We start from the raw sequence: 55,454 nt of genomic DNA, 5'->3' as shown, positions 1-55,454 counted from the left end.
GCATCACTACTGCTTATTTTCTTGAGCTCGGAAGCGCGGCGCACGGATCGGATAATCCCGCCGTAGCCTGTGCAGCGGCATATGTTTCCTGATAATGCTTCTGTAATCTCTTCATCGGTGGGATCAGGAATGAAGTCAAGCAGCGCCTTAACGGAGATGATCATGCCAGGTGTACAGTAGCCGCACTGATACCCGCCCTCTTCCAGGAAGGCCTGCTGAACCGGGTCGAGCCCTCCTGACTCTTGCGGTGCAATACCTTCAATTGTTGTTACCGTTCTTCCGCCGCATTGGTACAGCATGGTCAGACATGCATTTACAGGCCTGCCATCCAGCAGCACCATACAGGCCCCGCAGCGTCCTATTTCACATGAGCGCTTCGCACCAGTCATCTGCAGTTCATCGCGCAGCACGTGAAGCAGGCGCTTGGAAGGCTCTGTGCAGACAGTCACCCTGTTTCCATTGACATACAGCTCGGTTCCAGGTGCAGCCGGGCGCTCGGCTGCCCGGTTCTCATTCATGAACAGCCACCGCCTTCTGCGTAAAATGAGGGCGTTCCTGCAGCTCAGCCGGGTCGATCGGAAGCTTGCACACCCACCTGCCAACCGCCTGTCTGACGGCTGCCGCAACAGCCGGAGCCAGACCGACTGAGCCGATTTCGCCGATTCCGCGGGGACCATGCGGATCTCCCGGTGGCAGCTCCTCAATCGGAAGAACATCTATCCTGCCCATATGCTCAGCAATGGTCGGCACCAGATACGTATCCAGGTTTCGGGTAAGATAGCAGCCCCCGGTCATCACTGCATCCTCCGTTAGCGTAAACCCAAGCGCCATGCTGCTGCCCCCTTCAATCTGGCCCAGATACCCTTGCGGGTTCATGACCGGACCTGCTGCCACGGTATGAAACTGATCGACAACCCGCACTCTGCCTGTGAGGGTATTGACCTCCACCTTCACCGCAACCGCCGCATAGGTGTATAGAAAATGCGCGCCTACCCGATCGACAGGAGAGGCCGGATAGCTGAACCTTGTTTCCGCCATCAACGGCTCATCCGTACTCGCAGCGAGCGCCTGATACGGCAGCAGCAGCTTCCTCCCCTCTCCTTCTCCATCCGCCCGGCCGTATATACCGCCCCTGCCCATATGCAGCTGGCCGGGGTTACGGTGCAGCAGCCTGCCCGCCGCTTCCAGAAGGGCTGTCATGAATGGCATGCGCATGTTCTGTACAGATTTCCACATCATGCTTGTAGCTCTTGAGGCCGTACTGGAGCCGCTGTCCGGTACAACGTCCGTATCGCCAATCCGAATGCGGATATCCTCCGGCGCAAGGCCGAAGGTTTCGATCAGCATAAGCTCCAGCGTGGCAATCAGCCCCTGACCGAACTCCTCATAGCCGAACACAGCCTCTATCCTGCCATCGCGGGCCAGCTGCAGCCTGCCGCCGGCAGGATCGGGAATGCCCACTCCCAGGCCGGCGCCATGCATGACGTAAGCTGCTCCAATCCCTTCCTTTAGCCAAGGGGACTTGGAGTCTGCACTGTGACCATCATCACTGGGACCCGTTGACGGATTGCCGGCAGGCACGCAAGCTGCTCCCGGCCTGCGTTCAAGAGCCGCTTCCCTTTCCTTCCACAGCCGGCTTTCCTGAAGCGACTTCCATACCTGCCGGGCGCCATCTGTCCGGGCGATCGGTTGGCCGAACGGTCCGGGATCGCCGGCCTCCCGCAAGTTCAGCTTGCGAAACTCCCACGGGTCCATGCCGAGGCATTCAGCGAGCCGGTCCATCTGCCCTTCCAGCGCAAAGATAGCCTGATTGCCGCCAAAGCCGCGAAATTCGCCGGACATGCCGTTATTGGTAAACACTGACATGCTCTCCACATCTACATTTGCATATTGATAAGGGCCGGTCACATGCTCGGTGGCAAAATTCAATACCTCTGCGCCTAGTGTCGCGTAGGGCCCTGTATCTGCCGTCACCCTTACTTGATGCGCAATCAGGCGCCCGTCGGCATCCGCTCCCGTGCGCATTGTGATCACCATCGGATGCCGTTTAAGTCCAACTCTAACCGATTCCCAGCGCGAATTATGAATCCTGACCGGGCGTCCGGTTTTCATAGCAAGCAGGGCTCCATACGGCTGAACGTTCAGCTCATCCTTCCCTCCGAACGAACCGCCGATCGGACTGGATACGATCCTGATGTCTCCCTGCGGAACAGCAAGAATCCGTGAGAGCTGCAGCCGGTCCATGAAGCCGTGCTGGGTCGGCGCATATACATTCAGCAGCCGATCCGTCCCCGGGACGAACAGTCCGCCCTCCGTCTCCATGTACGTATGCATCTGTCTCGGTGTGCTGTAGGTCTCCTCCACAATGTGCGCGCAGTTCTCAAAGGCCCGCTCCACATCCCCTGTCTTATAAGCATTCCGGTGCAGAACATTGCCATGCGGATGCAGCTGGTCAGCATCGTTCTCCAGCGCCTTCTCCGGACTGTCGAGCACAGGCAGCTGCTCGTAATCCACCTCAATTGCCGCTAGCGCCCTCTCGGCCTGCTCCAGCGTTTCGGCCGCTACGGCCGCTACAGCATCCCCTACGTAGCGGACACGGTCATAACAGAAGACCGGCTGGTCCTGGATTGCGATGCCGTAAGCATTAAGGCCCGGCACATCCAGGTGGGTCAATACAGCATGAACGCCGGGAAGCTTACGCGCCTGATCCACACGTATTCCAAGGATGGCGGCATGCGGGTAGGGGCTGCGGAGCACCAGACCTGTCAGCATGCCGGGCAGCGCCATGTCGGTTAAATATTTCATCGCTCCTGTCACCTTGTCCCGACCATCCGGACGGATACGCCAGCGTTCACCACTGTTCTTGCGGTTCAACAGCATCCTGAATCCTCCTCCCTGGCCATCCCCTTCGCCGACTTCCATACAGCAGCAGTCAGCAGGCCAGCGGCAGTCAGCCTCCGGTATTCCCTTCCGGCAAATGCATCCCCGACCGGATCAAAGTCGGTGTAGACTGCTTCGTACAAGGCGTGGAGCAGCTCAGCATCACTGAGCAGCCTGCCTTCCAGAACAGACTCCGGGGCTCGCAGCCGGGAAGGCGGTGTCTGGCCGCCGCCTGCAGCTACACAGACATTAGCCAGTCTGCCTTCTTCCGTGATATCGCCCATAATAGCTGTTGTTACGACAGAAGGCGTGAAGGCCTCCCGTCTTCCCACTTTATCGTAAGCGGATAGCCGCTTTACTTCATATCCCACGGGCAACACGTCATCACCCTCATACAATCGCTTCTCGTGAACAACTTCTTCAGCGGTTTTCAGTCTTATTCCGTGCAAGGGTATGCGAATATGTGTAAGCAGCGCAGCCGATCCTGAGCGTGTTTCAGCTTCGGCCAGCCATGCTTCCAGCGGAACCGCCTCCGTCTGGCTGCCGTTAAACCACAGTAAGTCAGCATGCAATGCCAGAAGGGCAGGCAGCGAGTCTCCCACCATGCTGCTGATGTTGCCCCCGATGGTCGCTAGATTCCGGACTGAAGGTGCTGCAATGACCCTGCAGGCTTCAACAAGCAGCGGGGCGTAACGGGCTGCAGCAGTGTTATACCGGATCCCCGCAAGCGTGGTCTGAGAGCCGATCATCAAATAATGCTCATGGAGCGTAACACCACTCAAGCCTGGAATGCTGTTCAGGCTGATGAGATGGCGAGGCGGTTCAGCCGTCCCCGATTCCCACCACGTGCGAAGCAATGTGCCACCTGCGATATATTGGCTGTCAGCAGCGAACGCTTCCTTCAATCGCCAGGCCTCTGAAGTATCGTGCGGATACCAGACAGCCGGGGAAGAAGAACGGTATTCCTGTTTCATGCAAGCACCCCCCTTCAATATTCGCTAGACACTGTATCACCGGTCTTTCAGCATCCTTCCGCAAGCCGCTTCGAAACCGAAGGCCTATCCGCATACAGCACGGTATATTGGAATGCTTCTCCTCATTTAAGTGCACCCAGCTCAGCGATACCTGGATAGCGAATGCAGGAGGATCAAGGAGCCGTGTAATATTGCACTACTATATGTTCAGAGACCGTTTACGTCAACTTAAATGACACAGATTTGTGAAAAACAATAAATTTCATCTCTATTTCTTGTTTGCGATGCATGAATCGGCTTCATATGATACTAAATCTACCGAAAATATGACATCATTTGCCTAAAATTTTTTTGCTCCGTTCGCACATGACAGCACCCTTAGCCCATTCCCCTTTGCGCCCACCAAACACGGGCAGCGTCAAGCTGTTCCGGTGTATCCACGTCGAGCGCCTCATGCGACTCCAGTTCAACCCGGCTGCCATTCCACCTTCCCGAAGTCAGCAGCCGTCTGGCACCCTCATCTCCATGAAGCTTCATGAGCTCGGGGAAGCACCGCCCGCCCCAGAGCACGGGCGGCATCATTTGCCCCTGATAGCAGCCCGCAACATAATCCAGTGCCGGATCGGAGTCCAGCCTATCCAGGTAATTCTGCAGCGTATCTCTTCGGATGAACGGCTGATCCGCAAGCATGACAAGCACCGCTTCCAGTTCATGGCCTCCCTGTCTACCAAGCAGCCATTCCATTCCCGCGCGAATGGAATGGCCGATTCCGGAAGAAGCATCCTTACATTCCACGAAGGTAAATGCCCCTGACTCTAATCCGCACTCTCGAGGAACCCATCCCCTGTCATCCTCAGGCTTGACGACTACAGCTGCCGGACCCTGCCATTTCTCCAACAACGTCTTGAGCGCCAGAGAACCAAGAGGTAAGCCTTCCACCAGGTCAGCGTGCAGCTTGGATACCCCCATTCTGCGTGCCGAGCCTGCCGCCAGATACAAGCCTCCCGCCTTCAAACCGTTCACCCCCCTTCCGCATCGATCTGCGGAAAGCCGAACGTACAGAAACCAGTTCAGCCGCGATACTGACCGCTATTTCCTCTGCTCCTTCCGCTCCAATCAACAATCCGACCGGTGCGTGGACTACTTGACGCCGGACCTTCAAGCCATCCAGGAGCAAGCCCACCCTCTTGGCAGAGCCAAGCAGGCCGATGTAATGCGGATTGTGACTGAGCATTTCTGCAAGCATTTCCTTGTCGCGAGCTAAATTATGACTGCAAATTAGAATATAATCACGCGGACAGACCCCGATGGCATGAGCAATTTCTCTTGGTGAACCAGACGCCAGCTCCTCCCCTCTAACCTGTCGCAGCTGCAGCACACTCTCTCGCCAGTCAGCAACGATAACCCGAAAACCAATCCGCTGCGCCGCCTCGCTCATCGGCACCGTGTCATCCCCGCCGCCGAAGATGATCAACCGCTCCCTCGGCATCCATAGCGTATCAAGAAGAGGCATACCCTCCGGCATACCTCGTCTGAAGCCCGGGTCAGCGGAACAGCTGCGCAGGGCAGGCTCACCGACGGCAAGCGAATATCGGATATCATTGGATTGTACACTCGCACGCCGCATTAGCCTGACCGGCAGTCCCTTGCTCACAACATCGGACGCTCGCTGCAGACGCCCATGAAGCTCTCCCGCAACCGGCTCAAGCAGAACGGTAAGCGCTCCGCCGCAGCCAACCGCTTCCCCCCATAAAACATCCTCGTCCGGGTTCATATTATAAACAACATGACATGGAATCCCCGCTGCAAGTACAGCCTGCACTCTTTCCCGCAGATCCTGTTCCAGGCAGCCGGGACTGATACTGCCAACACGGGTTCCATCCTGAAGAAGCAGCATGCTGGCACCTTCCTTCCGGTAAGAATGCCCAACTGCCCGAACAATCGTCGCCATCACCGCAGGCTGCTTCAATTCGGCTGAACATTCCAGAACCTTAAGTCCATCCATGCCGCCGCCTCCTTCCTATATTCGTTCCAGCAGCTGCCTAAGACTTCGGTCAGCTCCCTTGAGAACACTCGAACGATTGACCGTCCGCACTATCCCGCCCTCCATAACCACCCGCCCGTCAATAATAACAGTGTCAACATCCCCTCGGGTCGCAGCATATACAATCCTCGAATACCAATCCGCATCGTAGGATGGGTAAACATGGAAGTTCTCCAAGTCAAGAAGCTGCAGGTCCGCCAGCTTGCCGGCCTCCACGCTTCCGATTTTGTCCTCCATTCCCAGCACCTGAGCCCCGCCCATAGTAGCCATGCGAAGCACCGTTCTCGCGTTCATGACAGTAGGCCCGTGCTTCACCTTCTGTATATAAGCCGTCAGCCGCATTTCCTGGAACATATCCAGATTGTTGTTGCAGGGAGCGCCATCAGCCCCGATTCCGACTGGTACACCCAGGCTCATAAGCTCGGGTATTTCCGCGATGCCTGAGGCCAGCTTCAGGTTGGAGCCCGGACAATGCGTAACTTTCACTCCCCGTTCCCGGATAATACGCTTCTCCTCATCATCGAGCCATATGCTGTGTGCCAGAATCAAATCAGGGCTCGCAAGGCCGATATGATCGAGATAGACCACGTTCCGCATGCCTCTCTCAGCCTCAACGATTGCAATTTCTCCTTTGTTTTCCGAAGCGTGCGTATGAACCTTGACTCCATACTGCCGGGACAAATCCCTGACACCGGTCAGCAGCTCTTCGGTACAAGAAACTACAAACCTCGGACAAAATGCGTAGGAGATGCGGCCGCCTTCAGCACCATGCCACTTCTCGAGCAGCCTGACACTCTCCTCCAGGGACTGCTGTGTGTTCTCCTGAAGCGCAGCCGGCACCTCCGACCCATGGTCCATCATAACCTTGCCGGACAAAGCTCGAATTCCGCTCTCTGCGATGGCCTGAAACGCTGACTCCGTATGATGGACCGTCTCCATATCCAGTATTGTGGTCGTCCCGCTGCGAATAAGCTCGCCAATGCCGAGCAGCGCCGAATAATAAACAGACTCCTCGTTATGTGCCGCCTCAAGCGGCCAAACACGTTCCCGAAGCCAGTCAATCAGCTCCAGGTCATCCGCCCGCCCGCGAAACAGTGTTTGACAAAGATGGATATGCGTTTGCACGAAACCGGGAAGCAGCACCCTTCCCCCAGCTTCTATGACCCGGTCTGCCGAATCTTCCAAGTCACTTCCAACCTTGGCAATCCGGTTCCCTTCAATTAATACATCTCCGCGGATGATCTCATCCCGCCCATTCATAGTCACGACTACTGCATCTCTAATAAGCAGCGTTCCCATATGCGAACCTCCCGATGGTCTTCCGCATCTACCGGGTGCAGCCGCCTGCCGCCAGCCGCTCCCTGGCAAGTATTCTGCGGAACATAAATGCGATCTTCAGTCTCAGCAAATCGTTCACTTTCTTGAAATCCACATCCAGCAGCTCCCCAAGCTTCTCGATCCGGTAAGTCGCAGTATTACGGTGGATATACAGTTTCTTGGCTGTCTCATTCAACTGGCCGTCACATTCCAGATAAGTCTCCAGCGTGCGCAGCATCTCCTGCGCATAATCCGGGTCCTTGCCGAGCAGACCGCCGAGCCACCGCTGACAGAACATCTGCATCCGCTCAAACGGCACACTCTCAAACACGTAACCCAGATCCATCGTGTCGTATTTGACGATCCGCCCGGCAATTCCCCAGTCCACCGACAGTCTGCGGCATTCCAGGCACTCATCATAGGCCTCCAGCAGCCCGGCCGCTGTCTTCCTGCGCCCGCTGATTACAGAGCGAAGGTCTGCTCCCTTCCCTCTCTTCATTCCGTCAAAGCACGCTTCCAGTGCTTCTCCGATCCTTTCCCCGCCAGCCGTTCCAGGGTCCGGAAACAGGGACAGAACACCTTCCTCCAGCACAATATGGAGCCCCTTCAGGTGCTGCACTCTCGTATGGCTTAACAGATCCAGCTTCAGATCCTCCAGCCGCCCCGCACGCTCCACGGGATTTTCATCACGACCGAAACCAGACAGTACACACCGGTAAGGCTGGGCAAATATGTCCAGCTCCCACCTGTCTGCATATTCCTGCAGTGTTTCTACAGGGAGACCATTCTTAATGCACCGCTTCACCAGCAATCCGAAATCCCGTTGAACGGACATTTCGAAATAGTCTTCATAATTAACATTCATATGAAAGGCGATCAGTTCAGCTGCCTGCATATATAAACTTTCTTCAATCGTCATATGAAACGGCCCGGAATTGAAAAACATCACGAAGCCGGAGCATTGTGACTGCCGCATCAGCGGAACCCGGAACGCCTGCCAGGCACCATGCTTCATCCATTGGTGGCTCAGCGACCAAGGCCTCTTATCCAGCAGTTCTTCATCGCTCAGTCCCGATGTGTTATAGAGCATTTGTCCGCGCGATCCGATAACTGCCATCTTGTCGCCCACAACTTCCTCCACCGCCTCAAACAAGTCCCGGATATGATCAAAATGCAGTGCAAACCGCATCAGCCTGACCTGCTTATCGAGCAGCAGCTGAAGCGCATCCGTGCTGCGCTTCAGTTCCTCCCGGAACAGTCCATTCATCTGGTCGGAAAAAGTGAATTGGTAAGGCAGCTCTATCAAGGGGAAGCCCAGATCATCGGCTATCGCGATCAGTTCAGCAGGAACACTGTCCCAGAAGCGGCCGAGCTTGATGCCGAGTGCTGCAGAGCCGCACTGATCCAGCTTGGAGAGTAGCTTTGCCGCCTCAGAAGGCCGGTCCTTAATCAAATAAGCCGTGGTAAATAGCATCTCACCCTCTTTGACCCAATCCGTAATATCCGGCGCATCCATCACATTTACCGCTTTAACGATCCGGTGTTTCCCCGCCGATCCCGCAATCAGCTTCCCTTCCGATAACGGGTATACATTCATGGCCTGCTCGACTGTCATATTCATGGCGTTCCCTCCGGTGAATAACGGACTTCAGTGCCCGTTTCGCTCTAATGTTAGAATATATAACATTGTAATGCCGAAATATTCAGAAATCAATAACAATGTTAGATAATATAACAAATAGTCGAATATCATACCATGAATCTGACATTTAGCCCCCTCTCATAAACAGAGCACCGACGATTAGGGCTCCGATTATACCCCACACGGCATTAAGGTGATAATAGTGGACCAGGACAAAGAAGCCGGCTGCGATAAGCAGCGGCAGGAAAGGCACCGGCCCTGCAATTGGCTGAATCGCATATTTTACAAAATCATAAGCAAGCATAGCCATCATGACGAAGATGACCGGCTGGATACCCCGGATCATTCCACGTACAAAAGGGTTATTCGACAGCTTCAGCATGACACCAGCGAGCAGGATCATGACAATGGCTGTAGGCAGGACGACCGCTGTCAGGGCGACAGCCGCACCTGCATAGCCCGCCACCTTAAAACCTATATACGCAGCAAGCTTGGTCGCTATTGGACCAGGAAGCGCATTGCCGAAGGCGAGCGCTTTACCAAATTCATCCGTATTCATCCATTCATACCGCGTTACCACCTGATTCTCGTACAGCGGAATAATCGCTGGGCCTCCTCCGTATCCAAGCATCGTTGCCGTGCCAAAGGCCATGAATAAGTCCCATAGCTTCAAACCGGTCACCTCTTCCTCTCTTACCAGCCTATTACCGAACCGTCGCCGCGCGGATCCGCCGCTCCGCTGATCACGCCTTCCCGGCTGATGCTGATTGCCTGTGCCTGCCCCATTACACCATCCCAATCGCGAAGCATATCTACCTGATGGCCGATAGCCCTGAGCTCAGCTGCCGTTTCGCTGCCGCACCGGCCTTCCAGCTTGAGCGTATCGCTGTCCTCCCCCCATGTCCTGCCATAAACCCATCGCGGAAGCGACACCGCTTCTTGTGCCGTCAACCCGTAGTCGAAGACACCGGTCAGCACAGACAGCTGGGTCTGTGGCTGCCCTTCACCCCCCTGTGTCCCCAGAAGAAGACAGGGACGACCTTGGTCCGCAACCATTCCAGGCATAAGCGTATGAAAACTGCGCTTGTTAGGCTCCAGTGCATTCGGCGCAGCCGGGTCAAGCGAGAAATAGCAGCCTCTGTTCTGCATCACAATCCCTGTATCACCTGCTATGTAAGCCGATCCGAAGTCAAAATATAAGCTTTGGATAAACGAAACAGCGTTTCCTTCCTCATCTACCACCGCCGCATAGGCTGTGTCCTGACCGCTCGCCTGTGAGAGAAACGGGTCCGCCTGCGGCGGCAGCAGGCAGACCTGCTTCCACAGCTGCTCGGCATATTCCCGTGACAGCAGCTGTTCAAGCGGGATGTGACGAAAATCCGGGTCCGTCAAGTAAGCGTCACGGTCGTGAAAGGCCTTCTTAACCACTTCCGTCACCAGATGGTAAAAGGCCGCTGAGCGGCGGGGGATATGCCTGAGCTCGGTATTTTCAAGCATATTCAGCATCATGAGCAGACTGAAGCCCTGAGAGTTCGGCGGCATCTGATAGACGGTTCTCCCGCGGTATTCCGTGCTTATCGGCTTTACCCATTCACCATGATGGCACAGGAAGTCCTCCGGCATTAACAAACCGCCGACATGCCCCATCGCTGTCGTGATCCGCTGCATTAGGTCGCCTTCATAAAATACCCTCCCGCCTCCTCTCTGGAGCATCCGCAGCGATCCGGCAAGCTCCTTCTGCCGCAGTTGCTCTGACTCCTGATATACACGTCCATTCTGCGAATAGGTCCTTCTCATATTACCGTCTAAAAGAATAAGCTCCTCATCCTTCTTAAGCCATTCCGCCAAATTTGCGGAAACCGGGTAACCGTCCTCCGCATAACGTACTGCTGGCTCAATTAAATCCTCCCACGGCAGCTTCCCGTAGCGCGACCAAACCTCCCACCAGGCATCAGCCATCCCGGGCACTGTAACGACACTATCGATCCCCCGTGCAGGAATTCGGCTCATTCCTTTATCCGCATACCAGCCGGGGACCGCCCTGCTTCCAGACCTTCCGCTGCCGTTGTAACCGACATACTCCCCCGTTGAGGCTTCGAACATGAGGAAGAATGCATCACCGCCCAGCCCCGTCATATGGGGGTATACCACTCCCAGCGCGGCACTGACCGCCACAGCAGCATCGAAGGCGTTCCCCCCTTTGTGGAGAATAGAGGCACCTACGGCGCTTGCTATATAATGAGGGGAAGCAACCATTGCCTGCCGCACCTGAGGCATCCTGTTCTGCATCCTTAACTCCTCCTTTCGCATAATTGCCATTATTGTAGAACCGTTTGGCAGAGCGTTCAACAAGCCGGAACTGCTTTTGTTATTTTAGCTAACATAAAGTCAGAGTGTTGTTCATGATGCACGACCAGCACATAATTCCGGCTGCCCAGCATATTTTACAAAATTATCAATGACATTTGTCGCATTCTTGTGTTAATATGAGGTATAAAGAACTATTTGAATAGGACTTTTGCTTCAAACGAATATATTCAGCAACGATAATCGCAAACCAGCCGAAAGGCTGGGACGCAAAGCTACGGGCCTAACGGAGAAGAAGCTGCAGCTCCCAAGGTCGCCTGGCTGCCGTATTGCGGGAGCGCACCGTCAACAAGCCGCACCGGAACCGGATAGCGGCTTTTATATTTTCTAAACTTGGGGGCTTTCACATGAATGCACAATACATCAATCCATTCCTGGCATCTTCTGTTCATGTCATTGAAACGATGATTCAGGTTAAACCATCCGTTGGACAAGTCGTACTGAAACCTATTCAAGGCAGCGAGCTGCTGATGCTCAGAATCGGCATTATCGGACAGATCAAGGGAGATGTGGTGTTCTGTTTTCCACAAGAGGTAGCGATGAAAATCGTCTCATCCATGATGGGAGGCTACCCTATTTCCGAGCTGGATGATATGTGTATGAGCGCCATTGCAGAGCTCGGCAATATGATCAGCGGCAACGCCAGCACTATGCTGTCAAACGAAGGGATTGCCGTGGATATTACACCCCCGGATATCGTGCAGGCTGACTCCACTTTGCATAAGAAGCAGGCCTTGACGGTACCTTTGGTCTTGAACAATATCGGCGAGTTCGATATCTATATGATCGCCTGACTCACTTATGGCAAATGGTTGAGCGTACCGCATGACGGCACGCTCTTTTTGTCCTCTTTATATATTGTATGCGGGACTCATTAATGGTATATTGTGTAGGGCCTACCCAGATTAAGCAGCAGTTAAACAGCCGGGTAAGAAACTTTCCTACCTTATGAACGTATTACCTACTAAGAAGACACCTAGAAACGGGGAATGACATGTTGAGCGAAGTAGCCATGAGCCGTATCGCAGCGCTTATCAAGCTTTCGGGAAGCAGCGTACGGTTGATCGTCGAGGATCATTTTCCGGAACATCGCAATGTAGGCGGTAAATACAAGATGAGCGACCATTCCATCACCTTGTATCTGAAGGAAATCGAGGAACAATGCATTAACCTTCTTGGCTCTCTTGAGGAGCTCGATGAATATATCGCCATCATATTCGCTCATGAGCTCGGTCACGCAGAGGATCAAGAGCTGCCGGGTCTGTCGGATCGGCTCGATTCGGCATTCAGCGAAATGGAACACAACTTGATCGCTTTACAAATTGAAGAAAATGCATGGCGCTACGCGAAGGACATTCTCGGTCTTGGAGCGGGGCAGCTGTTCGATACCATAGTAGAGCATTCTCTGCAAGCCTACCGGCTGTCTGTTCAAGCCGACATTGCCTAACCGACAATTACAAGGGCTGTTCCTGATCCGATTACTCGGCTTGGAACAGCCCTTTTCTCAATAGGGATATAGTCATTTTCAATCCGGTCTTGACGGTTTAGTCGAGAACCGCAGTAATGTGCTTGTTGGTAACGGACCAATGAGACGTATTCCACACCGATTTGCTATCCTTGAACAGAATGATTTGCGGTGAGGCATGCGTCACACCGAGATCTTCAGCTACCTGATTGGAAACCGGGCGAGCCTCGACAACCTTTACTAAATAGTACTCCGTATTCGTATTCGGGTTACCCGCCAGATAGCTCTCGAATTCCTCCAGTGCACTGCTGCTGACCGGACAGCGGGTGCTGTGCTTCAGCAGCAGCACCTGACGCTCGGCAGACTTCTGCTTCAGCTGCTCCCATTCATCAAGCGTCGTGATTTCCTTCCATTCTGCCACCTTGCATCATCCTTCCCTTTTCTATAGGTTCTGCAATCTTATTGTATGTCATTTTATTCCCCTCTTCAAACCACAGCGAAACGCCTCTCCAAACAAGACAACAGCGTCCACCCGCAAAGATTACAAATCCTCTGCAGAGTGAACGCTGACAGCTTCGCTATCCTGCCTCTCAGCTTAATAGTAAGGTGAGATCAGCAGGTATACAATAACACCGGTAAAGCTGACATACAGCCACACTGGCATTGTCCACCTGCTTATTTTGCGGTGTTTGCTGATATTGTTCGTGTATCCCCATACAATGGACAGAAGCGCCAGCGGCACATTGATAATCGCCAGCAGGATATGGGTTACCAGAATGAAGAAGTACACATACCGCATCACATCACTGCCGCCAAACTTCGTTGGCTCTGTCAGGAAGTGATAAATGACATAACAGATCAGGAAGAGCGCTGTCGTTGTGAAGGCCGCAAGTATAAAGGTTCTGTGTACCGCTATATTGCGCCGCTTAATTGCTGCCAGAGCGATGAGGAGAAAGGTAAACGTGAAGCAATTATAAATCGCATTCAGCAGCGGCAGAATAGTTACGTCAAAACCTACCTCGCCTTCATATCCCGGCAGGAAGAACAGCACCGTAATGATCCCGACCAGAACAACCGAAAATCCGAATATGGTTAGAACCCACTTCCGTTCCTTTTGCTTATCCAACTATGATCCCCCCAACCATGATTCAGCTTACCTCTATCTAGATTAGTCATTTTTTATGGCTAGCACAACCGGTTTCAACGTGCGGTTTGTCACAATATTTCGAACGATTGGCCAATCAGCCGGTAAACTTCAATGTGATCGAGATAATTTCTGACCGGCTTGCCAAACGAACTGGGGGCCCCCATGTACCGAAGCCCGATGATACGATGACATGCATGCTTTCCTTCATCATATAACCCCAATCAAGCTCAAAGAGCCGTTTTGTAATCAGGTGATTAGGCGCAAACTGCCCCCGGTGCGTATGTCCACAGAGCAGCAGATCCGCCCCCGCAGCTGCCGCCTTGTCAAAGGCGTAGGGCTGATGGTCCATCAGCAGTACGGGCTTGGTCTTGTCGAGCTCCGCGAGCAGCTGGGCTGTCGTCTTCCGTCCATCCGGCTCCATGGTTTCCGCCGTCTTATCCTTGCGTCCAGCGACATGGAACCAACCATCCACTGTCACTGTCTCATCACGCAGCACCCGGATCCCAATGTCCCCCATCCGCTGCACATACTCATCAGCATGGCCGCCATAGTATTCATGATTGCCAAGGATCGCATAGGCTCCATACTTGGCTGAAGCCTGCAGCTTGCACATTGTATCGGCCATCCGGTTGCGGACAAACGGCTCAATGACATCATCAATAACATCGCCAGGCAGCAGGATAAGATCCGGATGGATCCGCTCTGCTGCCTTGACCAGCTTGGATAAATGACGGTTCCCGACGATATTGCCGAGGTGGATGTCCGAAGCCATAACAATCTTCAGCTGCCGGGCCCCTTCTGTTTTCTTGGGGATGGAGAGCTCATACTGCCTGACAACGGGCTGAGTCGCATTCCACCAGCCTCGGGCAAGCAGCAGAAGCAATACAGCGATGAACGTCCACCCGGCGGCAAGAACATAAGCCTCCCTGCTGATATCTATGCGCAGAGCCGCAAGGAATCCGAGATTAGCGAGCGGGAGAAGCAGCACCGAGAACTCCAGGACGGCGAAATAGAAGGAACCGATGACCTTAAGCAGTCTGGCTGCTGGCCCCTTCACAATACCAGATCGGCCAATTAAGTATGCCGAGGCAAAGCTCCAATACAGAATCCAGAATATCAATGTCGGAAAGGCTGGAGCAGCCGCCTCCAAAAAAATCCTTCCATTCCATCCGATATAATAATTAATTCCGGCAAAAGCAAGAAATAATAAGGAAACCAGAAAAATTTGCTTTACTCTCATGCGCGATATCTGCTCCCTTAAATGTGAAATGTTGTGCCCTTATGACGGGATAAGTTTAACACAGCCGGTTGCCTCTCTGCATCTTTCCTCACACACCTTAAAATTCAAAGATAAATGAAGCTATTACTAGTTAATTCGAGATAAATGGCTGTTATAGAAGGATTATTTACTTTTTTACCTACTAGAGTTGTCGGCCAACTTCCTGTATAATGCCGTTTAGCACATATCGGCCCCGACTTTCCTGAGAGTGGAAAGTCACTAAATAAGCAATACAGGATATCCAGTAAGAAGAACAACAAGGAGGCACTTATTCGTGTATCAACAACTTCATAAGCATTGGTTGTCCAATACCCGCGGGGATATTCTGTCGGGTATTACCGTTGCGCTCGCGCTTATTCCCGAGGCAATCGCCTTTTCAATCATTGCCGGTGTCAACCCTATGGTCGGACTGTATGCATCATTCTGTATCGCGGTTGTGATCGCATTTACTGGCGGACGGCCAGGAATGATTTCGGCTGCTACAGGTGCTATGGCACTGCTGATGGTGACGCTTGTCAGGGAGCATGGTGTGGAATACCTCTTTGCCGCCACAATCCTAACCGGTATTATTCAGGTCATATTAGGCTGGCTAAAGATTGGTAAAATCGTTACCTTCATTCCGCATTCCGTCATTACTGGTTTTGTTAATGCGCTGGCCATCCTGATCTTCATGGCTCAGCTTACCCACTTTGAGGGACAGGGCTGGGTAATGTATGGTCTGGTCGCACTCACACTGGCTATTATTTATATTCTTCCACGGTTAACGAAGGCCATACCTTCAGCCCTCGTAGCGATTATCGTGGTTTCCATCATCGTGATTTCAATGGGTATTAATGTCAACACGGTTGGCACCATGGGAGATCTGTCCAACCTGCCGCCGGTGTTCCACATCCCGGCTGTTCTGTGGACATGGGAGACACTTGTTATTATTTTCCCTTATGCGCTGTCGCTATCGATTGTCGGTATTCTGGAATCCCTTCTGACAGCAACAATTGTAGATGAGATGACAGATACCGGCAGTGACAAGAACCGTGAAATCAAAGGCCAGGGCATCGCCAACTTTGTCACCGGGTTCTTCGGCGGCATGGCCGGCTGCGCTATGATCGGCCAGTCTGTTATCAATGTCAAATCCGGCGGACGGACGCGCTTGTCCACACTTGTAGCAGGCGTCTTCCTGTTATTCCTGATTATGGTGCTTGGAGATGTCGTCAAGCAAATTCCAATGGCTGCATTGGTCGGCGTGATGTTCATGGTTTCCATCGGTACCTTTGACTGGCAGTCCATTACAAACATGCGGAGAATTCCGGTGGCCGATTCGGTCGTGATGGTTGTTACTGTAGCCATTGTCGTGGCCACGCATGACTTGTCCAAAGGTGTTATTGCAGGTGTCATTCTGAGCGCACTGATCTTCGCGTGGAGAAGTGCCAAGATTCGCAGCTCCCGGGTCATTCAATCCAATGGAGCCGCCAGGTACACCATCACTGGCCAGCTCTTCTTCGGTACGATGATGAAGTTTGCCGAGCTGTTTGACTATAGCGGTGATCCGGATCACATCGTCCTTGATTTCACTCATTCTCATGTGTGGGATCATTCAGCCGTTACAGCAATCGCCAAGGCGATTGCCAAGTACAAGAATAACGGGAAGACGGTAACAATAGAAGGGCTTAACAAGGAAAGCCAGCATCTCATTGATAAAGTCGGCCTTCATTCCACGGGCTCTCACTAAACCACACGAAACAGGCGGCTGGAATGCCAATCAACATTCCAGCCGCCTGTTTATTAGTATGTCCTGTTCTCAAGAAGGTCTTCTTCTCACCCGTGTCTGCAGTTCCGTGAGCCATCCGCCAATTTGGCTTACTGCTTTATGCAGCCTGCTGCTCCAAGCCGCCCAATTAGCTTGCAGCTCCTCTGCCGTCTGCGCTCTCTCTTCTTCCCAGAGTCGCATCGCCCTCTTACGATATTTCGTGTCGCGGTTCATCATCTGCGCACCTCCATAAGAGTTACAAAATGTAAACGCCTTCTTTACAATTTATTATAATCAGCTTGTATTTGTTTTGATACAAATAATTATCTGAAATTTCCGAAAATGATGTGAATAACTCGCATCGGACCTCAATAGTTATACACAAAAAAGCACATTCTCGTATTCAAGTCACGAATGTGCCTGTACCAGAAGCTTCTGTCCTACACTTTGGATTTGTAGTAGATATGTCTGAATTCAAGCTTCCTTGAACCTTCGCTGCCTCTTGTATCCAGCAGGCCAAACGAGAATTCAGGCTGTCTTCTTTTATCGGTCGGGGAGCCCGGATTGAACAAGTGTATACCGTTCCTTATTTCATATAAAGGAATATGGGAATGACCAAAGAGTACCGCATCCACACTGTCACCCTCAAAGGCGTCATAAGCCCGGGAAACCGTCGTTCCCTTTGTACCATCACCGTGCACCACACCTAGACGAAACCCGTCTGCTTCCACCACTATCCGTGACGGATATCGCATAAAGATATCATACCCGTCGTTGTTACCAATAACTCCTCTGACTGGTGCATAGTTTTCCAGCATCTCGACTACCTCTAACGTACACCAATCCCCTGTATGAATAATCAGGTCAGCCTCACGAAGCTCTCCGGTCAGCCGCGGGGGCAGCAGCTTGGCGCTTCTTGGCATATGGGTATCCCCTGTTATGACGATCTTCATTATGAGCCCTCCCGTTATGTTTCCCCTTATTACCTAGTCAATAGTCTGGACGCTCGCATAATTTTTATAGAGTGGTAATATCAGTTATTAATTTCTTTTGTACACTCATGACAAAAAGATCCAGTCATACCACCTGGATCTTTCATGTTCATACAGCATCCCAGTATCTTACAGCAGTTCCTTGCGCAGCTCAGCAGCTGATTTCGGTGACAACAGGCCAAACGGAATATCAAACACTGTCTTGGCTCCCACCGCCCCATCGTTGTGCAACCGGACGGCAGCTCTGGCGTAAGCCACGAGCACGCTAGCCGTAAACTCAGGATTGCTTTCAAGCTTCAGTCCAAACTCAATAATTTGCTTTGTCTTATGGCCTGTTATTCCGCTGCGGATCACAAAACCGCCATGCGGCATTCCATGATGCTCGGTTTTCAATTCTTCTTCCGTAATGAAGGTTACGGTGGTTTCATAGTCAGCAAAATAATTTGGCATCGAGACGATCGTTTGTCTGATTTGCTCCTGATCGGCTCCTTCTTCTGCAACAACAAAGCATTGGCGGAGATGCTTGTCCCTTGTCTCAAGTTCTGGTGTCTCACCGCTGCGTATACGGTCTATCACACTCTCTATTGGCACAGTGTATTGAACACCCGCTTTGACACCTGGTACACGGCGGATAGCATCGGAGTGGCCTTGACTAACCCCCTTGCCCCAGAACGTATATTCATCGCCAACCGGCAGAATAGATTCGGTAAGCAGTCTATTCAGCGAGAACAAGCCCGGATCCCAGCCAGTAGAGATTACACTAAGCGTCTTTCCCTGCTTCGCAGCCTGATCTACAGCTTCGAAGAATTCCGGAATTTTGGCATGTGTATCAAAGCTGTCGACAGTATTGAACATAGCTGCGAGCTGTGGAGTTTGCTCCGGAAGGTCCGTTGCAGAGCCGCCGCACAGGATCATGACATCGATCTCGCCTATGTATTTCTCGGCAGCAGAGATATGTTCAAATTTAATGCCAACTTCTGCCTCCATTTGGTTCGGGTCCCGACGTGTAAAAACAGCTATCAGTGTCATATCTGGATTTTGCGATATCGCCTGTACGACCCCTCTTCCCAAATTGCCATAACCCACAATACCTACTCTAATCAGTTGTGTCATCCCTTATCCTCCATATTAAGTTGCGGTAAACAACCCCATTATACCTAACATGGAAAGGGATGAGCAAAACATTTATCGTACAAACAGCACAAAACCTGTATCCCTGCTATAGCCACTGTGTAATTTAGCCGGCTCATATTGAGCTTCCTAACAGGAGATGCTCCCATGACTAAAAAAGAGAACCCCCTACAAAGCAGGGAATTCTCTTATCGATCCTATTCTTCTGCCAATCAGTGAGCCGCTTCTGCTTCACCTTCGCCTGCCGCTGCACCTTCAGCTGGCTCCAAGTGATTCACAACTTTTGCGTTGGCTTGAAGATTCATATACCATTCGTTCGTGAGGACGGAGAGCTGCTCCATCTCCAGCTGTTCCCGTATCTGATCCTTGTTATCCTCCAGCGTCGCTTCCTTCGGCTGCTGGTGATCGGTTACATGGATAATATGGAAGCCGTAGCTTGACTCAGCAATGTCCATAGATCCAACAGGCAGATTAAAGGCCATCTCCTCAAATCCTGGATCCATTACACCTCTTGGGAAATAGTCCAGTTCGCCCCCCTGCGGGGCAGAGTTCTGATCCAGGGAATGCTTGGCTGCAAGAGCTGCGAAGTCCGCTCCGCCTTCCAATTGAGCCAGCAGGTCATCTGCCTGCTCCCTAGTCTCAACAAGGATATGGGAAGCTTTCACACGCTCAGGCAGATCGTAGGAAGACTTGTTCGCCTCAAAGTGTTCTTGAACTTGAGCATCGGTTACTTGAACCTTTGCGGACAGCAGGTTGTCGATCTTCACCTGAGTTTCAATCTGCTCCTTCAGCGCTTCTAGGGTCAGATTGTTCTGGTCGAGAGCCATTTGAAACTCTTCTTCCGTTGGGAAGTTCTGCTTGATCTTATCAAGCTCAGCGTTAATCTCTTCCTCAGACGCCGTCACACCCGCTCCTTCCAGCTCTTGACGGATAAGCTCCTCACTGATCATATTGTTAAGCAGGGATTTAGTCGACTCCTGCTCCACCAGCTTGTTATAGAGATCCTGCTTCTTAATGGCAACACCATTAACCGTTGCTACGGTCGCACTATCGCCTGCCTTCTCTTCCGCACTGCTTGCAAATGGAGGTTGAATAAGAGCTCCCGCCAGCATGACAGCCAGCACATAGGATAAAATCATACCGCCGCTTGGCCCTCTTCTTCCTTTACCTTTAACTTCCCCCCCGGGAGTTTGCGTATTCGTCAATCCTTCTGTGCTTCCTTGCAGCTTGTCCGTCATTGTGTTATCGTTACCCCTTTCGTTTTGTACCCAATCTATTTAACACTTTACCATGAATTAGAGTATTTTTCCTTAATAAAAGCTGAAATTCAGATAAATTCCGTTTAACCTTTATAGCAAGATCCGGTAACCGCTTCGCTTTAATGCACACCTTGTCCAAAAAATGCGAATTCCTGATAATTCTTAAATTGTCAAGGTGACCGATACCTAGTATACTGATAGTTATATATTACTATTGGAGGTAGGCATGACAGCTAGCCGCAGACAAGAGCCTTTTCGCTACCAGTTCACTACACCAGAGAGCTGCCTGTTCCAAATTAGTGAAATCAATGGCAATGTTATTGAATCCCGGCATGCACGGGCGGATTTAATCGATATTCATAAGAGCGGCTGCAAATTGGCTGCTCAGCTGGACCTTCGAATCGAAATAAATCACGTGAAGCTGTTGATCGATTTCCCCTTCGCCGAGGAAGCGCCGCTGCTCGTATCCGGTGAAGTTAGATGGCAGCTGCAAGAGCATAACCGGTATCTGTATGGCGTACAGTTCATAGTAGACGCAGAGCTCAAAGAACGGATTAAGGCAGAGCTTCGTAAGCTTGCCGGCTCGAAGAAGATCAACGCAGTATAACTGTATAAACCAAGAACATCAACCATTTCAGCAGATAAGGCTGTCTCAGCCCGGGAACCCTTCCGGTTGAGACAGCCTTATCTAATTAAGTATGCTTCTTCTACGGCAGGTACTGCTGCACAATTCTCACAGCTTTGCCGTTTTTGAACGTGATATGGTAAGGATAGTCCTTCATGCTCCACGCCTCATCTGATTCCAGAATGCTGGCAAATTTCTCTGCCGAAATAGATTCATTCCAGACGATATCCGCTTCTTCAATCCTGCCTGTACGGTTATAAATCTGCATGAGGAACGCTGCGTTGTCAGCCGCTTCAATCGTGATGCTGCCTTCTCCTGTTTCCACAATATAATAGCCATTGACAGCCTCGGTCATCTCGGGGTCCTGTTCGATCTCACGAAACTTCGCATCCGCTTCCTCGCCCTCATACCACTCAATCCGCTCCGCGGTTATCAGCATACGGCCGTCAGCCTCACGGTTGACCTTATGAATATAGTAGGTTTGCGTATGCTCGTCCTGAACGTAATTACCCTGATTGGCGTCCACAGCACTGAATTGCAGTAAACCGAGAACCATAACGCCGAGCAGCAGAACCATCTTTTTCATTTCCGATCACCCTTTGCCCTTCTGTCTTATCTGTGCCATGAAGACTAATGCCTGCCAATACCAATCTTCTGTGAGCATTTGTACGCTTCTATACTTATATGACGATTCACCCTTCAATAATGTTGCAGGTTTTGCCCGTTAACGAAGAAAAAATATATTCATGCAAAATCCGCCTGGAGAGGAGCGCCTTGTTGCGGCCCGCAAGGTTTTTACGCAGGACCACAACTGCATTATATTCAGGCACAACCGCCATGTACTGTCCTCCATACCCAAATGCAAAATAATAGGGCGGCACTTCTTCGGGCTGCTCAGCGGACACCCACCAGTGGTAACCATAGTTGCCGTAGATGGAAGGCCGGTAGTTGACCAGTCCCTTCGAATGGGAGCGAGTCGATTCCTCAATCCAGCCGGCAGACAGCAGCCGATTCCCCTCCCAGACACCTTGATTCGCAAACAGCATTCCCAGCTTGGCCAAATCCTCTGCAGTCAGGTACAGCCCTGCTCCTCCCTCCTGAATGCCGTGCTGCCCTCCCCATTTCAGTCGTCTGATCCCGAGCGGTCCAAACAGCTTTTCTCTGGCGTACGATAGCGTGCTCGTGCCGGTTGCCGAGGTCAATACGGCAGATAATAGATGGGAGCCGCCAGAGTTATAGGTAAAAACCTCCCCAGGAGTATGGACCAATGGCCGGTCCAGCACATATTGAACCCAATCCTCCGCCTTCTTCATCTCTTTATACGGTTTATCAAAATCAGGCCAGTCGTAGCCCGGAGTCATGGTCAGCAGCTGTTTAATCGTAACGGGATGCTCCTCAAGACTGCCCTGCAGTTTCAAATATCCGGCGGCTCTGTCATCGACGCTTCTGATATGACCTTCATCCAGCGCAATGCCAATTAATGCCGATAACACGCTCTTGGTGCAGGAATAAACAGAGCCAATTCGGTCCGTACCCTGCTCGTGCCATTCCCATGCTATGCGTCCGTCCTTCACAATCAGCACAGAACGCATGCCATACTGCCTGGCTGTATCATTCATCTCATTAAGCTTGTCCGTATCCAAACCGGAAACAGCCGCTTCGGCTCTCTCGATTGACCCGCCGGCCGTATGGGATCGTATCATGTTTCCTCCTGATGTATCGCATGGTTATTAACAGTATACCCAATTCCTGCACACAATGAATCCCCTATTCGGAAAAGGCGGTGTTACCGCTGTCTCGATCGTCCTTTTGCTTTGGAAGGCCTCCTTAGTCCGAACGGATCGGTCAGCAGCAGTGACATTTCTACCGGCTCATACCCTAGCTGTCGCGCCCACATGGAAAGCTGCCCCAGATGATAGATTTCATGAGAGGCTACATACCGGATGGCAGTGCCGCATGTCGTTTCGATCTGCCTCCCGTCTGCCCCAAACAGTGAGAAAGCCTCTTGATCCTTCTCGGGGCCCCATGCCTTAATGACATCTTCTATAAAAGGTCTGCAGCGGTCTGACAATGCCATGATGGCATCCAAATCCGCATAATCCTCGTAGTGAAAATGGTGCTCAGCGCGCCCGGCAAAGCTGCGCATCCAGCTCTGCTCCATGTCGACGATATGAAACAACGTCTGCAGAATCGTTCCATGGCCGCCTTCCCTCGCTGCCGACAGCTCAATCTGGGGAACGTTCTCACACCAGACAAACCAGCTATCACGCAGCTGCCAATTCATTCGGAACAACGTGTCCATGTATGGCCCCCTCTCCACCCGCAAGTCCTAGAACAACAAGATTATGTTCTTCTTTATTTATAATCGGATTCGCTGTTATTTAACCTTAAGGACTATCTTAATCTAATAAAACCATTGCGCTTGCTTATTCACCATGATATGATTGCCAAAGTGCATGGAGCTGTGGTGTAGAGGCCTAACATGCCTGCCTGTCACGCAGGAGACCGCGGGTTCGAATCCCGTCAGCTCCGCCACTTACATAACAATAACCGTAATGAGCAGGGATGCTTCCCTGCTCTTTTTCTACAGAGGTGATGCTCTATGCCGCGCGGACGATTTGCTCCAACTCCATCTGGTGAAATGCACATCGGGAATGCCCGGACTGCGCTTCTCGCTTGGCTTCAGGTGCGCAGCGCCGGAGGGCAGTTTATTTTGCGGATGGAGGATATAGACAGGCCGCGTTCCAAGCCGGCGCTTGCGAGACAGATTATCGAAGACCTCCGCTGGCTGGGCCTTGATTGGGACGAAGGACCGGATATTGGCGGCCCCTATGGCCCCTACACACAATCAGAACGCCTGGACTTGTATGAGCAAGCAGCAGCCCGGCTTGATGCTAAGGGTCTTCTGTATCCCTGCTACTGCAGCCGGGCTGAGCTTAACGCCATCGCAAGCGCTCCTCATGGACTGGCCTCTGAAGGCCCGGTATATCCCGGCTTGTGCCGCGGGCTTACAAATGCCGAGCGGGCGGTGAAGGCAGCGAGAAAAGCGCCGTCTCTCCGCTTCACCGTCCCTGATCACCTCCTCACCTATGAAGATCAGGCCTTAGGCATGCAGAGCTTGAAAGCCGGGGCAGGCGGCGATTTCATTATCAAGCGGGCGGATGGTATTTTCAGTTACCAGCTGGCTGTTGTCATTGACGACGCCGCCATGCAAATCAGCGATGTTCTCAGAGGCTCAGACCTGCTGGATTCTACCCCCAGGCAGCTTCTCCTGTATGAAGCGCTTGGGTATCAGACGCCCCGCTTCACCCATGTTCCACTGCTGGTTGAACCGGATGGCAGCCGGCTTGCCAAGCGCAGCGGCGCCCTCTCATTGAGGGCGCTCAGAGAAGCAGGCGTGCTTCCAGAGCGTATCATCGGGGCATTGGCCAGCATCAGCGGGCTTCATGACCGGGTTGAACCGATCCATGCGCGTGAACTGGTCAGTGAATTCAGTCTATCCAAAATTCCTGACAAGCCTGTCATTGTGGATGCCGATTGGCTGTCGAAGCTTCAGCTTCGTTAAACGGGCTGTCCGATAGGCGATGTGTCCATAGCACGCACGAAAGGGCTGTTACCCAAGCCATTGTGACTTGAGGATCAGCCCTTTCTGTCTTCACGGTTTCAGCCAACAGGATTTCCATCTGCACCTGAAACCTGTCATTTTACAAGTATATCCTTCCTTCGGATGAGATCGCTGCCTCCCCCTTTGACGGCAGGCGTACTGCCTATCCGTACAACCGTCTTGCTGACCTTGCTGTTTACTGCTGTCTCCTGGCTAACTTTCTTCTGGTTCACAATGTCATATAAAATCCCCATCCAACTGCCTCCTGTTATTTCTCATGGAAATGTGATTTTTTATCCTATGTTGTCGGCTCCTGTTCTATGCCTCTTTTTTCCATAACGCATTCCGCGAACCTTCTGCCAAACTGTATAAGCTCTTCCTTCTCCCGTGCACTCGGATTTAAATCCACCTTAAAGCCTTCAACTGCAAGGTCAGTGCCTTGAGCAGCCAGCCTCTCCATCAGCAAATCCACCGCAGCCCCATACTGCGGATATCCTGAGTCAGCTGAGCCGAAAGCGCCTGACAGCTTGCCGTTTAGCGGAACATGCTCCAGCTCTTGATAAAAATCCAGGAACTCATCCGGCAGTTCTCCGTCCCCCCACGTATAAGCACCAAGCAGGATTCCATCGTAAGACATCAGCTCGGATGCACGCGTATCCATTACATTAACAACCTCAGGCTCAATCCCTCTCTCCCGGATTCCTCCCGCGATCGTCTCAGCCATTTCCTCTGTATTACCTGTCAGACTCGCATATACAATAATGATCCGTGACATTGGTCACAACCCCTTTAGTTGGTAATGATAATCATTATCAAAATTATAGATGCGGCTGTACACTTACACAATAGATTATCTTCAGTTATTCCATTTACCGTGTCTTCAATTAACGGAACATTCATTGTAACTCGTTATAACACACAAACCCTTCTGCCTGCAGGCAGAAGGGTTTGTGCTGAGGGTATGTTAACGGCCGGTACTGACTTTAGTCAGCAGGAGGCGTGAACACGCGTTGCGCAAAATCATTGTCCATCATAAAGAAAGCATTGCTGTCTTTATCAATTCGTTTCAGCTTATTAATAATACTGTCGAACATCGACTCTTCCTCTACCTGCTCATCAATAAACCACTTCAGGAATTGGATTGTCGCATGCTCGCGATCATTCATCGCGAGATCCGACAGATGGTATATACGCTTGGTCACAATTTTCTCATGATCGTAGGCATGCTCGAAGGCATCTAGCACTGAACCATAATCATTGCGGATATCCTCCATCCCCGTAATCTGGACACGGATTCCGCGGTCGTTCAGATACTTATAGATCTTCATTGCATGAAAGCGTTCCTCTTCAGCCTGGACAATGAAGAAGTTGGCAAATCCATCAAGGCTTTCGCCTGAACAATAGCCTGCCATGGCCAGGTACACTTGTGCAGAATAAAATTCAAAATTCATCTGATCGTTAAGGGCTTCGCTAAGCGTATCATTAATCATCTGCAGCACACCTTTCTGTTCGTGAATGAATCACACGCCATGATTCTAGGATTAGCTTACCAGAACCTGGACCAGAAATACAATGCCCGCAGCGATGCAAAGGAACAACCTGACCCGGTTACACCGGCAGCAGCTCCCGCTCCTTCGATTTGCCCTTGCTCTTCTTAGGCTTCTTGCCTTCTTGAATCAGTTTCTTCAATTCTGCATACAGCTCATCTGGTGTATGCGCACAAAGCGTATTCTGCTTGCCGATCTTGACGAAGCACTGCTTGTGACACATCTTACAGGAGCCGAGACAGCTCTTCTTCTTCTGCTTCAAATCCGGAAACTCATTCTTGAGCGTCTTGTACACTGTCTTGGATCCGTGTCGTTCATTTCGGCAGCAGTACTTTATCGTCTTCAATCCTGACACCCCTTAGCAGACCATCAATCAAGCTGTTTAATCTATAATAATGATATTCATTCTCAATGTCAACCGTCAATTTCAGGTGCCATACTAGAGGATCTCCCGCATTCCTCTGTATGCCACCTTCTCATAAGCGCCACAGCTTCTAGCTAACGACCAGAGGCGCATCCGCAGCACGGATGCTTCTGATCGCATAACCTGTCCTAATACACCTGTACATAATCATTCATTTCCGGATCGACCGGGAACGCGGCGTTCATAACGTAGGTCTTCTCCTCATCAACCCACGGCAGCACAAATGGTTTTTCCAGCAGAATCTCGACGTAAAATATCCACCTTTCCGTGCAATCATCCCATACAAAATGATAATCCGTGATTTGAGGACCGTATTCCTCGTACTTTCTTACCGCCTCCGCCTTCTTCTGTTCGAGCCACTCCTTCAAAATAGAAGACATAAAATCTACCTTCTTTATCTCTGTCATTTTTCAAACGGATACACTACGTATCGGTTTATTTAATTGTAAAATGTTTGAAAAAAAATGTAAAGGAGACCTTTGAACTAAGTAAGGATCCCATCTAAGAACTATAATAGCAAATGTTCCCGATGTCATCTCTGGTTTTTTATGAGGACGATTTCCTAGTTTCATGAATTGCGCCGGCGTATGTAGTCGGACAGCCATTTTTTTGTTACAACAACAGCAAGCACAAATCCAATTACAAGCCCAGACAAGGTTACGAACAACGCAATATGCTCAAACAGCGAGTATTTCAGCATTGCCCGCCAATCGATTTGGCCGTCAAGATCCTCAATCACCTGGTTCATACCGTAAATACCGCCAATAACCGTATAAAGTGTAAGCAGCATCAGGAGATAATTCTGAGTCTTGGCATCTGTGCGGTCCTGATAATCATACAGTTCCCCCAGCGTTTCTTTAACTTCAATATAGAGCTCATGGATGCCAAAGCTTCTACGGATCATCTTAAACAGCTCTTTGCCCTTAAGCTGGGATGCAATCTCCAGAAAATAGTATTTCGCCGACAAGTTCGTTATGGAGCGTATCAATTTTTCGACCGTTGGCCTGTCATATTCAAGACGGATCGTTGAGTAGTTGCTGGACAGCTTTAACAGCACAATCTTGTGAAAAAGGCAGAGCAGCAGCCCGTAGTATAGTTCTCCATACATTTCACCTGCAAGCTCTCGTTCCCGCCTCCCCTCTGTGGTCGTGAGACAGCAGAAGGTATGCTCGTTAGCTCCGTAAACCGTCCCTGGGCTCCACCTGTCATAAACATGCTGGTCACAATACCGTTTAATAAAGTCCGGATTGGATGAGCCGATAACAGGTTCACCATTCTCGTTCATGCCATCGAGATGAAGGGCTCTGTACATATCAATAGAATCGATAGCAAAACCTTCAGCAAACCGGCAGAACATCAATACGAACATCCGCTCGTCCACGAAATAAGGAAGCGTCTCATAATACGCTTCGTCAAGATCCGTTGTTCCCAGGTAAGGCATTATCCCCGGCGCAACCTTCTTGAAGATGAACTCTTCCATCTGCCCATAGTTCTCCTCACCCCGCCTGACCGATGTATGCTCATCCCGCGAGTTAATATCTTCCAAGTCCCGGAAGCGGTCAGCAAACTCGAGAACAAGGCTGTATGGCAATTTTTCCTCTATGGAAACACGCGTGGTGATAAAACCCAGGTCAAACGGGCAGATCACGACATCAACCGATTGTACGCAAAACGAAATGCTCCTTTCGCCGAGAGACAGCTCATACCCCTCTTCAATGACCCTCGACAAGCGCTGAAACGCGCTGGCGCTGTGACGGTCCGGGAATAGTATGCTGCCGGTAAAAGGCAGGTAGTACCGCTCCAGGTGCTGGTGAGAAACACGGTAACCTTCTCCATAGTAGGCATCCTCCAGTGAACGGTCCTCCAACGTAAAGGGCTGGTAACCGCGCTCCAGCAGTTCCTCCCGCAGCTCGTCCCTCAAACCGTCTTTGATTGAGAAGGGGAAAATAAACTGCAAAAGCGCGGTATCCACAAATGCATCCTTCCTCGTCAAACGAACACCCATAATAACTGCACCTTCTTCTTATACTCTGTTTACAAAGACAGACTCAGCTTCCTCCTTCAGTCTAAGGAGCGAGGTCCACTCATCGCCTTCTCCGAGATAAGTAAAGGACATGGCCCCCCGGAATCCGGCCTCTTCGCATAAACCAAGGCACTTGCGAAAATCTTCCCAGTCAATCTCACCGCTGCTGTCAAGCTCAGCCTTCGCATGAACGGTATAAGCGTAGGGCAGCAGCTCGGCCAGCTGCCTGTATTTATCTGTCTTGAAATTGCCGAAGTCTACCGTTATCCCCACCTTTCCTTCACAGGCGGCGAGAAGCTTGAGGCAGTTATCCGAAGTGGAGAGGAGATTGCCCAGATTCTCAGTCAAGACTCTAACCCTCCGCTGTTCCGCAAAGTCAGCCAGCACCAGCATTCCTTCGACTGAACGCTCGAGCGCCTCTTCATCATCCGGCTCGGCCTCACCACCCGGTATACGAACGCTTATAAAACCGGCATTGCCCGCAATATCGATCCAGCGTTTATACCACTCGATATCCCGCTTTCTTCTTTCCTCATCCCTTGAAGACAAGTCACCGTAATCCAGCAGCAGCGAAGTAAGCTGCACACCAGTAAACCGGGACTTCTCCCACAGCTGGCTCACGTTCTCCTCTGCTGTGAGATGAATGTTGCCATATGGGATTTCTACCGCGTAAAAACCGTTATTACCCAGCATATTCAGCATTTGGGGAACGTTCATCTCCTGCTGGTTCGGCTCCACCACAAGGCGGTGCTCGTTCCAGTTCTCATCCCATTCCATCATTCGCATTGGACCAAGCTTCTTCTCAAAGCTCCAGGCATTAACCGACATTACCGGCATTCCGAACACCTCACCTTTCCATGTATTAGGGAGTGCTGTATCCTATTACTTACCCCAATCAGCCGTTTTCGACTACAGGACTTTTCTGGGAAACATGCAAAAAAGACGCCGTCACCCTCTTCCGGGTAACAACGTCTTATTGGCGCAGTGAGACAAATCCGGAGGCAGCCTCCAGAAGCGATTACAATCTGCCGTTATTGTCGAAGGACTGAACGGGGCCGTCCCACCGCTCGTCCTGAAGCATAACTTCTTTATAACCGCCATTCGTATACTCATGAATAACATTGCGCCAAAACTGCTGCGCATTCGTGTTCTCTCTCTCCTGCTTAACTTCCCACTCACCGGGATAGGAATCGAAAATCTCCTTCACAATTACCTTCCCGATCGATTTGCGGCGCCACTTGCGAAGTATGAAAATATCCGCCAGGTTGCGGGTTGTCGGTGTCCGCGGAATCGTCAGGCTGAAATTGTTAAGGAATGCGAAACCGACCAGGGAATCATTAATCTGAATCAGAATTGGAAGCCTTCCTTCTTCTTCACGCCCCTGAGCTGTCCAATAATGGTCAAAATAAGGGTAGTCGAACACGCCATGCTTATCCGGATCCTTCCCGTTATACTCACTTGTGTCATATAAATAAAACTGCATAAGATTGCGCATGACTGGCTTATGCTCGACAGCCGCCATCATCAGCTTAATATGATAGCCGTTATGATGAATAAAATTCAAGAGACGCTCACTCCCGTCTTGAAAGCTGTTCTAAACTCTATTATAGCTTTGATTTGTCATATTGGTAAGCGTTTAACAGTAAGTTATGTATACGATGCTTGACCAGGGACAACCTATGTTACGAATCTAAAAAGAGAAGGAGGTACAGCCAATGGAGGATACCAGGGATTTTGTTAATAAAGTTAAGGACACGCAAGCGAAGGACCTTAAGAACCGGAAGACGCAGGGCAAAGGGACACCTTCCGAGAAGTTGCCGAATAAGCTGCATTCCAACAACCCGTAATAGAAAAATACCAGGGCATGCTGATAGACCGTCAGCGCCCTGGTATCTCTGTACCTGATTTCGCTTCTTTTATTGTGACACATTTTGCACAGTTTGTCACCCGGTTTTGTTTCCAGGCCGCTGCACCACATAAGTAAGACTCGTTGCTTTCAGGATAACCGGTGTGTCCCCCCTGTTAATCTCAAGCTCCTGCGGCTCCATCTTGGCATGCAGCTCTTCCCAGCCGGCATAACACTGCCGAAGCTTGGCCAATGCTGCATCCGGGTCCATCGTCACTTCGAAGAACGTCTCGCGTTTCTCCCCGGTCCGCGCCTCGTATTCCGCAATCGACGTATGCATGACGATACAGTTGATCCCGCCAGCTGCCGTCCCCTCCCGCATCCTCGACAAAACACGGTCCAGCAGCTCTTCCGAGCGGACATGCTCCAGGCTTGATGCTGCTACAATATAGTTATATTGACGGGCAGGAATCGGATAATCACTGATATCAGCCTGCTCAGCCTTAATATAATCGGCTACCTGATACGCTTCGCTGTATTCGGAAAGCTGATCGAGAGCCTTCTCCAGCAGATCTACACATACTACTTGACCACCTTCCGAGTTCTTGAGCATGTCTGCAAGCGGTATGCTGTTGCGCCCGACTCCGCTGCCAAGGTCAAGAAAATACAGCGGCCCGCTTCCTGAAGCCTCTGCGGCCTTAGTGACCTCTTCCGCATACTGCAGCACAATCTCCGTAGGCTCCTCCAGCCAGGATCCTTTCTGGAATAGTCGGTTTTCCTCGAAGCAGTGCTCATGGTACAGCCTTTCCTGTTCCCGCACGCGAGCTATTCTGGATAACATAAAGATCCCCCCGTTAGACAGTATCATCTCTTGCGATACCATCTACTTAACCAGGGGGATCGATGATCTAACCATCTATAGACAACTTGTCCGTATGCTGAAAAGGCGCAGTGAATTCTTCAACCCTGCAGGTGAATTGTCCGGCCTTCTCTGCTGCTCTGGAAGGCATGCTCAATTAACTGGATCGTTGCCGCTGCCTGCTCCGGCTTCACTTCCAGCTCCGCTCCGTAAGCCAGATGCTCGTAGACATTCCGGTAATAAGAGGCGTAGCTGCCAGCGGCCGTTTCAACGCGGCCTACAACATGCAGGCCGCCCACTGTCGCATTAAGCGTCCCCCAATTAGCTTCGGCCTCCCTTCCCCATCCAGCTGCACTCGGCGAGAGTCCCGCCCGCAGCGCATCCTCTTGCGGATCAATGCCATACTTAACGAACGAGCCCTCTGTACCATGCAGGGCGTAGCGCGGACCAGCCTCTCTGACAAGTACAGAGGATGTTAAGCGGACATTGAGTCCATCCGGATAACCAAGCGAAACATCGAAGAAATCATCCGCAGCTCCGCCTTCACGCAGAACACGGATATCGCCCCTAATCGTTTCGGGACGGCCGAACAGCATAAGTGCCTGATCCAGGAAGTGCACACCTAAATCATAAAATATTCCGGCGCCTGCAGCATCCGTTTCCCGCCACTTCGCTTTGTTTACATCTGGACGGTAGCGGTCCCAGCGGAATTCACATGACGTGATCCGGCCAAGCATCTGCTGCTTGACGATCTGCCGGACGGTAAGGAAGTCTCCGTCCCACCTGCGGTTGTGGAAGACACTTAGCATCAGCTGCTTCTCGCGAGCAAGCATGATGAGCTCTTCCGCTTCTTCTGCAGTCGTAGTGAACGGCTTCTCTACAACAACATGCTTCCCGGCCTCAAGCGCCTCCTTGGCGAAGCTGTAATGGTTCGTGCTCGGTGTTGTAATCACCACAAGATCAATCTCCGGGTCGTCATACAGCTCGTTTGACTGCCGGACAACCTGAACCCATGGATACCGTTCCTGCGATGCTCCCCGTCCGCTTCGTTCAACGACCTTAACCAGCTTCAATCCTTCGATTGTCGTAAGTACCGGCGCATGAAAGGTAGCGCCCGCCAAGCCGTAACCGATCAATCCAACACGGATTTGCTTGTTTCCGTTGTTCATCCGGATCTTCCTCCCATTCGATATGAACTTACACTCGCATCATGCCGCCTGAGCGTATTCTCTCTTAACCGAAAACCAGACCGCTGACTACACGCGAATCTGACGCTATTCTACGCGCAAACCGATGATAATCAGGTCCCGCTCAATTCCATCCAGAACTGCTACTCTTGGCAGCAGCCCCCATTGCTCAAAGCCGAACTTGCGAAGCAGCCTTAAGCTGGGCTCGTTATGACCGAATACAAAGCCTACCAGGTTATTGAGCCGAAGCCGCGGACAGGCGTCAATAGCATGCTGGAGCAAAATCGCGCCGACTCCCTTGGACCGGTAGGAGGCTGTTATGTAAATGCTGATTTCGGCTGTTCCGTTGTACGCAGGACGGCCATAGAAGGATTGAAAACTGAGCCAGGCAACAATGCTGCCGCCCGATTTCATAATCCACAACGGCCGGTGCTCTGGTGAGTGCTCATAAAACCACTTCAACCGGTCATCGACCGTTACCGGCTCCAGATCAGCCGTAACCTGACGGGATGGTATAGTTTCGTTATAGATGGCCACAATACTCGCCAGATCCTCAAGCTTTGCATCTTCAATCGTATAATCCGTTGTCTTAAGCATGCTGATTCACTCCAATGTTCCGAATAAATAGTAATCGTCTGTATGTACTGCTCGCCTATTATAGCACGGCGGCTGCCCAGCCAGGTACAGGCTTCTTCACCTTGCGAAGAACCGGATCTGGCTTCAGGCTTCAGACTTCAAGCCTGTCTCTCTTCCCGAACGCCGCCATATCGGCTGCAACTGCGATACCGGTACCAGCCGTGTACCGCAGCAGGTCAACGTAGAGAAACCCCCGGCCAAGAACAAGCGCACCTATCGCGCTTCTGCGGATTTCGTTGATCCAGTCAGCCTGATACAGCTGGCTTGCTTCTACGAGCAGACAGAAGAACAAGCAGGCCCCTGCCGAAAGCAAGGGATGGATATCCGGTCTGAGGAACCGTATACCCATATAAATCATGGCTGCCCACAAGGCGTCGCCTGCGTGATCTGCCAGGAAATCAGGCAGCGAAGACGCCATCGCTCTCGTTACAAGTCCTAGTCCCATCATCAGCATGCCCGCCAGCAAGTAGCGGAGCCTGCGGCGATTCATTACATTTCTTATGTTATACATGGATCAGCCAGGCCCGTTCTCAAAGCATAGGCATAGTCCTTGCGGCCGTTCGTCTCCGCCATGTGCGCTGCCCGCTCCCAGTCATAGACAAGAGATACCTGTTCAACACGCCAGGACCCATTATCCATCTTTGTCAGAATTGCATACCTGGCATGTGGAGCCATAGATTCCATAACATGCGGCCGGGGCTGTTCATCACAATAGGCCGGCAGCCCGACACTGCCGGGGTTAACGACCAATTTGCCATCCGGCAAATAGACTGTTCTCGCAACATGACTGTGACCGCATATAATGTATGGCTGCTGTACCCCAGCCAATTCTTGAGCCAGCCGGGAAGGAGACTTGGCTATCGCTCCTTGATCCGTAACCTCTTCCACCAGATAGGTACTGTTGGAATCCGGTGTGCCATGGCAGAACAAAATGTCCTCATACTGCCAGGTCGGCAGACAGGTGCGAATCCAGCTTAATATGGAGTCGTTCATAAGCGGTTTGACATACTGATACGTCAGTGACCCGGAATAATCCTGCAGCAAAAGTTCATCGCAGTTGCCCATGATATGGACAATCCCCTCCCGCCTCATCAGCCGTTCAGCCGTACCGAGGGGGTCAATCGGACCAAACAAGGTATCGCCCAGATTAACGATTTGGGTAATCTTTCTAGTCTCTATATCGCCCAGCACAGCGTCAAGCGCTTCTGAGTTACTATGTATATCAGCTATAACAGCGATAGCTGGATTCATTTCCTCATCTCCTGCCCGCCTATTACTCTTATGCACGCTTCCTTATCTCAGAGCAAAAGGCATCCATATTGTGGTAAACTGATCGTAACCAACTGCTGGAGGTGGTTCCTGTGGCCGAAATTGCGCTGCTGTTCGCAGGTATTCTGTTCCTGCTGCTCGTTCTTTCGTATACACTCAAACGCCTTGTCCCAGGCACGAGACCGGCCGTCTATGCCCCTTCTGTCCTGACCTTGCTGCTTAGCATAGCTGTTTTGTTATACAGCTTTGCAATCGGCGGATTTGAGGGGATGGGTCTTGGCGTCGCAGCTTTGACAGCCGGTCTTGCAAGTATCATAGCCGGACTGGTCACAACGGTGGCTGATATTGCTGTCAGCCGCAACGAAGAGGAGCCGTAAGGATTTCCTTAAGCCATTTCCCGGGCAAGCGCAGCATTCGGCATAATCTGCCGTAACAATGCATGCTTCGACCACTCATGCATCTCATCTTATTCACTTCCCTTATCCAATTCGCGAGCCGGATTGGATTTTCCTGTTTAGATGAGGATTTCATTAAAGCGGATATAATCCAGCGTTATCTTGGCATCAGCGGGGTATTCAATAATCAGAACGACAAACAAGAATAGACAGGAGGAATTGACTATGAGAACAAAACATATGATGCTTAGCGCACTGGGTGCTGGAGCTGCTTACCTGCTCCGCAACAAGCAGGCCCGTCAGAAGCTGATGAATCAATTCCAAAACCTCACGAGCAGCAGCAGCAGCAGCAATTCTAAACAAGATACACATACACCTTAAGGTCAGACTAGCAGAACAGCAAGCCATAGGATGCAAAAGACCCGGACCGCTCATTGAATCGAGCTGTCCGGGTTATTCCTTTCTCTAATCCTTACGAGCTGTATGCGTTGCCGTTGGCGTCCACGTAGACAGATTTGATCAGTGTACGGCGGATTGGATACCCTTCCGTTGTTTCTCCCTCTACATCCACGGTCACGTTGAATACCCCTTCGCCCTCTGCGACAGGAAGTTCAATAGCTTCCGCAGCTTCGATTTGGCGCTGCTGCACCTTCTTGCCCTTCAGGCCATACGCTTGCTTAATTGAGGATTTAGACTGCTTCGCGCCTTCATTATAGAACTCAATCTGTACGTTCAGCTTGGTCTTGTCGGCTTTCAGACCCTTCGTATCCACCGTAAGCTGCTTGCCGTTCTTCTCTTTCTTCAGCTTGGCGTGCTGATCATTCACCTTCTCGAATGCGGCCATGAACAGATAAGCACCCGGCTCACTGCTGTCCGCCTTCACAGTCCATTCCCCTGCCTGGGGCGCCGGAACCGAAACCGTGTGATGATAAGCGCCGTTCAGCAAGCCGTCATCCGCCGTCACCTGCGGCTGTACCGGAAGCTCTTCACCATCTGGTGTCACCACATGCAGTTGATCAACCGGGCGGTTAGATATCCAGTTCAATGTTACAGAAGCAACACCATTCTCAACAACCAGCCTCTCAGCTGCAGTGCCGTTATGCTCCCCGCCGCGGATGTAATAAGGGCTGTCCGCGTCGTTATGCACTGGCTGAGCTGCTTGTACGGCTGCCGCCTGTACCTCTACAGGCTCCGAATTTTGGCCGCTGGCCGCTACCTCATCTGATTCCATTCCATTAATCGACATTATGCTAATTCCCGTGGATACCGAGGGTGCTGTCATATAAGGCTTGATCAGGTTAAAGACATGGGAGCCTGTCCGCACCGTCGAATGGTTCCATCGTCCAATGGAGACCATTGTCCCCTTCGGCAGATGAGCATTGGCAACCGTTACCACACCATCATTGTCACCGAATGTGGACAGGTACATGCCTCCAAATATATGAGAGGTGCTGCCTGAGCCCCAGTTGTCTCCGGCAAACGTGTAGTACTTGTTCTTCGAAACATTAGCGAGACTGTCTGTCTGTGTGCGGAAGTATTTCATATAAGAGGTTTGCATGGATTCTGTACCAGGGCTCTTGGAACCGATCAATGCTGCAAGCCAGCTGGCCCAGCTGCTGTAAGCAAGATCCGCAAGCTGCGAGCCGTGATGAGGAGTTCCTAGTGTAATCACATTGGTAACATACACGTGAGCATTGTAGTGAACTAAAGCAGTCTGGGTGTCGATGCCCCCCTTGCTGTGCGCTACGATGACCAGCTTCTTGCCAAAATGATTGCTGATTTCCTTGATCTTGTCCGCCAGCAGCCGTCCATTATCCCACATGTTCTGCGAGGTGCCGCTGATATCATGCAGGTTAATGAATGCCGTCTCATACCCGTTGTCAAATGCCTGCTGATACATGTCATTGCTTTCATACCACACCTTTGCACTGCTGTTCAAGCCGTGCACGAATAAGATTGCGGGTTTTGCAGGATCTACGACGGGCGGCCTGTCTCCTTGTGTCCACGAGCCCGGCGTTCCACCGGTATTCGGATTGGTCACCACACCCGCATGTACAGGGGATAGCGGTATACCGGCAAAAACGACTAGTGACAATAAGAGCACAGCGAACTTTCTAAACATTATTCTCCTCCTTATGATAGATTCATAGCGATCATATAGAGGAATTGTTCGCTGAAGTTTAACATCATACGAAGATCTCGTAACACAGCTTTTCCAACATTATGAAACCGTTACAATCAATAGATCATTTCCGGGTGAGATGACTTCAAGTCCTGGTTATACAATGAAAGTGCTTCTGACGAGGCAGTTAACCGTGGCTTACTAAAAAATATCGAATGTTGACAAAATTACATAAGTGTGTTATAATATATAATTTTATTTACAAACTATCTTCCCTCTGCTAAAATCGCTTTTGCTGACATACCGATTTTGTAGGAGGGGTAGGATGAACACGTTGTCTGAAATTAAAGCTCTGCCGTTATCTGCTCCGATGATGGGGAAGATTGAAACTGTGTTTCCTGTACTGGTATGGGACGAAGTTGAGGCTGTCTTAATTGATACCGGATACCCCGGACAGCTCTCTCTGCTTAAGGAAGCTGCGGAACAGGCCGGTGTGCCATTATCCCGGGTCAAGCATATCCTGATTACCCACCAGGATCTGGATCATATCGGCGGCCTGCCGGATCTTCTGGCAAGTCATCATCCTGATCGGACAGTATATGCACAGGAATTGGAAGTGCCTTATATCCAAGGGGAGAAAAAGTTGCTGAAGCTGAGTCCTGAAGCCGTTGAAGAAGCAGTCCGCTCTCTGCCGGAGAGCGTGCCTGACGAATGGAAAGAAGCATTTCGGAGAACGTTAAACAACCCGCCGAAGGCACCGGTTCATGTGCATCTTCGAGGCGGGGAACATTTGCCGCTCTGCAGCGGACTCATTATTATACCTACTCCAGGCCATACACCCGGTCATATCAGCATCTATCACAAGGCTACTGGCACATTGGTAGCCGGAGATGCGTTAACGGTCCACAATGGGCTGCTGCAGCTGCCTGATCAGAGGCTTTGTTCTGACCCTGCGGAAGCACTGAAATCATTGCTGAAGCTGACGCAGTTTCCGGTCAACACGATCATCTGCTATCACGGCGGCCTATGCACCAGCCAGGCGGAGAGCCAGCTCCGTGAGCTGGCTGCCAGCGTCCGCTAGCCCCGCAGCTGGTCTTCCCTGTGAGGCCTGATCACCTGCCTGCCGGCAGGCCTCAGAGCAGCCATTCACCAGATGCAACCGGCACCACTCTTCCGCCGACACGTATCGTATACAGCCCTTCCGTCTTGCCGCACTGCACGGCAAGACGTGAAGGTCTGCCCATCTCAAGGCCCTGTAGTACGGTATAGTTGATTAAGTGCGATTGTCCAAAGTATTGATGCTCTATTAAATACGCTGCAAGATTGCCGTTAGCACTGCCTGTAGCGGAGTCCTCCTGGTAGCCTGGCTCATTAATGAAGCATCTGACCCGAAGAGTGTCCGCACTGCCCTCTTCAGCCCTGGCGAATGCCACAATATTAGCCTGCGCCTGCTGCTCCAGGAACAGCCTGAACTGACTATGATCGACAAGACACCGGCTGAGCGCCTCAACGGATGCCAGCGGCAGGATAACAGAAGGTAGACCCGTTGAGACGAATTGGACCGGCAGGTCGCTGATCAGATCATCTTCCTTTAGCTGCAGCACTGACGCCGCCTGCTTCCGGCCTGGCAGGACAGTGCCCAGAAGCGGTTGATTCTGCTCCATCCACCACTGATCCCGTATCCGTTCTACCCGAATGGGTCCTACCGGCAGATGCAGGATAAGGCTCGAGCTTCCAGGCTGCAGAATGCTATCAATGATGTATGCTGTACCTAGTGTGGGGTGGCCGGCAAAAGGCAGCTCGGCAGCCGGACTGAATATTCGGACTTTATACTCGCCGCCTCCCTGCCTTCCGGGCATAATGAAGGTTGTCTCAGCGAAGTTAACCTCTCTCGCAATCTGCTGCATCAGCCTCTCCGTCAACGGCTCCTCGGGCATGAATACAGCAAGCTGATTCCCTTCATAACGACTTTCTGCGAACACATCCACAATGTAAAATTTCAAACTCTATGCCTCCAGTTACATGACCGCCAAGCCGTCCGGTTCGCTACCCCTGTTAAGCAGGCTCTTGTCAGCTGCCAGCACGCTGCGAATTTGTTTCATATGATGACGGTCATGCGCAATAAAGTCATGCAGGTACTGCTCTACCTTAAACATCTGTCTGTCCCCATCCAGATAGGTGCGGGAATAGCTTTCCTCTGACAATGATTGAATCAGATCAATAATACGCTCACGGTAGCGGATCGACTGGTCAGACAAGTGCTGGATACTGGCCGCAAGCCCGTAACGGGACGCATCTGCGTTGAAGCGGTCGTAGTCAAGATGCCTTACCGTCAGCGGCTCATCCCGGTAAATCCGCTCAATCGCCTCTTCGCAGAATGTTTTGTCCCACAGCATGATATGGCTTACGACCTCCTTAACCGACCACTTCCCAGGGCCGACAGGCCGGCTCCAAGCCTCCAGACTCAGACGTTCCAGCTCCTTCACATACTCAATCCATTCGCGGAAATCGGCCAACAACTGTCCTCTTCCTGTCATATGTGACACCACCTTATCGTATTATTGCGGCCAGGCAGCAGTCTGTTATCGAATAATACGTTTTACAGAGGCGTATGCCGCCCAGCCTATACAAGCCCCCAGTGAGTTGAGTATGACATCGTCGATGTCAAAGCTCCCTCTCCTGCTGAGCATTTGTATCAGCTCCACCAGTGTTATCCATAGAATAAAACCCGCTAAGAACCACCTGAACTTTAGCTGTCTAACAACGACAGGCAGCAAAATGCCATACGGCAGGAATACGCCAACATTACCAATCAGGTTGGTGGCCCATATTTTAACATTATATTGCTGAATATTCAGAAATTGCAGAATTGTGGAGAAGGGCGTTAAATTGTACGAGTAGCCCCTTCTAACCATTCCTTCCGAACGATCAAAGGCAAAGAACATCCAGTAGACCAGCAGACAGGTGTATATAAGCAAAAGTCCGAGGGCTGTCATACTGGTTATCCTGTACCTCCTGAACTGCTTCATTGCTTACCGCCCTTCCCAGCATTCCTTAAGCGCGAATATCCGCTGCCTCCAGGTTAGAACGTCAGGCTGTATGTATAGAACTCTTCGTCCCGCTTGTAGCCGCAGCGCTCATACACTGCCTGTGCCCGTTTGTTGTCAATGGCGGTTGACAGCTGAAGCCCCTTCGCGCCGGTAGCTGCCGCGAGCCTCCTCGACTCCTCCATAAGGAGCTGAACAGCACCTTTGCCCCGGAATTCTTCCCGTACATACAAGTCATTCAATGTCCACACCGGCTTCATGGAAACGGAGGAGAAACTCGGATACAGCTGCGTAAAGCCAGCAGCGCGCCCTGTCGCCTCATCCCAAACGATAAAGAATACCGATTCATTCCGGGATAACCGTTCCGTTAAAAAAGCCCTCGCCCCCTCCATATCCGGCTCCTGCCCGTAAAACATTCGATAGGCATTAAATAATTCGGCGGCCTGCTCAATGTCCTGTCCACCTGCCTTTCTCACTGCAAAACGATACACTGTCATTCTCCTATCACTCCTGCGCACAAGCTGAAATTATGGAAATATGTGTGCCTTTACTTATTGTTAATGTACCAGATTTCCAGGTTGTTGGATATAGGGAATCCCCGATCTTTTTCAGCATTATGTGACGCCAATCACTTCTACAACACTATATCTTGTATTACGATACGAATCACGCGACTAAATATAGTGCAAGACAATCATTTTCAGTGATCAAATACGAATTTATCCATTCCTTGGAAAGGAACCTGTCATGCTTCTCTTTTATCCGCAATTCACGCGCACCTTTCACGACCTGCCAGGGCATACCTCCCTGCTTATTCATGCCTGGAACGGATGCAACATGCGCTGTTTCGGCTGCCATAACTACGATGAGCTTATTGCCGGCAAACCTGTTAACCCCTTAACTCCGCATAATGTTGCAGAGCGCCTGAAGTCTGCAGATCAGCTGATGGATGCCGTGTTGTTCAGCGGCGGGGAGTTCCTGATCAATCCGCTTGAGGACATTGAGCAGTTTCTGCGCGCAGTCCGAGACGTATTTCGCGGAGTAATCGTCCTGCTCACGAACGGCTCCTACCCCAGGAAGCTGGAGCGGCTGCTCGCAGATGGTCTGGCCGACGGTGTGCACATTGATATGAAGCTGCCCTATCACTGCCTTGATCCGGCCGAAGACTCGGCGATCTATCAGGCCGTCATTGGGACCGTGCCCTCTGTCCGCTTCCGGGATGACATGCTTCAATCCATCGAGCTGGTCATCCGGCACAACAGTCCTTACAGCAGAATCAGAACTGTGCAGTATCCCATTCTCAGCCCGGAATTCTTCGAGCATATCCGCGAATATGTGGTCAGCCTGAATGCCCGCCACCACAGCAGCGTGCCTTACGATCTGAATCCTTATCATCAGCCGCTGCCGTGATCCTGACAGGAGAGCGGCAGCTATCACACTCTATTGGAGGTTTCCAGCATGTTTCGTCATACAACCGATATTATTAACACCTTTACATCCCAGTCTGAATCCAAGCAAGCTGATTATCTGAAGCGGGAGAACAGCAACTATGTCTATTCGCTGCCTCTGCTTCGCCATAACCTCAGCAACCATGCGGAGGAGGAATATCTTCTTGAACACATCCTGCCGTCCAAGCTCCGCGATCTGTATCATGACGGAGTTGTCTATATCCACGACAAGCAGCTCAGCCCTTACTGTCTCAGTGTTTCCTGTAAGGATATCGCCCTGCAGGGAATACCGACGCTTGCCAAGAACATGCTGATCTCCAAGCCAACGCGCCGTCTGGAAACCTTGCTTCGCCACTTCAGCAATGTTGTTGTCCTTATGTCCCAGCAGGTATCGGGCGCTGTTATGCTCTCGCAAATGACGACGGTTTCGGCTTCCTACCTCTACTACGAGGAAACACAGAATGGCCGAAGCATTGGTGAAGACGAGCTGGAGCAGATGTTCCAGAGTCTCATCTGGGAGATGAATATGCCGCTTCGCGCTGGCTCGCAATCCGCCTTTACGAATATCACGATGGAATTCGGCAAGCCGTCAGATGAGATTAAGGATGATTTCATTGTCGTAGGCGGTGAACCGCTCGATATCCGGTACAGCGATATACCGGCGGATTATTTTGACCGGATCAATCAAGCTGTTATTTCCGTTATGAAACAGGGAACAGGCAACGGCATCCCCTTCACCTTCCCGCTGCTTACCGTCCCGGTGGATGACCACTTCGATTACGGCAATAAGCTGCTGCTGGAACTGCTGGACAGTATGTACCATTGGGGCGGTGTGTACTTTGAGAATTTCCGGACCACTCCTTTTCAGAATGAGCATTACAGAAGCCTCAATCCATACATAAAACCGAGAGATCCTGAAGTAAGCCGCAGTCTCTGCTGCCGCCTGCAAATTGATCTGTCAGTCCTGTCGCGTGTGGGCAGCGGAATATTCGGCAGCTCGACCGGCTCGACAGGCGCGGTACAGGTATTAAATCTGAATATGAACCGTGTGCTGATGGAGTACGGGCAGGACGAAAACCAGCTTTACCCGGCAATTACCGAACTCTTGAACATTATGCAGGAGGGCCATATGGCCAAGCGCAGATGGATCGAATGCAACAAGGAGCTGTTCCCGACCTTCTTCGCCCTTAACCGGGATCTTGCCAACTATTTCAACGTGTTTGCGGTAACCGGCATGCATGAAGGCCTTGTTAACATAGGCTATGCCGGGGGCATGGACAATCCGGAGGGCAAGCAGCTCGCTCACCGCCTGATGCAGTTTATGACCGAGACGATTAACGGTTTTATTGCACGGGATAAGGTAGCTTGCGGCATTGAATACGCCCCGGGGGAAAATGCCGCCATCAAGCTGGCCCGCCACGACGTCAAATGGGCCAAGTCCCGCGGAAGGAAGATTTATGTCCAGGGTACCGGCGATGACGTGTTCCTGACCTCCGGCTGTATGCTGCCTTTCAGTGAGGATGACTTCCTGCGGCAGGCGGAGAACAGCGCCGAGTTCCAGGCGTATGCGACATCAGGAAGCATCCTTCACCATTTTGTTGAGAGCAAGGTGCCGCCTGTTCAGCTCGCTGCCTACCTGCGCAAGCTGTTCGATAAGCCAATCCAGTACATAACGCTGACTCCCACCTTAACCAGCTGCTTGTCCTGCGGCCAGCCGATCATTGCTGAAGACGGCAAACATATAGACGCCTGCCCGGTATGCGGCAGTGATGACATCGCTACCTTCAGCCGGGTAATCGGCTATGTCAAGATGATTGCGCGCAAGCGGCTTAAGGTTGATCAGGAAGGCTACTATACGGGAGATTATAACTTCTGGAGCAATGCCCGTCGGTTTGACTGGAATTCGCGCAAGCGCCTGAAGGCCGAAGAGCTTTAAGAGCAAGCGGTAAATGAAGAGTCGGTGCATGGGTTACTGTAACAACGAATAAATAAACAGGGGACTGGCTAAGGAACATCAAATTCCTGGCAAGTCCCCTATTTTATCGACAGCTCAGATTCTGCGCTCACAAGCCGCTGAACAATGCTGTAGCCGAAACCGAACAGAATTCCTGAACTACCGAACAGTATATAGAACATCAGCGCTGCCCGCGAAACAAGCAGCTCTGGAACCGGGATAAGCAGCATGATATAGACTAGCGCAGCCGGCACTACAAAATACAATCCGCAGACCAGGATGCTCATCAGCATAGCCTTTTTATTGCGTCCAAGCCGTCTGGTGATCACCGAGCAGAGCATCCAGTAGAACGGAGCTCCCATTGTTGCATAAGGCATGAAAGTCCAAAATAGAAAGGACAGCGTGACCTGAGGTGCTTCTACAAGCCACATGCCGCTTACCAGGACTAATAACGCGCACCCGCCAATGTAAGAAAGCAGAGCGACCATCACGGTCAATAAGCGCCTCAGCGCAGCCAGCCTCCGGGGAGTATCGCTTATTGAACGTTCTGCCAACACAAATCCCCCTATCACATGTAAATAACAGGCTATACAAGCGGTCCAATGATAAGAGATGGACATCGCTTGATTAATTCCTCCAGGAAACGCTGCTTATCACGGGGAGACAGCTTTACACTAGAGAACACCCCTGAGCAGTAATGGATTTCCAGCGCATCAGAGGCCAGGAGCGGCCGGTAACCGGCTTGTATCTCCTTCGCTTTCGAAATCTTAGTTATATTTTCGTATGGTATACGGCTGCGAAATGGACCTGCCGAAATAACCAGCGCATCATCTTCCATTTTATAGGAAATATCGAAAAATAACCACATAACAAGCCAGCTGATTGCAAAAGCCAGCAGTAAAAACCACAGGTTCTCGGTTAGCGATGAGCCCTTGTTCATCCAATGCGGCAGCACCAATACGAGATCAATAACAGCCACGCATAACAATCCGCCGACAATATAGCGGATATCACGTTTCACCTGAAAACGCATTCTTAGCACTCTCCTTCCCTGTTAGCCTTGATCGATACTGCGTGAGCAGAAGGCTCTTGCCCTACTAGGGAGAGGGTTAACGGGGCGACTTATTGCTCCAGCTCCATACGCAAAAGCCGGTCATCCTCTGAACCAGGGTTTCCCCGTCCATCCGTATTGTTCGTTATCACATACAGCTGTCCGTTATGGAACCTTACATCCCGGATTCTTCCCACCTCATCCAGCACAATCTCTTCAAGCACACCATCAGGCGAGAAACGGACCAGCTGCTCGCTCATCAGACCAGCTGCCAGAATATCGCCATTATTGCTGACCTCCATGCCCGAAGGGGCAAGCGTATCGTTGCCGGAATGATACAGCGGCTGCTCCATACCCTCACTCGTTTCATCGCCGATGATCGCCGGCCAGCCGTAATTCAAGCCAGGCTGTATGATATTGAGCTCATCATGCCCGCCAGGGCTACCGGAAGGTCCATGCTCCATGCTGTACATGTTCCCGTCATTTGACCAGGCGATGCCCTGCGGATTACGATGGCCGTAGGAATAAACAAGGGAGCCAGCAAACGGATTATCCTCCGGAACACTCCCATCCCTGTTCATACGCAAGATTTTTCCTGCCAGACTTTCCAGCTGCTGAGCCAGCTCTTCCTGCTGTGCATCGCCGGTAGTTGCATAGAGATAGCCATCGGGGCCAAGCTTCAGTCTGCCGCCATCATGGAACATAGCCCCCGGTATACCTTCCAGTATCACGTCCACTTCGTTCCATTGGCCCTCCGTCCGCTCCAGTACAACGATCCGGTTCATCAATTCCCCTTCCGTTTCGTAGGTATGGTAAGCGTAGGCTCTAGCCGTTTCCCCAAAATCCGGAAACAGCTCAAGACCAAGAAGCCCGCCTTCGCCGCGTTGGACGACAGGCTGCTTCACGTTAACGGCTTCCCTTGTCAGCTCCTGTCCTTCTACTCTGGCGATAGTGCCCTCTCTTTCACTGATGTAAATCACATTCTCATGCGGCGCAATGGACCAAGGGCTCTCCAGATCAGTTGCAATAACTTCATACCCCCCAGACTCTTCCGCTGAGTCGTTGTTTACTGCCTGCTGCTCCGTTATTGTGTCCGCAGCTTCTCTGCTGTCCTGCTGCCCGGCAGGGGCTGGCTTACTCTCATTGCTGCAGCCAATTATTGTCAGGACGGCTGCCACCATAACAGCAGCTGTCCGAATATGCATGGTCACACCGATCACCCTTCCCACTCCCTTTCTTCTTGCAGCCCAACATCTAGACTTATTCACTATTAAACGACTTTAAGCATGATCACACATGAATTCCTAAGGCTTGCCCGATATGCATAACAATTCATTAACAATTGAATATTTGCTGAACAATTCGCAGATTTTCTCACGGCTGGAGCTGTGTCGGTTATAATGAATATCATTGCAGTGATAAATATCACACCCCTAACTAATGGAGGTTAAATCTATGCTCGGTAATGTAATCAGCCGCGTCCGCTACATTGGCATCGCAGAAGGCATTTCATTCATCCTGCTGCTCTTCATTGCTATGCCGCTTAAATACTGGGCGGACATGCCCCAAGCGGTAGCCGTAGTAGGCGGACTGCATGGTCTGCTGTTCGTCTTGTATCTTCTGGCAATCGCTCATGTCACGTTCGTGAAGAGATGGAAAATTACGCGGGTTGCCGCTGCCGTTGCTTCCGCATTCGTTCCATTCGGGCCATTCCTGCTTGACCGCAAGCTGAAGCTTGAGGCGTAACGACTAAGCAGAAAAAGGCAGTTCAAATCATCCTGGATGACTTGAACTGCCTTTTTCTATATTCCCCAGCGTGAAGCCCTCTTCACCGAGCTACCGCATTACAGGCCGCAAACATCGATCGACATCATAAACAGGAACAACAGGCCCGCTGCAGTAGCAGCAGCCTTCCACAGCTTCAACAGGGGAACGTCCAGCTTACGTCCTGGCTCAAGCAGCTGCAGAATCCGATAGTTCATCGCCGTCGGTGCAAAATGGGCTGCTGCTGCCGCTCCAATAACCGGCTGTTCTGACCTGCCAGAAGCTGACCACTTCAGCAGCACGCCTGCCAAGCCTTCCGGGCTAAGCATATGACGCAGGACATATCTGTCCGCGCAGAGCTCATCCCAGATGATGTAGTAATCGACAAGGCCCTGCAGCATAGGCACACACCGCAGACTTCTTCCCAATACCTTCACCATATAGAGGCGCAGAGGATCGCGGTGTCGGCAGTGATATTGTTCATGAAGCATAACCGCCTTCAGTTCTTCAGGCTCAAATGTGGATAGCAGGCCTGTTGAGACCACAATCCGGGGACGAAACCAGCCCTCGGCGAACGCGGACAGATTCTCGGAATGAATAATCGTCACCGGATAGCTGAGCACCTTTTTCACCGAAGGCGGAATATTATACTGGGTTAAATCAGGAGTGCCGGCAAGCAGCCTGTTCATGCTTCTCCGGTGTGACAGCAATAGGTGGAGGGCGAACCACACCGTCCGGGCCACAATAACAAGCACCATGAACTGTAGCAGCAATACCGTTCCCTTATATGCAAGACTTCTTGCCTGAACCGCCTCATGAAACCAGTTCAGCCACCCCCATTCCGGACGGATCGTAATCCAATCCTTCAGCAGAATGAATCCCATCAGGCTGTATACGGCCACTCCAATTAAGATTATGCATGCGAAGGAACCATGCCGTCTTATAAGCATCCGGTCCGCCGCTCTTTCATTTCGTTCAGCTTGTATTCCAGTCTCTCCAGAAGAGCCGGATCCGCATCCTCCATTGCCTCTACCATATGATTGACAACAAGGTCGCCAAACTCATTGATAAGGCCTGCGGCAACACGCTTCGTCTGTGCATGGAGAAATTGGTCCCTGGTCTGGACCGGCATGAACAGGGTTGTCTTGCCGCGCCCGCGTCCTTCGGACACCTTGCTGAGATGGCCTTTCTCTATGAGACGGTTCATAACCGTCATAACCGAATTGAAGGATAGAGGATGCTGTTCTCCAAGGGCTTCCTGCACCTCCCGGATTGTCACTTTGGACTGGCTCCATATAATGCTCATGATCTTCGCTTCCAATGGTCCAAAGAAACGGTTCAAGCCTTCTTCATTCATTCGCAGATGTTGAATATTCAAGTGGTTACCCCCCCATATACTGAAGCGGCTGTCTCATCCTGCTGCCAGCTGCCGTTTCATGCTACAATATGTATCAATATGAATATAATGTAGCACAGGAGCTGTTTATTTGCCAAGCCATTAATTTACATCCTGCCGCGTACAAGACAAACAAAATAAGCGGTAACGCCGGACTAGATCCGTAACCAACCGAATCCATCCTTAACGTCCCGCCTCATCCTGCTCTGCCGGTTTACGGCCTACATTCCAACTTCTACAGATGCAATGACCACATAAATCAGGTCGTTAACATCATCCTTGTCCGGCAGCACCACGCCACTGGTTGTCAGCATGCCGCCGTCCGTAACTTCAACCGTAACCTGTCCATACGGGAGCACGGCCTTGACCTTCTCCACATCAAGCTTATCTTGATCGCAGGGCACAGCCAGCTTAACGTTAACCTTCATCTCCTGCAGGGAACCGCCCGGCAGTACAGAGCGGAGACCCGGCATGGAATTGGTATGAATGGCATTCTGAACTGCCCGTACCGAAGCCTTGGTAATGTTCTGTCCGTGCAAATCGGTACCCATACCGAGCTGAATGAAGAACAGCTTGTCCATCTTGTTCACTTCCTCTCTGCGAAAAATTTCTCTTCATTTGAAAGCGATAAGCACTATCGTATTCCAAAACGCTTAAGCTGATCTGCCAGTCCTTCTCGCAGCAAAATTTCGGTTTGTTTGTGGCCAATAAGGTCAAAATGCGGATACCGTTCCCGGTAGTGTATATATGCGGGATTCAGCCCGTTATCATGACACCAGCGCTTGAGCTTGTCCACATCGGCACATCCAACCTTCGTTACCGTGCGGATTCCCGGAAACCTCGGCTCCAGCCAATAATGGGTTATAAAGGCAATCTCGCCTGCCGATACCTTCGCCTTCCACTCCCTCAATTCCTGCCGCTTCAACCCGAATGCCATACACCAATCTCCCTTATTGTCTATCGAAACGTCATCCGCCTTTACCGCTTTCCGCGATTGAGCCACCTCAGAATACGGTCCTTTAACAAGCTTTTCCCGGCCTTCCCGGTACCGGGTTCTACCCCTGTACCGCCGCAGCGCGTACACGGCACCACCATAACGGTCGGGATGACAGTGCGAATCGTGCCTTTGCCTTTACACCTGATGCATACCATATTCTGTACCCGACCTCCTCTGAATTATAGCCCCCCTAGGGGTCTTGATGGAAGGGACATCGCTGGTAGTGATAGTTGGGGCTAGTAAACTTGTTCTCGTAATGTCTGTGGAAAATTGGCGTAGCCGCTGGCGACATTGGCGGGATGAGCCAGTTCCAATTCCCTGACACTTCCCTTCCCTGTGCCGCCTCCTGTTCCTCAAATCTGACAAATTGATCTGCAGCGGTATGATGATCCACAATGCTCACACCCGCCGATTTGAAGGAGTAGAGGACAGCTGCATTTAGTTCAATAAGCGCCCTGTCCTTCCACAAATTCACGTTGCTGTCCGTACTGAGGCCCATCATCTTGGCGATTTCAGGCAGCTTGTTATAGCGGAATGGATCAGCCAGATTGCGGGCGCCAATTTCCGTTCCCATATACCATCCATTGAACGGGGCAGCTGTATATCGGATACCACCGATCTCAAGAGCCATGTCCGATATGAAGGGGACGCCGTACCAGCGCAGACCCAGGGAGTGGAATTGTTTCATTTGCGGATGCCGGATCGGAACTTCCATGACAAGGTGCTCGGGTATGGGATAGAGACGGGGTTCCCGTGTGCCCGCCTGAATGACAAGCGGGAGGATATCAAAGTCTGTCCCCTTGCCTCTCCATCCGAGCTCTGTACAAACGCGTGTCAATGGTATGGATGCCGGGTCGCCAATAACTCCATGGTCCGTTTCATAACCGGCATAACGAATCAGCTGGTGATTCCAGACACGCACCTCCGGCTGGCCTTCAGGTGAAGCCTGCCGAAAGACAGAGATCGCGGGTCTGATCCGGCCCCTGTTGGTCGCATAGGCGATATGTCTCTGTAGTGCCGCGAAAATATCGTCCTCTTTAGAGACGTCCCGGCAATCGAATACTTCAAGCGTCTGCCAGAACAACCGGCCGATGCAGCGTCCGCTGTTGCGCCAGGCCATCCGGGCACCGTGGGCCAGTTCTTCGCCTGTATGCCTGTAAGTTCCCGTGTCTGCTATATCCCGGCGGACCTCCAAGACCCGGCTGTTAATCTCCTCTTCTGTTTTGCCGAGCTCGCGCAGACAGGAAACGATGTATGATTCTGCTTCATCGCAATTAACCGTCCCTTCTTTCATTTGCCGCCCGAACCTCCATTTTTACCGGCTTGCATGGCTGCCAGCTTGCTCCGGTGCCTTAGACCATGCAGGACCGTTATTGTGTGATAGTGTGATACTTTCTATTGTATGGGAAACGTGGCAAAAGAGGAAATCAGCGAATTTTTGAACGTCTCGCCCGCAGGACTTGAATACCTGTCCTTCCGTTCAATGAGCCCGTAGGCAAGCTTCACAGGACAATCCAAGGGTATGCTGGCAAGCCTGCCTGTAAGAAGCTCCTTCTTCACCGTGACAGCAGGCAGGAATGCGATTCCGAGACCCGCGGCTGTCGTCTGCCGGATCAGATCCAGGCTGGCAAACTCTGTATACCGGATGTGGTCTGCCCCCGCCGCTGACAGCACCTGGCCGGCTGCTGTCTGATACATACAGCGGCTACCGAAGGAAAGCACCGGCTCTTCCCCCGCCGACTTCCAGCCGAAACGCTCAATACGTGCAGCCAGTTCAGGCGAAGCGACACAGAGAAGCTCATCCTCCATTAACCTTGTAAAATGCAGATCATCGCTCTCCGGGTCCCTAGGCACGATTCCGTAGTCAGCCTGCCTGGATCTGACCGCTTCCGCGATATCCTGCATAAAGCCGGTCTCAAGACGGAGCTTGATGCGCGGATAGCCCTTCAGAAACTGCTGCAGAAATTCCGGAAGCACCGAAACGCAGAGCGACTCGAGCAGCCTGACTCGAACAATACCCGCCGGCTCCCCATCGCTTGACAGCTCCGCTTCAAGCGCGCGTCCCAGCTGCTCCCACTGATAAACATATGCGGCCGCCTTGATTCCCGCCTCCGTTGGCTCTACCCCTCGCGAGAGACGGGTGAACAGCTTCACCCCGAGGGCTTCCTCCATCAGGCTGATATGCACCGTTACAGTTGACTGCACATAACCGAGCTGCTCCGCCGCTTTGCTGAAGCTGCGCTGCTCCCACACCGCCAGGAATGTTTTGAGATACCGGCCTTCCATCTTCTCAAGCATACCGTTCTAACGCCTCCTGTTCTCCGGCACAATCCTGTCATTTGATTTATCAATATCTTATATGTTAAGCATTCATAAGTAAAATACAAGGAGCTGTGTTATCGTTTATTTACCGACCGCGGAACGGAATAATGAACATAACGGAGAGTGATTGCTGTGGCTAACAAAGGATTTCGGTTGGGAATTTATGTATTTAAGGATGCGGAAATTATCGACTACGCGGCACCTTTTGGCGTGTTTTCGGTAGCCCGCCGCTTCGAGCCCGGTCTGGATGCTTTCCTTATAGCAGACAGCATGCGGCCAGTCCAGACACAGGCCGGCATGACCGTGTGGCCTGCGTACAGCTTTGCGGACCAGCCGGACTTCGACGCTTTCCTAATCCCGGGCGGCTTCGGTACACGTCAGGAGCTGTATAACGGCAGGCTCCATACTTATATCAACAATCTTCCTCAGGAGGTGCTGCTGACGAGTGTCTGTACCGGTTCATGGATCTACGGTGCCATGGGACTGCTGGACGGCCTGGCTGCAACCAACCGCAAGGAGCCCGACCGGCTGGAAGCATCCATTATGGGCCAGGTGCCAATTGACCGCCTTGCTGACATTGCACCGGCCTGCCGAATCAGCCGCGCACGCGTGGTGGACAGCGGACGCCTCGTTACCGCAGGCGGAATTGCCTCTGGAATGGAACTTGGCTTTCACCTGCTGCGGCGCGCCGGTTTGGGGGAAGACTTCATTAATGAGGTGGCAAGAACGATGGAATATTCGGCCGCTTATGAGACTTACCGCAATGATATAGAATACTTCGGCCAATAAACCGCTGGCGGCTGCCCAATAGCGAACAATACGAATAAAATCAAATTGACGCGAATTCTGTTTTTTCCTGCGCAAACTGGTATACTAGGGGAATCATGCTAATTTACAAAACCGAAAAGAGGAATTAAACCCATGACCACTCCTTTTGACCGGCTGGGCGTCAGGAAAGAACTGACTGATGAGCTGCGCCAGCACGGACTTGTGCAGGCGACCCCGGTTCAGACAAGTGCCATACCGGTACTGCTGTCCGGTGCAGATGCCATCGTACAGGCTCAGACAGGCACCGGCAAGACACTTGCATTTGCCCTGCCGATCCTGGAGAAGATTCGTCCTGACAACAGTCATGTGCAGGCGCTTATTCTGACTCCAACACGCGAGCTCGCCCTGCAGATCACGCAGGAATTTAATAAATTGGCATCCATCATGTCCGCTAATGTCCTGGCCGCTTATGGAGGGCAAGATGTGGAGGCACAAATCCGCAAGCTGGAAGGCCGCCCCCATATCGTTGTCGGCACTCCCGGCAGACTGCTCGATCACCTGCGCCGCCGCACGATCCGGCTGTCGGACGTATCAATGCTCGTACTCGATGAAGCGGACCAGATGCTTCATATGGGCTTCTTAACTGAGGTGGAGGAGCTAATTATGCAGACGCCCGAGCGCAGGCAGACCATGCTCTTCTCCGCCACGATGCCTGATGCTGTCCGGAGACTTGCCCAGCGTTATATGAAGAATCCGGAGGATATCCGCATCCGCACGCAGCAGGTTACGCTGACAAGCATCAAGCAGCTGGCAGTCGAAACAACCGACAGAGCCAAGCAGGATACTCTGCTCGCTATGATCGAGCAGCAGCGTCCATATCTGGCCGTAGTCTTCTGCCGGACGAAGGTTCGTGCCAAGAAGCTGAACGAAGCACTTCAGGAGCACGGGCTGCTCTCAGATGAGCTTCATGGCGATTTGACCCAAGCTAAGCGGGAGCAGGTCATGCGCCGCTTCCGCAGTGCCAAGCTGCAGCTGCTCGTCGCTACCGATGTTGCAGCCCGCGGGATTGATGTGGAAGGGGTCACCCACGTCTACAATTATGATATTCCACTAGACGGGGAAAGCTATATTCACCGGATCGGCAGAACAGGCCGCGCCGGGCAAAAGGGGATGGCGATCACGCTCTTCTCGCCCCGCGACCGGCAGAAGCTGGCTTCCATCGAAAGGACCGTTGACGAAAAGCTGGAACGCCGGTCCAGTTCAGATTTCGGCGTTGGTCCTGCTTCCCCGGATGAAGACTACAGCATGGATACAGAGCGCGCACCTCGTGCCAGCCGCGGCAAGCAGACAGCCCGCAGCAGCAGAGAGACTGCTGGGCGCTCTGGCGGTCGCAGCGGCGAAGCACGCCGGGGAGCTGGCAGAACGGCTGGACGGCGGGAAGAATCCAACCGCGGCGGCAGACCTGCCGGGCGCGGGCGCGATGATGCCCGCGGCGCTGGCGGCTTCGCTGAACGCGGCGGCGAGTCCTCTCGCGGCGGCGGCAGACCTGCCGGGCGCGGGCGCGATGATGCCCGCGGCGCTGGCGGCTTCGCTGAGCGCGGCGGCGAGTCCTCTCGCGGCGGCGGCAGACCTGCCGGACGCGGGCGCGATGACGCGCGCGGCGCTGGCGGCTTCGCTGAACGCGGCGGCGAGTCCTCTCGCGGCGGCGGCAGACCTGCCGGACGCGGGCGCGATGACGCGCGCGGCGCTGGCAGGCCTGCTGGCCGGGGCAGTGATTCTCCTCGGGGAGGCGGCAAAACCTCCTCGGGACGCGGCGGCACTTCAGCCCGCAGTGGCGGCGGACGACCGTCAGGCAAGCCTTCGGGCAGAGGCCGCAGCCGTTAAGCAACGTAAGTAAGTCCCCTTAGCCGGCGGGAGATTGCCACCACTGAGGGAATTATGTGAAGATGCGTCGACACTGCACTTCTAAGGAAACTCACAGGCGTTAAACCTGCATATTCGAAGCTTGTTCAAATGTAACGAACCTGAGCCGCCTTAACTGGTGATATTCGTCAAAACCCCTGCTTATAAGCGGCATTAACGACGCTCAGGTTCATTACAGAATAGAATTGGCCTTGCCGAGGCTAATAGTGATGATGAGTTTCGTCCCTCGTATTTAAGGAGTTTTCTCACGAATGCTCACTCATTCGCAGGATTTCACGTTTTGGAGTGGTTAGATGGTTGGACGTGAGGGGGGCAATTGACCCATGGATCGGTTTGCGGACATGCAGGAACAGAGGCAGCGATTTACGTGCCCTTTGAAAACGCTATCCTGCACAACCCCACATGGCCCATGGAGGTTCACCCTCCCATATCTCGACGGGTCTATGCCCTCACATTCCTTCGTTATACCTGTCCATGGCGTGGAGACCGATCTCGTTTAGATAACGGGTCTATGCCCTTCCGAAACTCATACTCGGTTCTCTTGTGCGTGTTATGCCGAAAATCCCGCGAATGAGTCAATCCTCGTAAGCGAAACTTGGAGGTTAGTAGTGGGTTGCGGTCTTTAAGCGGCTACAAGGTCTGCGCATTCACGGTAGGACTCCCCCCGTTGCGCCATACCAACGAGAATGCGTGCCAGTTTGCCGATTAGTTTGAAAAGTGAGGCTTGCTTCTTCATTCCCCTTGCCCGGTTATTCGCATGCCACTGCTTGAAGTCAGGATGCCGCTGAACCAAACTCAACATGCCCCAGTATAGATGTTTACGCAAAGTGCTGTCTCCGCGTTTGGAGACCTTGACCTGCCCCTTGAACTTGCCAGATGTTCGCTCAGCCAGATTGAGACCGGCGCGTCGCAGTATTTGCTGACCGTGAGCGTAATGACGCAAATCGCCCGTACCACTCAAAATGGCGGCCAAGGCAATGGTGCCAAGCCCTTGGATGCTCCGCAGTTGCTCTATTAAGGGGATGTCTGCCAGTAATAACTCAAGTGCCTGTTCTATGTCATCGAGCATGGCAGCCGTATGCTCATAGGCAGCAAGCAGACGGTCAATGTCATCTCTGGCTTCCTGCAGGGCTTGTCTATCTCCAATGCTGCGCGTTGCAGCCGCCAGAAGCTCTGCTGCCTTGGCTCTACCGCTGACACCGGAGGCACGCTTCATGCCTTGATCTCGCCACTGGGCGATGACAGCATCGACATCCAGCCCTTCAAGGTCGCTCGGCAAAGGGAAAGCCTTAAGTGATGCCAGTGAACGGAGAGTCGCCCAATTCGGGAAAACCTGACGGAATTCCGGAAAGTAAAGGTCAATCCAGCGAATGATGCGATTGGCAAAACAGGCAGACTGCTTTACCCAAAATTCTCTGTCACTCATAAGTGTCTTTAACCGCCTGAACACAGCTGCATGGGGTGAATATTCGGTGTAATAGCCTCTGCTGACTACATCCGCGATGACTAGGGCGTCCTTAGGGTCATTCTTGGACGGACTATTGTCCCGATTTTCCTTATTGCGATGCGTCGTGACCGGGTTAACCAGCACGACCTCAATCCCTTGCTGAAGAAGCCAGTTTGCAAGATTGAACCAGTAATGTCCTGTTGGCTCCAGTCCTACAAGCAAAGAGGTGAGACTGTGCTTCGCTTGCGCTTTCTTGATCCAATCGAGGAGCCTCTCAAAGCCTTCTAGTGAATTGGTGAAAGACAGGTGTTTCGAAGTGAGCGAACGTCCACGGAAATCCGTGATCTGCGCGGCGTGCGCATCCTTGGCGATGTCGATTCCCACAACAACATGCTGCATGGTAATTCGTTCAATACGTTGATTTGTTGCGTTTCTTACAGTAGACTTCATAGTAAGCGCCTCCTGATGGGTTATTAGGGCTTCCGATTTCCCCTACCCCCATCATACGAGGCGCCCCTTTTTTTGTCTAAGACGGAATCTTAGCGCAGACAGGAATGTT

Annotated in this window: 61 protein-coding genes, 1 tRNA gene and 1 riboswitch (1 of these 63 running past the window's edge); of the genes, 15 read left to right on the top strand and 47 right to left on the bottom strand. The window is 51.9% G+C overall.

What is annotated here, in order from left to right; all coding sequences use genetic code 11:
- The 9 genes from DNH61_RS09270 to ggt form a co-directional block, all read right to left on the bottom strand.
- Positions 1 to 518, bottom strand: the 5' portion of a protein-coding gene (locus DNH61_RS09270) for a (2Fe-2S)-binding protein (RefSeq protein WP_111146383.1). The gene continues 4 nt to the left of window position 1, outside the view; the window shows 518 of its 522 coding nt (coding positions 1–518); it begins with the start codon at positions 516 to 518; the stop codon falls past the left edge of the window.
- A complete protein-coding gene (pucD, locus tag DNH61_RS09265; protein WP_111146382.1) occupies positions 511 to 2,880 on the bottom strand; it encodes a xanthine dehydrogenase subunit D in 2,370 nt (789 codons plus the stop codon). The genes DNH61_RS09270 and pucD overlap by 8 nt, the downstream gene beginning before the upstream one ends.
- Positions 2,871 to 3,854 carry an FAD binding domain-containing protein gene (locus tag DNH61_RS09260; protein WP_111146381.1) on the bottom strand — a complete coding sequence of 328 codons (984 nt, stop codon included), beginning with the start codon at positions 3,852 to 3,854 and terminating at the stop codon, positions 2,871 to 2,873. The genes pucD and DNH61_RS09260 overlap by 10 nt, the downstream gene beginning before the upstream one ends.
- 378 nt (positions 3,855 to 4,232) lie before the next feature.
- Positions 4,233 to 4,868 (bottom strand): nucleotidyltransferase family protein, encoded by a 636-nt coding sequence (locus DNH61_RS09255; RefSeq protein WP_146240975.1) that lies wholly within the window; start codon positions 4,866 to 4,868, stop codon positions 4,233 to 4,235.
- A complete protein-coding gene (locus DNH61_RS09250) occupies positions 4,798 to 5,859 on the bottom strand; it encodes an XdhC family protein (protein ID WP_111146379.1) in 1,062 nt (353 codons plus the stop codon). The genes DNH61_RS09255 and DNH61_RS09250 overlap by 71 nt, the downstream gene beginning before the upstream one ends.
- Positions 5,860 to 5,874: 15 nt before the next feature.
- Positions 5,875 to 7,197 carry a 5'-deoxyadenosine deaminase gene (locus tag DNH61_RS09245; protein ID WP_111146378.1) on the bottom strand — a complete coding sequence of 441 codons (1,323 nt, stop codon included), beginning with the start codon at positions 7,195 to 7,197 and terminating at the stop codon, positions 5,875 to 5,877.
- 28 nt (positions 7,198 to 7,225) lie between these two features.
- Positions 7,226 to 8,836, bottom strand: coding sequence for a PucR family transcriptional regulator (locus DNH61_RS09240; protein ID WP_111146377.1), 1,611 nt, complete (start codon positions 8,834 to 8,836; stop codon positions 7,226 to 7,228).
- A 148-nt stretch (positions 8,837 to 8,984) separates the two neighbouring features.
- Positions 8,985 to 9,530, bottom strand: coding sequence for a chromate transporter (locus tag DNH61_RS09235; protein ID WP_245948079.1), 546 nt, complete (start codon positions 9,528 to 9,530; stop codon positions 8,985 to 8,987).
- Positions 9,531 to 9,550: 20 nt separating this feature from the next.
- The gene (ggt, locus tag DNH61_RS09230) at positions 9,551 to 11,146 is read right to left on the bottom strand and encodes a gamma-glutamyltransferase (RefSeq protein ID WP_111146376.1); all 1,596 of its coding nucleotides are present in this window, start codon (positions 11,144 to 11,146) and stop codon (positions 9,551 to 9,553) included.
- 252 nt (positions 11,147 to 11,398) lie between these two features.
- A riboswitch (cyclic di-GMP riboswitch) is annotated at positions 11,399 to 11,493 on the top strand.
- 78 nt (positions 11,494 to 11,571) lie between these two features.
- Here ggt and DNH61_RS09225 point away from each other — a divergent pair.
- The gene (locus tag DNH61_RS09225; RefSeq protein ID WP_111146486.1) at positions 11,572 to 12,018 is read left to right on the top strand and encodes a chemotaxis protein CheX; all 447 of its coding nucleotides are present in this window, start codon (positions 11,572 to 11,574) and stop codon (positions 12,016 to 12,018) included.
- A gap of 200 nt (positions 12,019 to 12,218) precedes the next feature.
- Positions 12,219 to 12,671: a hypothetical protein gene (locus DNH61_RS09220; RefSeq protein WP_111146375.1), complete on the top strand. Its 453-nt coding sequence runs from the start codon at positions 12,219 to 12,221 to the stop codon at positions 12,669 to 12,671.
- A 97-nt stretch (positions 12,672 to 12,768) separates the two neighbouring features.
- Here DNH61_RS09220 and ytxJ read toward each other — a convergent pair whose 3' ends face one another.
- From ytxJ to DNH61_RS09205, 3 genes are all read right to left on the bottom strand, one after another.
- Complete coding sequence (gene ytxJ / locus DNH61_RS09215) at positions 12,769 to 13,110, bottom strand: bacillithiol system redox-active protein YtxJ (RefSeq protein WP_111146374.1); 342 nt, start codon at positions 13,108 to 13,110, stop codon at positions 12,769 to 12,771.
- A gap of 174 nt (positions 13,111 to 13,284) precedes the next feature.
- Positions 13,285 to 13,815 (bottom strand): DUF420 domain-containing protein, encoded by a 531-nt coding sequence (locus DNH61_RS09210; protein WP_111146373.1) that lies wholly within the window; start codon positions 13,813 to 13,815, stop codon positions 13,285 to 13,287.
- A 115-nt stretch (positions 13,816 to 13,930) separates the two neighbouring features.
- The gene (locus DNH61_RS09205; RefSeq protein WP_111146372.1) at positions 13,931 to 15,076 is read right to left on the bottom strand and encodes a metallophosphoesterase; all 1,146 of its coding nucleotides are present in this window, start codon (positions 15,074 to 15,076) and stop codon (positions 13,931 to 13,933) included.
- A 313-nt stretch (positions 15,077 to 15,389) separates the two neighbouring features.
- On the opposite strand from DNH61_RS09205, the gene DNH61_RS09200 reads away from it, so the two are divergent.
- Positions 15,390 to 16,841: a SulP family inorganic anion transporter gene (locus DNH61_RS09200; RefSeq protein ID WP_111146371.1), complete on the top strand. Its 1,452-nt coding sequence runs from the start codon at positions 15,390 to 15,392 to the stop codon at positions 16,839 to 16,841.
- Positions 16,842 to 16,910: 69 nt separating this feature from the next.
- On the opposite strand, the gene DNH61_RS09195 is transcribed toward DNH61_RS09200, so the two are convergent.
- The 4 genes from DNH61_RS09195 to DNH61_RS09180 form a co-directional block, all read right to left on the bottom strand.
- Entirely contained in the window at positions 16,911 to 17,096 is a 186-nt protein-coding gene (locus DNH61_RS09195) for a hypothetical protein (protein WP_111146370.1), read from the bottom strand.
- 203 nt (positions 17,097 to 17,299) lie between these two features.
- The gene (locus DNH61_RS09190) at positions 17,300 to 17,812 is read right to left on the bottom strand and encodes a metallophosphoesterase family protein (RefSeq protein WP_111146369.1); all 513 of its coding nucleotides are present in this window, start codon (positions 17,810 to 17,812) and stop codon (positions 17,300 to 17,302) included.
- A gap of 168 nt (positions 17,813 to 17,980) precedes the next feature.
- The gene (locus tag DNH61_RS09185) at positions 17,981 to 18,964 is read right to left on the bottom strand and encodes a diaminopimelate dehydrogenase (RefSeq protein WP_111146368.1); all 984 of its coding nucleotides are present in this window, start codon (positions 18,962 to 18,964) and stop codon (positions 17,981 to 17,983) included.
- Between the two features lie 230 nt (positions 18,965 to 19,194).
- Positions 19,195 to 20,220 carry a peptidylprolyl isomerase gene (locus tag DNH61_RS09180; RefSeq protein WP_111146367.1) on the bottom strand — a complete coding sequence of 342 codons (1,026 nt, stop codon included), beginning with the start codon at positions 20,218 to 20,220 and terminating at the stop codon, positions 19,195 to 19,197.
- 247 nt (positions 20,221 to 20,467) lie between these two features.
- On the opposite strand from DNH61_RS09180, the gene DNH61_RS09175 reads away from it, so the two are divergent.
- On the top strand, positions 20,468 to 20,848 hold the full coding sequence (locus DNH61_RS09175) for a PilZ domain-containing protein (RefSeq protein ID WP_111146366.1): 381 nt from the start codon (positions 20,468 to 20,470) through the stop codon (positions 20,846 to 20,848).
- Between the two features lie 100 nt (positions 20,849 to 20,948).
- On the opposite strand, the gene DNH61_RS09170 is transcribed toward DNH61_RS09175, so the two are convergent.
- From DNH61_RS09170 to DNH61_RS09160, 3 genes are all read right to left on the bottom strand, one after another.
- The gene (locus DNH61_RS09170) at positions 20,949 to 21,452 is read right to left on the bottom strand and encodes a hypothetical protein (RefSeq protein ID WP_111146365.1); all 504 of its coding nucleotides are present in this window, start codon (positions 21,450 to 21,452) and stop codon (positions 20,949 to 20,951) included.
- A gap of 106 nt (positions 21,453 to 21,558) precedes the next feature.
- A complete protein-coding gene (locus DNH61_RS09165) occupies positions 21,559 to 22,569 on the bottom strand; it encodes a serine hydrolase domain-containing protein (RefSeq protein ID WP_111146364.1) in 1,011 nt (336 codons plus the stop codon).
- Positions 22,570 to 22,652: 83 nt separating this feature from the next.
- Positions 22,653 to 23,168, bottom strand: coding sequence for a DinB family protein (locus DNH61_RS09160; protein WP_111146363.1), 516 nt, complete (start codon positions 23,166 to 23,168; stop codon positions 22,653 to 22,655).
- Between the two features lie 156 nt (positions 23,169 to 23,324).
- Here DNH61_RS09160 and DNH61_RS09155 point away from each other — a divergent pair.
- Both DNH61_RS09155 and gluQRS read left to right on the top strand, forming a co-directional pair.
- Positions 23,325 to 23,401, top strand: a tRNA-Asp gene (locus DNH61_RS09155).
- Between the two features lie 67 nt (positions 23,402 to 23,468).
- Positions 23,469 to 24,431, top strand: coding sequence for a tRNA glutamyl-Q(34) synthetase GluQRS (gene gluQRS, locus DNH61_RS09150; RefSeq protein WP_111146362.1), 963 nt, complete (start codon positions 23,469 to 23,471; stop codon positions 24,429 to 24,431).
- Positions 24,432 to 24,565: 134 nt separating this feature from the next.
- On the opposite strand, the gene DNH61_RS26295 is transcribed toward gluQRS, so the two are convergent.
- The 8 genes from DNH61_RS26295 to DNH61_RS09115 all read right to left on the bottom strand — a co-directional run bounded on the left by DNH61_RS26295 (position 24,566) and on the right by DNH61_RS09115 (position 30,028).
- On the bottom strand, positions 24,566 to 24,724 hold the full coding sequence (locus tag DNH61_RS26295) for a hypothetical protein (RefSeq protein ID WP_181438632.1): 159 nt from the start codon (positions 24,722 to 24,724) through the stop codon (positions 24,566 to 24,568).
- A 44-nt stretch (positions 24,725 to 24,768) separates the two neighbouring features.
- Positions 24,769 to 25,245 (bottom strand): flavodoxin, encoded by a 477-nt coding sequence (locus DNH61_RS09145; protein ID WP_111146361.1) that lies wholly within the window; start codon positions 25,243 to 25,245, stop codon positions 24,769 to 24,771.
- 208 nt (positions 25,246 to 25,453) lie between these two features.
- Positions 25,454 to 25,957 carry a ferritin gene (locus DNH61_RS09140; protein ID WP_281272374.1) on the bottom strand — a complete coding sequence of 168 codons (504 nt, stop codon included), beginning with the start codon at positions 25,955 to 25,957 and terminating at the stop codon, positions 25,454 to 25,456.
- A 121-nt stretch (positions 25,958 to 26,078) separates the two neighbouring features.
- Positions 26,079 to 26,363 carry a DUF1450 domain-containing protein gene (locus DNH61_RS09135; RefSeq protein WP_111146359.1) on the bottom strand — a complete coding sequence of 95 codons (285 nt, stop codon included), beginning with the start codon at positions 26,361 to 26,363 and terminating at the stop codon, positions 26,079 to 26,081.
- Between the two features lie 206 nt (positions 26,364 to 26,569).
- Entirely contained in the window at positions 26,570 to 26,821 is a 252-nt protein-coding gene (locus DNH61_RS09130; RefSeq protein WP_111146358.1) for a hypothetical protein, read from the bottom strand.
- A 188-nt stretch (positions 26,822 to 27,009) separates the two neighbouring features.
- Positions 27,010 to 28,446, bottom strand: coding sequence for a hypothetical protein (locus DNH61_RS09125; protein ID WP_111146357.1), 1,437 nt, complete (start codon positions 28,444 to 28,446; stop codon positions 27,010 to 27,012).
- A gap of 18 nt (positions 28,447 to 28,464) precedes the next feature.
- Entirely contained in the window at positions 28,465 to 29,301 is an 837-nt protein-coding gene (locus DNH61_RS09120) for a sugar phosphate isomerase/epimerase family protein (protein WP_111146356.1), read from the bottom strand.
- A gap of 181 nt (positions 29,302 to 29,482) precedes the next feature.
- Entirely contained in the window at positions 29,483 to 30,028 is a 546-nt protein-coding gene (locus DNH61_RS09115; RefSeq protein WP_111146355.1) for a GNAT family N-acetyltransferase, read from the bottom strand.
- 151 nt (positions 30,029 to 30,179) lie between these two features.
- On the opposite strand from DNH61_RS09115, the gene DNH61_RS09110 reads away from it, so the two are divergent.
- On the top strand, positions 30,180 to 30,311 hold the full coding sequence (locus DNH61_RS09110; protein WP_111146354.1) for a DUF4023 domain-containing protein: 132 nt from the start codon (positions 30,180 to 30,182) through the stop codon (positions 30,309 to 30,311).
- Positions 30,312 to 30,407: 96 nt separating this feature from the next.
- On the opposite strand, the gene DNH61_RS09105 is transcribed toward DNH61_RS09110, so the two are convergent.
- The 5 genes from DNH61_RS09105 to DNH61_RS09085 all read right to left on the bottom strand — a co-directional run bounded on the left by DNH61_RS09105 (position 30,408) and on the right by DNH61_RS09085 (position 34,243).
- Entirely contained in the window at positions 30,408 to 31,151 is a 744-nt protein-coding gene (locus DNH61_RS09105; protein ID WP_111146353.1) for a class I SAM-dependent methyltransferase, read from the bottom strand.
- Between the two features lie 119 nt (positions 31,152 to 31,270).
- Positions 31,271 to 32,338, bottom strand: a complete 1,068-nt coding sequence (locus DNH61_RS09100; protein ID WP_111146352.1) for an oxidoreductase — start codon at positions 32,336 to 32,338, stop codon at positions 31,271 to 31,273.
- A 105-nt stretch (positions 32,339 to 32,443) separates the two neighbouring features.
- Positions 32,444 to 32,953 (bottom strand): GNAT family N-acetyltransferase, encoded by a 510-nt coding sequence (locus DNH61_RS09095; protein ID WP_111146351.1) that lies wholly within the window; start codon positions 32,951 to 32,953, stop codon positions 32,444 to 32,446.
- 130 nt (positions 32,954 to 33,083) lie between these two features.
- Positions 33,084 to 33,482 carry a ribosomal maturation YjgA family protein gene (locus tag DNH61_RS09090; RefSeq protein ID WP_245948077.1) on the bottom strand — a complete coding sequence of 133 codons (399 nt, stop codon included), beginning with the start codon at positions 33,480 to 33,482 and terminating at the stop codon, positions 33,084 to 33,086.
- Between the two features lie 8 nt (positions 33,483 to 33,490).
- A complete protein-coding gene (locus DNH61_RS09085; protein WP_111146349.1) occupies positions 33,491 to 34,243 on the bottom strand; it encodes a metallophosphoesterase family protein in 753 nt (250 codons plus the stop codon).
- A 110-nt stretch (positions 34,244 to 34,353) separates the two neighbouring features.
- On the opposite strand from DNH61_RS09085, the gene DNH61_RS09080 reads away from it, so the two are divergent.
- Together DNH61_RS09080 and DNH61_RS26290 are read left to right on the top strand one after the other, a co-directional pair.
- A complete protein-coding gene (locus tag DNH61_RS09080) occupies positions 34,354 to 34,638 on the top strand; it encodes a YesK family protein (protein ID WP_181438631.1) in 285 nt (94 codons plus the stop codon).
- Between the two features lie 243 nt (positions 34,639 to 34,881).
- Positions 34,882 to 35,037 carry a hypothetical protein gene (locus DNH61_RS26290; protein ID WP_181438630.1) on the top strand — a complete coding sequence of 52 codons (156 nt, stop codon included), beginning with the start codon at positions 34,882 to 34,884 and terminating at the stop codon, positions 35,035 to 35,037.
- A gap of 91 nt (positions 35,038 to 35,128) precedes the next feature.
- Here the strand turns inward: DNH61_RS26290 and DNH61_RS09075 are convergent, their stop codons facing one another.
- Positions 35,129 to 36,778, bottom strand: coding sequence for an esterase/lipase family protein (locus tag DNH61_RS09075; RefSeq protein WP_111146347.1), 1,650 nt, complete (start codon positions 36,776 to 36,778; stop codon positions 35,129 to 35,131).
- A 325-nt stretch (positions 36,779 to 37,103) separates the two neighbouring features.
- On the opposite strand from DNH61_RS09075, the gene DNH61_RS09070 reads away from it, so the two are divergent.
- Complete coding sequence (locus DNH61_RS09070; RefSeq protein ID WP_111146346.1) at positions 37,104 to 37,859, top strand: MBL fold metallo-hydrolase; 756 nt, start codon at positions 37,104 to 37,106, stop codon at positions 37,857 to 37,859.
- A 52-nt stretch (positions 37,860 to 37,911) separates the two neighbouring features.
- Here DNH61_RS09070 and DNH61_RS09065 read toward each other — a convergent pair whose 3' ends face one another.
- Genes DNH61_RS09065 through DNH61_RS09050 form a run of 4 tightly spaced genes read right to left on the bottom strand, consistent with a single transcriptional unit; the run spans position 37,912 to position 40,322 of the window.
- Positions 37,912 to 38,781: a PhzF family phenazine biosynthesis protein gene (locus DNH61_RS09065; protein WP_111146345.1), complete on the bottom strand. Its 870-nt coding sequence runs from the start codon at positions 38,779 to 38,781 to the stop codon at positions 37,912 to 37,914.
- Positions 38,782 to 38,796: 15 nt separating this feature from the next.
- On the bottom strand, positions 38,797 to 39,315 hold the full coding sequence (locus tag DNH61_RS09060; protein ID WP_111146344.1) for a DinB family protein: 519 nt from the start codon (positions 39,313 to 39,315) through the stop codon (positions 38,797 to 38,799).
- Positions 39,316 to 39,360: 45 nt separating this feature from the next.
- The gene (locus DNH61_RS09055) at positions 39,361 to 39,807 is read right to left on the bottom strand and encodes a VanZ family protein (RefSeq protein WP_245948075.1); all 447 of its coding nucleotides are present in this window, start codon (positions 39,805 to 39,807) and stop codon (positions 39,361 to 39,363) included.
- A 53-nt stretch (positions 39,808 to 39,860) separates the two neighbouring features.
- Positions 39,861 to 40,322 carry a GNAT family N-acetyltransferase gene (locus tag DNH61_RS09050; protein ID WP_111146343.1) on the bottom strand — a complete coding sequence of 154 codons (462 nt, stop codon included), beginning with the start codon at positions 40,320 to 40,322 and terminating at the stop codon, positions 39,861 to 39,863.
- A gap of 250 nt (positions 40,323 to 40,572) precedes the next feature.
- Between DNH61_RS09050 and DNH61_RS09045 the strand changes: the two genes are divergently transcribed.
- Complete coding sequence (locus DNH61_RS09045) at positions 40,573 to 41,235, top strand: radical SAM protein (RefSeq protein ID WP_111146342.1); 663 nt, start codon at positions 40,573 to 40,575, stop codon at positions 41,233 to 41,235.
- A gap of 48 nt (positions 41,236 to 41,283) precedes the next feature.
- On the top strand, positions 41,284 to 43,209 hold the full coding sequence (nrdD, locus tag DNH61_RS09040; protein ID WP_111146341.1) for an anaerobic ribonucleoside-triphosphate reductase: 1,926 nt from the start codon (positions 41,284 to 41,286) through the stop codon (positions 43,207 to 43,209).
- A 98-nt stretch (positions 43,210 to 43,307) separates the two neighbouring features.
- Here nrdD and DNH61_RS09035 read toward each other — a convergent pair whose 3' ends face one another.
- The 3 genes from DNH61_RS09035 to DNH61_RS09025 form a co-directional block, all read right to left on the bottom strand.
- A complete protein-coding gene (locus tag DNH61_RS09035) occupies positions 43,308 to 43,781 on the bottom strand; it encodes a hypothetical protein (protein ID WP_111146340.1) in 474 nt (157 codons plus the stop codon).
- A gap of 32 nt (positions 43,782 to 43,813) precedes the next feature.
- The gene (locus DNH61_RS09030; RefSeq protein ID WP_111146339.1) at positions 43,814 to 44,260 is read right to left on the bottom strand and encodes a PH domain-containing protein; all 447 of its coding nucleotides are present in this window, start codon (positions 44,258 to 44,260) and stop codon (positions 43,814 to 43,816) included.
- Between the two features lie 89 nt (positions 44,261 to 44,349).
- Positions 44,350 to 45,498: a PQQ-dependent sugar dehydrogenase gene (locus DNH61_RS09025; RefSeq protein ID WP_245948073.1), complete on the bottom strand. Its 1,149-nt coding sequence runs from the start codon at positions 45,496 to 45,498 to the stop codon at positions 44,350 to 44,352.
- A gap of 235 nt (positions 45,499 to 45,733) precedes the next feature.
- Between DNH61_RS09025 and DNH61_RS09020 the strand changes: the two genes are divergently transcribed.
- Positions 45,734 to 46,024, top strand: a complete 291-nt coding sequence (locus tag DNH61_RS09020) for a DUF3817 domain-containing protein (RefSeq protein ID WP_111146338.1) — start codon at positions 45,734 to 45,736, stop codon at positions 46,022 to 46,024.
- A gap of 98 nt (positions 46,025 to 46,122) precedes the next feature.
- Here DNH61_RS09020 and DNH61_RS09015 read toward each other — a convergent pair whose 3' ends face one another.
- From DNH61_RS09015 to DNH61_RS08990, 6 genes are all read right to left on the bottom strand, one after another.
- Positions 46,123 to 46,992, bottom strand: a complete 870-nt coding sequence (locus tag DNH61_RS09015; protein WP_111146337.1) for a M56 family metallopeptidase — start codon at positions 46,990 to 46,992, stop codon at positions 46,123 to 46,125.
- Positions 46,983 to 47,420 (bottom strand): BlaI/MecI/CopY family transcriptional regulator, encoded by a 438-nt coding sequence (locus tag DNH61_RS09010; protein WP_111146336.1) that lies wholly within the window; start codon positions 47,418 to 47,420, stop codon positions 46,983 to 46,985. The genes DNH61_RS09015 and DNH61_RS09010 overlap by 10 nt, the downstream gene beginning before the upstream one ends.
- 239 nt (positions 47,421 to 47,659) lie before the next feature.
- On the bottom strand, positions 47,660 to 48,019 hold the full coding sequence (locus tag DNH61_RS09005; RefSeq protein WP_111146335.1) for a Lin0512 family protein: 360 nt from the start codon (positions 48,017 to 48,019) through the stop codon (positions 47,660 to 47,662).
- A gap of 53 nt (positions 48,020 to 48,072) precedes the next feature.
- Positions 48,073 to 48,375, bottom strand: coding sequence for a hypothetical protein (locus DNH61_RS09000; RefSeq protein ID WP_111146334.1), 303 nt, complete (start codon positions 48,373 to 48,375; stop codon positions 48,073 to 48,075).
- Positions 48,376 to 48,625: 250 nt separating this feature from the next.
- Complete coding sequence (locus tag DNH61_RS08995) at positions 48,626 to 49,729, bottom strand: nitric oxide synthase oxygenase (RefSeq protein WP_111146333.1); 1,104 nt, start codon at positions 49,727 to 49,729, stop codon at positions 48,626 to 48,628.
- A gap of 101 nt (positions 49,730 to 49,830) precedes the next feature.
- The gene (locus DNH61_RS08990; protein WP_111146332.1) at positions 49,831 to 50,733 is read right to left on the bottom strand and encodes a LysR family transcriptional regulator; all 903 of its coding nucleotides are present in this window, start codon (positions 50,731 to 50,733) and stop codon (positions 49,831 to 49,833) included.
- Positions 50,734 to 50,889: 156 nt separating this feature from the next.
- On the opposite strand from DNH61_RS08990, the gene DNH61_RS08985 reads away from it, so the two are divergent.
- Positions 50,890 to 51,546 (top strand): DJ-1/PfpI family protein, encoded by a 657-nt coding sequence (locus DNH61_RS08985; protein WP_111146331.1) that lies wholly within the window; start codon positions 50,890 to 50,892, stop codon positions 51,544 to 51,546.
- A 132-nt stretch (positions 51,547 to 51,678) separates the two neighbouring features.
- The gene (locus tag DNH61_RS08980; protein ID WP_111146330.1) at positions 51,679 to 53,409 is read left to right on the top strand and encodes a DEAD/DEAH box helicase; all 1,731 of its coding nucleotides are present in this window, start codon (positions 51,679 to 51,681) and stop codon (positions 53,407 to 53,409) included.
- A gap of 661 nt (positions 53,410 to 54,070) precedes the next feature.
- Here the strand turns inward: DNH61_RS08980 and DNH61_RS08975 are convergent.
- Positions 54,071 to 55,345 carry an IS110 family RNA-guided transposase gene (locus tag DNH61_RS08975; protein WP_111145096.1) on the bottom strand — a complete coding sequence of 425 codons (1,275 nt, stop codon included), beginning with the start codon at positions 55,343 to 55,345 and terminating at the stop codon, positions 54,071 to 54,073.
- Positions 55,346 to 55,454: the final 109 nt, after the last annotated feature.

It is taken from the genome of Paenibacillus sambharensis (assembly GCF_003233845.1).
Lineage (GTDB): Bacteria > Bacillota > Bacilli > Paenibacillales > Paenibacillaceae > Paenibacillus_I > Paenibacillus_I sambharensis.
This window is presented reverse-complemented; position numbering and strand designations above follow the sequence as displayed.

Excerpts from the sequence above, each read along its gene's own strand:
- DNH61_RS09195 (WP_111146370.1), bottom strand. The coding sequence starts at position 17,096 with ATGATGAACCGCGACACGAAATATCGTAAGAGGGCGATGCGACTCTGG.
- DNH61_RS09225 (WP_111146486.1), top strand. The coding sequence starts at position 11,572 with ATGAATGCACAATACATCAATCCATTCCTGGCATCTTCTGTTCATGTC.
- gluQRS (WP_111146362.1), top strand. The coding sequence starts at position 23,469 with ATGCCGCGCGGACGATTTGCTCCAACTCCATCTGGTGAAATGCACATC.
- DNH61_RS08975 (WP_111145096.1), bottom strand. The coding sequence starts at position 55,345 with ATGAAGTCTACTGTAAGAAACGCAACAAATCAACGTATTGAACGAATT.
- DNH61_RS09220 (WP_111146375.1), top strand. The coding sequence starts at position 12,219 with ATGTTGAGCGAAGTAGCCATGAGCCGTATCGCAGCGCTTATCAAGCTT.
- DNH61_RS09110 (WP_111146354.1), top strand. The coding sequence starts at position 30,180 with ATGGAGGATACCAGGGATTTTGTTAATAAAGTTAAGGACACGCAAGCG.
- DNH61_RS08990 (WP_111146332.1), bottom strand. The coding sequence starts at position 50,733 with ATGCTTGAGAAGATGGAAGGCCGGTATCTCAAAACATTCCTGGCGGTG.
- DNH61_RS09170 (WP_111146365.1), bottom strand. The coding sequence starts at position 21,452 with ATGAAAAAGATGGTTCTGCTGCTCGGCGTTATGGTTCTCGGTTTACTG.
- DNH61_RS09020 (WP_111146338.1), top strand. The coding sequence starts at position 45,734 with ATGCTCGGTAATGTAATCAGCCGCGTCCGCTACATTGGCATCGCAGAA.
- DNH61_RS09240 (WP_111146377.1), bottom strand. The coding sequence starts at position 8,836 with ATGAATATGACAGTCGAGCAGGCCATGAATGTATACCCGTTATCGGAA.
- ggt (WP_111146376.1), bottom strand. The coding sequence starts at position 11,146 with ATGCAGAACAGGATGCCTCAGGTGCGGCAGGCAATGGTTGCTTCCCCT.
- DNH61_RS08980 (WP_111146330.1), top strand. The coding sequence starts at position 51,679 with ATGACCACTCCTTTTGACCGGCTGGGCGTCAGGAAAGAACTGACTGAT.
- DNH61_RS09125 (WP_111146357.1), bottom strand. The coding sequence starts at position 28,446 with ATGGGTGTTCGTTTGACGAGGAAGGATGCATTTGTGGATACCGCGCTT.
- DNH61_RS09030 (WP_111146339.1), bottom strand. The coding sequence starts at position 44,260 with ATGCGTTTTCAGGTGAAACGTGATATCCGCTATATTGTCGGCGGATTG.
- DNH61_RS09165 (WP_111146364.1), bottom strand. The coding sequence starts at position 22,569 with ATGATACGATCCCATACGGCCGGCGGGTCAATCGAGAGAGCCGAAGCG.
- DNH61_RS09120 (WP_111146356.1), bottom strand. The coding sequence starts at position 29,301 with ATGCCGGTAATGTCGGTTAATGCCTGGAGCTTTGAGAAGAAGCTTGGT.
- DNH61_RS09000 (WP_111146334.1), bottom strand. The coding sequence starts at position 48,375 with ATGGCATTCGGGTTGAAGCGGCAGGAATTGAGGGAGTGGAAGGCGAAG.
- DNH61_RS26295 (WP_181438632.1), bottom strand. The coding sequence starts at position 24,724 with ATGGGGATTTTATATGACATTGTGAACCAGAAGAAAGTTAGCCAGGAG.
- DNH61_RS09190 (WP_111146369.1), bottom strand. The coding sequence starts at position 17,812 with ATGAAGATCGTCATAACAGGGGATACCCATATGCCAAGAAGCGCCAAG.
- DNH61_RS09075 (WP_111146347.1), bottom strand. The coding sequence starts at position 36,778 with ATGTTTAGAAAGTTCGCTGTGCTCTTATTGTCACTAGTCGTTTTTGCC.
- DNH61_RS09090 (WP_245948077.1), bottom strand. The coding sequence starts at position 33,482 with ATGAATCGCCGCAGGCTCCGCTACTTGCTGGCGGGCATGCTGATGATG.
- nrdD (WP_111146341.1), top strand. The coding sequence starts at position 41,284 with ATGTTTCGTCATACAACCGATATTATTAACACCTTTACATCCCAGTCT.
- DNH61_RS08995 (WP_111146333.1), bottom strand. The coding sequence starts at position 49,729 with ATGAAAGAAGGGACGGTTAATTGCGATGAAGCAGAATCATACATCGTT.
- DNH61_RS09180 (WP_111146367.1), bottom strand. The coding sequence starts at position 20,220 with ATGACGGACAAGCTGCAAGGAAGCACAGAAGGATTGACGAATACGCAA.
- DNH61_RS09095 (WP_111146351.1), bottom strand. The coding sequence starts at position 32,953 with ATGCTTAAGACAACGGATTATACGATTGAAGATGCAAAGCTTGAGGAT.
- DNH61_RS09260 (WP_111146381.1), bottom strand. The coding sequence starts at position 3,854 with ATGAAACAGGAATACCGTTCTTCTTCCCCGGCTGTCTGGTATCCGCAC.
- DNH61_RS09045 (WP_111146342.1), top strand. The coding sequence starts at position 40,573 with ATGCTTCTCTTTTATCCGCAATTCACGCGCACCTTTCACGACCTGCCA.
- DNH61_RS09100 (WP_111146352.1), bottom strand. The coding sequence starts at position 32,338 with ATGAACAACGGAAACAAGCAAATCCGTGTTGGATTGATCGGTTACGGC.
- DNH61_RS09160 (WP_111146363.1), bottom strand. The coding sequence starts at position 23,168 with ATGGACACGTTGTTCCGAATGAATTGGCAGCTGCGTGATAGCTGGTTT.
- DNH61_RS09250 (WP_111146379.1), bottom strand. The coding sequence starts at position 5,859 with ATGGATGGACTTAAGGTTCTGGAATGTTCAGCCGAATTGAAGCAGCCT.
- pucD (WP_111146382.1), bottom strand. The coding sequence starts at position 2,880 with ATGCTGTTGAACCGCAAGAACAGTGGTGAACGCTGGCGTATCCGTCCG.
- DNH61_RS09245 (WP_111146378.1), bottom strand. The coding sequence starts at position 7,197 with ATGGGAACGCTGCTTATTAGAGATGCAGTAGTCGTGACTATGAATGGG.
- DNH61_RS09005 (WP_111146335.1), bottom strand. The coding sequence starts at position 48,019 with ATGGACAAGCTGTTCTTCATTCAGCTCGGTATGGGTACCGATTTGCAC.
- DNH61_RS09185 (WP_111146368.1), bottom strand. The coding sequence starts at position 18,964 with ATGACACAACTGATTAGAGTAGGTATTGTGGGTTATGGCAATTTGGGA.
- DNH61_RS09055 (WP_245948075.1), bottom strand. The coding sequence starts at position 39,807 with ATGAAGCAGTTCAGGAGGTACAGGATAACCAGTATGACAGCCCTCGGA.
- DNH61_RS09050 (WP_111146343.1), bottom strand. The coding sequence starts at position 40,322 with ATGACAGTGTATCGTTTTGCAGTGAGAAAGGCAGGTGGACAGGACATT.
- DNH61_RS09085 (WP_111146349.1), bottom strand. The coding sequence starts at position 34,243 with ATGAATCCAGCTATCGCTGTTATAGCTGATATACATAGTAACTCAGAA.
- DNH61_RS09205 (WP_111146372.1), bottom strand. The coding sequence starts at position 15,076 with ATGAGAGTAAAGCAAATTTTTCTGGTTTCCTTATTATTTCTTGCTTTT.
- DNH61_RS09015 (WP_111146337.1), bottom strand. The coding sequence starts at position 46,992 with ATGCTTATAAGACGGCATGGTTCCTTCGCATGCATAATCTTAATTGGA.
- DNH61_RS09130 (WP_111146358.1), bottom strand. The coding sequence starts at position 26,821 with ATGTCTTCTATTTTGAAGGAGTGGCTCGAACAGAAGAAGGCGGAGGCG.
- DNH61_RS09145 (WP_111146361.1), bottom strand. The coding sequence starts at position 25,245 with ATGTCACGGATCATTATTGTATATGCGAGTCTGACAGGTAATACAGAG.
- DNH61_RS09060 (WP_111146344.1), bottom strand. The coding sequence starts at position 39,315 with ATGACAGGAAGAGGACAGTTGTTGGCCGATTTCCGCGAATGGATTGAG.
- DNH61_RS09105 (WP_111146353.1), bottom strand. The coding sequence starts at position 31,151 with ATGTTATCCAGAATAGCTCGCGTGCGGGAACAGGAAAGGCTGTACCAT.
- DNH61_RS26290 (WP_181438630.1), top strand. The coding sequence starts at position 34,882 with ATGAGAACAAAACATATGATGCTTAGCGCACTGGGTGCTGGAGCTGCT.
- DNH61_RS09175 (WP_111146366.1), top strand. The coding sequence starts at position 20,468 with ATGACAGCTAGCCGCAGACAAGAGCCTTTTCGCTACCAGTTCACTACA.
- DNH61_RS09070 (WP_111146346.1), top strand. The coding sequence starts at position 37,104 with ATGAACACGTTGTCTGAAATTAAAGCTCTGCCGTTATCTGCTCCGATG.